At 64.5% G+C, this 56676-nt stretch carries 54 protein-coding genes (2 of these 54 only partly in view); 38 read left to right on the top strand and 16 right to left on the bottom strand.

The genetic code is table 11. The annotated features are described in order from the left end of the window. Positions 1 to 18, bottom strand: partial view of an OmpA family protein gene (locus AC1RR3_RS14900; protein WP_492823783.1) — the 5' end (the start) only. It extends 621 nt beyond the left edge of the window; the window shows 18 of its 639 coding nt (coding positions 1-18); it begins with the start codon at positions 16 to 18; its stop codon lies beyond the left edge, outside the window. 324 nt (positions 19 to 342) lie between these two features. Between AC1RR3_RS14900 and AC1RR3_RS14895 the strand changes: the two genes are divergently transcribed. The 4 genes from AC1RR3_RS14895 (at position 343) to AC1RR3_RS14880 (ending at position 3889) form a co-directional block, all read left to right on the top strand. Beyond that, positions 343 to 1737, top strand: a complete 1395-nt coding sequence (locus AC1RR3_RS14895; RefSeq protein ID WP_492823781.1) for a caspase family protein — start codon at positions 343 to 345, stop codon at positions 1735 to 1737. A 253-nt stretch (positions 1738 to 1990) separates the two neighbouring features. Further along, on the top strand, positions 1991 to 2236 hold the full coding sequence (locus AC1RR3_RS14890) for a hypothetical protein (protein ID WP_492824226.1): 246 nt from the start codon (positions 1991 to 1993) through the stop codon (positions 2234 to 2236). A 116-nt stretch (positions 2237 to 2352) separates the two neighbouring features. Next, entirely contained in the window at positions 2353 to 2607 is a 255-nt protein-coding gene (locus AC1RR3_RS14885) for a hypothetical protein (protein WP_492823779.1), read from the top strand. Positions 2608 to 2722: 115 nt separating this feature from the next. Continuing rightward, positions 2723 to 3889: a winged helix-turn-helix domain-containing protein gene (locus tag AC1RR3_RS14880; protein WP_492823777.1), complete on the top strand. Its 1167-nt coding sequence runs from the start codon at positions 2723 to 2725 to the stop codon at positions 3887 to 3889. Between the two features lie 6 nt (positions 3890 to 3895). Here AC1RR3_RS14880 and AC1RR3_RS14875 read toward each other — a convergent pair whose 3' ends face one another. Then, entirely contained in the window at positions 3896 to 4831 is a 936-nt protein-coding gene (locus tag AC1RR3_RS14875) for an NAD(P)-dependent oxidoreductase (RefSeq protein WP_492823775.1), read from the bottom strand. Between the two features lie 218 nt (positions 4832 to 5049). Between AC1RR3_RS14875 and AC1RR3_RS14870 the strand changes: the two genes are divergently transcribed. Continuing rightward, positions 5050 to 6054 carry a LacI family DNA-binding transcriptional regulator gene (locus AC1RR3_RS14870; protein WP_492823773.1) on the top strand — a complete coding sequence of 335 codons (1005 nt, stop codon included), beginning with the start codon at positions 5050 to 5052 and terminating at the stop codon, positions 6052 to 6054. Here the strand turns inward: AC1RR3_RS14870 and AC1RR3_RS14865 are convergent. Beyond that, entirely contained in the window at positions 6020 to 6496 is a 477-nt protein-coding gene (locus tag AC1RR3_RS14865) for a ribosomal maturation YjgA family protein (RefSeq protein WP_492823771.1), read from the bottom strand. The genes AC1RR3_RS14870 and AC1RR3_RS14865 overlap by 35 nt on opposite strands. 79 nt (positions 6497 to 6575) lie before the next feature. On the opposite strand from AC1RR3_RS14865, the gene AC1RR3_RS14860 reads away from it, so the two are divergent. Continuing rightward, positions 6576 to 7907, top strand: a complete 1332-nt coding sequence (locus AC1RR3_RS14860; RefSeq protein WP_492823769.1) for an MFS transporter — start codon at positions 6576 to 6578, stop codon at positions 7905 to 7907. A 60-nt stretch (positions 7908 to 7967) separates the two neighbouring features. On the opposite strand, the gene AC1RR3_RS14855 is transcribed toward AC1RR3_RS14860, so the two are convergent. Beyond that, positions 7968 to 9452: an outer membrane protein gene (locus AC1RR3_RS14855; RefSeq protein WP_492823767.1), complete on the bottom strand. Its 1485-nt coding sequence runs from the start codon at positions 9450 to 9452 to the stop codon at positions 7968 to 7970. 298 nt (positions 9453 to 9750) lie between these two features. On the opposite strand from AC1RR3_RS14855, the gene AC1RR3_RS14850 reads away from it, so the two are divergent. The 9 genes from AC1RR3_RS14850 to AC1RR3_RS14810 all read left to right on the top strand — a co-directional run bounded on the left by AC1RR3_RS14850 (position 9751) and on the right by AC1RR3_RS14810 (position 22327). Further along, the gene (locus AC1RR3_RS14850; RefSeq protein WP_492823765.1) at positions 9751 to 10857 is read left to right on the top strand and encodes an efflux RND transporter periplasmic adaptor subunit; all 1107 of its coding nucleotides are present in this window, start codon (positions 9751 to 9753) and stop codon (positions 10855 to 10857) included. Positions 10858 to 11037: 180 nt separating this feature from the next. Continuing rightward, positions 11038 to 14175 (top strand): efflux RND transporter permease subunit, encoded by a 3138-nt coding sequence (locus AC1RR3_RS14845; RefSeq protein ID WP_492823763.1) that lies wholly within the window; start codon positions 11038 to 11040, stop codon positions 14173 to 14175. A 33-nt stretch (positions 14176 to 14208) separates the two neighbouring features. Continuing rightward, positions 14209 to 14808 carry a TetR/AcrR family transcriptional regulator gene (locus tag AC1RR3_RS14840; protein ID WP_492823761.1) on the top strand — a complete coding sequence of 200 codons (600 nt, stop codon included), beginning with the start codon at positions 14209 to 14211 and terminating at the stop codon, positions 14806 to 14808. Between the two features lie 136 nt (positions 14809 to 14944). Continuing rightward, on the top strand, positions 14945 to 15568 hold the full coding sequence (locus AC1RR3_RS14835) for a flavin reductase family protein (RefSeq protein ID WP_492823759.1): 624 nt from the start codon (positions 14945 to 14947) through the stop codon (positions 15566 to 15568). A gap of 264 nt (positions 15569 to 15832) precedes the next feature. After that, positions 15833 to 18100, top strand: a complete 2268-nt coding sequence (locus tag AC1RR3_RS14830; RefSeq protein ID WP_492823757.1) for an acyl-CoA dehydrogenase — start codon at positions 15833 to 15835, stop codon at positions 18098 to 18100. Next, positions 18100 to 19383, top strand: coding sequence for an acetyl-CoA C-acetyltransferase (locus AC1RR3_RS14825; RefSeq protein ID WP_492823755.1), 1284 nt, complete (start codon positions 18100 to 18102; stop codon positions 19381 to 19383). Before AC1RR3_RS14830 ends, AC1RR3_RS14825 begins: the two co-directional genes overlap by 1 nt. A 2-nt stretch (positions 19384 to 19385) precedes the next feature. Continuing rightward, positions 19386 to 21482, top strand: coding sequence for a 3-hydroxyacyl-CoA dehydrogenase NAD-binding domain-containing protein (locus tag AC1RR3_RS14820; protein ID WP_492823753.1), 2097 nt, complete (start codon positions 19386 to 19388; stop codon positions 21480 to 21482). A gap of 21 nt (positions 21483 to 21503) precedes the next feature. After that, a complete protein-coding gene (locus tag AC1RR3_RS14815; protein ID WP_492823751.1) occupies positions 21504 to 21914 on the top strand; it encodes an acyl-CoA thioesterase in 411 nt (136 codons plus the stop codon). Positions 21915 to 22135: 221 nt separating this feature from the next. Further along, positions 22136 to 22327, top strand: a complete 192-nt coding sequence (locus tag AC1RR3_RS14810; RefSeq protein ID WP_492823749.1) for a hypothetical protein — start codon at positions 22136 to 22138, stop codon at positions 22325 to 22327. A 219-nt stretch (positions 22328 to 22546) separates the two neighbouring features. On the opposite strand, the gene AC1RR3_RS14805 is transcribed toward AC1RR3_RS14810, so the two are convergent. Next, positions 22547 to 22999: a nuclear transport factor 2 family protein gene (locus tag AC1RR3_RS14805; protein ID WP_492823747.1), complete on the bottom strand. Its 453-nt coding sequence runs from the start codon at positions 22997 to 22999 to the stop codon at positions 22547 to 22549. Between the two features lie 154 nt (positions 23000 to 23153). On the opposite strand from AC1RR3_RS14805, the gene AC1RR3_RS14800 reads away from it, so the two are divergent. Both AC1RR3_RS14800 and AC1RR3_RS14795 read left to right on the top strand, forming a co-directional pair. After that, complete coding sequence (locus tag AC1RR3_RS14800) at positions 23154 to 23840, top strand: HAD family hydrolase (protein ID WP_492823745.1); 687 nt, start codon at positions 23154 to 23156, stop codon at positions 23838 to 23840. Positions 23841 to 23932: 92 nt separating this feature from the next. Then, the gene (locus AC1RR3_RS14795; RefSeq protein ID WP_492823743.1) at positions 23933 to 24778 is read left to right on the top strand and encodes a DeoR/GlpR family DNA-binding transcription regulator; all 846 of its coding nucleotides are present in this window, start codon (positions 23933 to 23935) and stop codon (positions 24776 to 24778) included. Positions 24779 to 24782: 4 nt separating this feature from the next. On the opposite strand, the gene AC1RR3_RS14790 is transcribed toward AC1RR3_RS14795, so the two are convergent. Continuing rightward, a complete protein-coding gene (locus AC1RR3_RS14790; protein ID WP_492823741.1) occupies positions 24783 to 25208 on the bottom strand; it encodes a type II toxin-antitoxin system VapC family toxin in 426 nt (141 codons plus the stop codon). Next, positions 25205 to 25489: a type II toxin-antitoxin system Phd/YefM family antitoxin gene (locus tag AC1RR3_RS14785; protein ID WP_492823739.1), complete on the bottom strand. Its 285-nt coding sequence runs from the start codon at positions 25487 to 25489 to the stop codon at positions 25205 to 25207. Before AC1RR3_RS14785 ends, AC1RR3_RS14790 begins: the two co-directional genes overlap by 4 nt. Before the next feature lie 231 nt (positions 25490 to 25720). Between AC1RR3_RS14785 and glpD the strand changes: the two genes are divergently transcribed. The 14 genes from glpD to AC1RR3_RS14715 all read left to right on the top strand — a co-directional run bounded on the left by glpD (position 25721) and on the right by AC1RR3_RS14715 (position 42226). Continuing rightward, positions 25721 to 27271, top strand: coding sequence for a glycerol-3-phosphate dehydrogenase (gene glpD / locus AC1RR3_RS14780; RefSeq protein ID WP_492823737.1), 1551 nt, complete (start codon positions 25721 to 25723; stop codon positions 27269 to 27271). After that, positions 27268 to 28404: an ABC transporter ATP-binding protein gene (locus AC1RR3_RS14775; RefSeq protein ID WP_492823735.1), complete on the top strand. Its 1137-nt coding sequence runs from the start codon at positions 27268 to 27270 to the stop codon at positions 28402 to 28404. The genes glpD and AC1RR3_RS14775 overlap by 4 nt, the downstream gene beginning before the upstream one ends. 12 nt (positions 28405 to 28416) lie before the next feature. After that, positions 28417 to 29502: an ABC transporter ATP-binding protein gene (locus AC1RR3_RS14770; protein ID WP_492823733.1), complete on the top strand. Its 1086-nt coding sequence runs from the start codon at positions 28417 to 28419 to the stop codon at positions 29500 to 29502. After that, positions 29502 to 30404: a carbohydrate ABC transporter permease gene (locus tag AC1RR3_RS14765; protein ID WP_008137745.1), complete on the top strand. Its 903-nt coding sequence runs from the start codon at positions 29502 to 29504 to the stop codon at positions 30402 to 30404. Before AC1RR3_RS14770 ends, AC1RR3_RS14765 begins: the two co-directional genes overlap by 1 nt. Continuing rightward, positions 30404 to 31210: a carbohydrate ABC transporter permease gene (locus AC1RR3_RS14760; RefSeq protein ID WP_270167620.1), complete on the top strand. Its 807-nt coding sequence runs from the start codon at positions 30404 to 30406 to the stop codon at positions 31208 to 31210. The genes AC1RR3_RS14765 and AC1RR3_RS14760 overlap by 1 nt, the downstream gene beginning before the upstream one ends. 9 nt (positions 31211 to 31219) lie before the next feature. Further along, a complete protein-coding gene (locus AC1RR3_RS14755) occupies positions 31220 to 31549 on the top strand; it encodes a DUF2160 domain-containing protein (RefSeq protein ID WP_492823730.1) in 330 nt (109 codons plus the stop codon). Positions 31550 to 31679: 130 nt separating this feature from the next. After that, positions 31680 to 33422, top strand: a complete 1743-nt coding sequence (locus tag AC1RR3_RS14750) for an ABC transporter substrate-binding protein (protein WP_492824225.1) — start codon at positions 31680 to 31682, stop codon at positions 33420 to 33422. A gap of 323 nt (positions 33423 to 33745) precedes the next feature. Next, positions 33746 to 35224, top strand: coding sequence for an FAD-binding oxidoreductase (locus AC1RR3_RS14745; protein ID WP_492823728.1), 1479 nt, complete (start codon positions 33746 to 33748; stop codon positions 35222 to 35224). 1 nt (position 35225) lies between these two features. Beyond that, on the top strand, positions 35226 to 36305 hold the full coding sequence (locus tag AC1RR3_RS14740) for an ABC transporter substrate-binding protein (protein ID WP_492823726.1): 1080 nt from the start codon (positions 35226 to 35228) through the stop codon (positions 36303 to 36305). A 28-nt stretch (positions 36306 to 36333) separates the two neighbouring features. Then, complete coding sequence (locus tag AC1RR3_RS14735; protein WP_492823724.1) at positions 36334 to 37428, top strand: ABC transporter ATP-binding protein; 1095 nt, start codon at positions 36334 to 36336, stop codon at positions 37426 to 37428. Positions 37429 to 37432: 4 nt separating this feature from the next. Next, positions 37433 to 39241 carry an ABC transporter permease subunit gene (locus tag AC1RR3_RS14730; protein ID WP_492823722.1) on the top strand — a complete coding sequence of 603 codons (1809 nt, stop codon included), beginning with the start codon at positions 37433 to 37435 and terminating at the stop codon, positions 39239 to 39241. A gap of 31 nt (positions 39242 to 39272) precedes the next feature. Continuing rightward, on the top strand, positions 39273 to 40178 hold the full coding sequence (gene dapA / locus AC1RR3_RS14725; protein ID WP_492823720.1) for a 4-hydroxy-tetrahydrodipicolinate synthase: 906 nt from the start codon (positions 39273 to 39275) through the stop codon (positions 40176 to 40178). 15 nt (positions 40179 to 40193) lie between these two features. Next, positions 40194 to 41084, top strand: coding sequence for an IclR family transcriptional regulator (locus tag AC1RR3_RS14720; RefSeq protein ID WP_492823718.1), 891 nt, complete (start codon positions 40194 to 40196; stop codon positions 41082 to 41084). Then, positions 41084 to 42226: an alpha-hydroxy acid oxidase gene (locus AC1RR3_RS14715; protein WP_492823716.1), complete on the top strand. Its 1143-nt coding sequence runs from the start codon at positions 41084 to 41086 to the stop codon at positions 42224 to 42226. The genes AC1RR3_RS14720 and AC1RR3_RS14715 overlap by 1 nt, the downstream gene beginning before the upstream one ends. A 68-nt stretch (positions 42227 to 42294) precedes the next feature. Here the strand turns inward: AC1RR3_RS14715 and AC1RR3_RS14710 are convergent, their stop codons facing one another. The 3 genes from AC1RR3_RS14710 to AC1RR3_RS14700 form a co-directional block, all read right to left on the bottom strand. After that, positions 42295 to 43389 (bottom strand): alkene reductase, encoded by a 1095-nt coding sequence (locus AC1RR3_RS14710; RefSeq protein WP_492823714.1) that lies wholly within the window; start codon positions 43387 to 43389, stop codon positions 42295 to 42297. Between the two features lie 179 nt (positions 43390 to 43568). Beyond that, positions 43569 to 44072: a DUF1993 domain-containing protein gene (locus AC1RR3_RS14705; protein WP_492823712.1), complete on the bottom strand. Its 504-nt coding sequence runs from the start codon at positions 44070 to 44072 to the stop codon at positions 43569 to 43571. A gap of 277 nt (positions 44073 to 44349) precedes the next feature. Beyond that, entirely contained in the window at positions 44350 to 45651 is a 1302-nt protein-coding gene (locus AC1RR3_RS14700; protein ID WP_492823710.1) for a lytic murein transglycosylase, read from the bottom strand. 184 nt (positions 45652 to 45835) lie between these two features. Between AC1RR3_RS14700 and htpX the strand changes: the two genes are divergently transcribed. Both htpX and AC1RR3_RS14690 read left to right on the top strand, forming a co-directional pair. Continuing rightward, a complete protein-coding gene (gene htpX / locus AC1RR3_RS14695) occupies positions 45836 to 46795 on the top strand; it encodes a zinc metalloprotease HtpX (RefSeq protein ID WP_492823708.1) in 960 nt (319 codons plus the stop codon). 133 nt (positions 46796 to 46928) lie between these two features. Further along, complete coding sequence (locus AC1RR3_RS14690) at positions 46929 to 47570, top strand: tetratricopeptide repeat protein (protein ID WP_492823706.1); 642 nt, start codon at positions 46929 to 46931, stop codon at positions 47568 to 47570. Between the two features lie 184 nt (positions 47571 to 47754). Here AC1RR3_RS14690 and AC1RR3_RS14685 read toward each other — a convergent pair whose 3' ends face one another. Next, a complete protein-coding gene (locus tag AC1RR3_RS14685; RefSeq protein ID WP_492823704.1) occupies positions 47755 to 48105 on the bottom strand; it encodes a hypothetical protein in 351 nt (116 codons plus the stop codon). 170 nt (positions 48106 to 48275) lie between these two features. Continuing rightward, entirely contained in the window at positions 48276 to 49082 is an 807-nt protein-coding gene (locus tag AC1RR3_RS14680; protein WP_492823702.1) for a hypothetical protein, read from the bottom strand. Between the two features lie 228 nt (positions 49083 to 49310). Between AC1RR3_RS14680 and AC1RR3_RS14675 the strand changes: the two genes are divergently transcribed. Beyond that, complete coding sequence (locus tag AC1RR3_RS14675; RefSeq protein ID WP_008137780.1) at positions 49311 to 49604, top strand: antibiotic biosynthesis monooxygenase; 294 nt, start codon at positions 49311 to 49313, stop codon at positions 49602 to 49604. 112 nt (positions 49605 to 49716) lie between these two features. Here AC1RR3_RS14675 and AC1RR3_RS14670 read toward each other — a convergent pair whose 3' ends face one another. Then, entirely contained in the window at positions 49717 to 51162 is a 1446-nt protein-coding gene (locus AC1RR3_RS14670; RefSeq protein WP_492823700.1) for a helix-turn-helix domain-containing protein, read from the bottom strand. Between the two features lie 240 nt (positions 51163 to 51402). On the opposite strand from AC1RR3_RS14670, the gene AC1RR3_RS14665 reads away from it, so the two are divergent. From AC1RR3_RS14665 to AC1RR3_RS14655, 3 genes are all read left to right on the top strand, one after another. Further along, complete coding sequence (locus AC1RR3_RS14665) at positions 51403 to 53037, top strand: isocitrate lyase (protein ID WP_492823698.1); 1635 nt, start codon at positions 51403 to 51405, stop codon at positions 53035 to 53037. Between the two features lie 30 nt (positions 53038 to 53067). Next, a complete protein-coding gene (locus tag AC1RR3_RS14660) occupies positions 53068 to 53274 on the top strand; it encodes a DUF4170 domain-containing protein (protein WP_045005285.1) in 207 nt (68 codons plus the stop codon). A 195-nt stretch (positions 53275 to 53469) separates the two neighbouring features. Next, a complete protein-coding gene (locus tag AC1RR3_RS14655; protein WP_492823696.1) occupies positions 53470 to 54024 on the top strand; it encodes a hypothetical protein in 555 nt (184 codons plus the stop codon). A gap of 101 nt (positions 54025 to 54125) precedes the next feature. Here AC1RR3_RS14655 and AC1RR3_RS14650 read toward each other — a convergent pair whose 3' ends face one another. After that, on the bottom strand, positions 54126 to 55007 hold the full coding sequence (locus AC1RR3_RS14650) for a metallophosphoesterase family protein (protein WP_492824224.1): 882 nt from the start codon (positions 55005 to 55007) through the stop codon (positions 54126 to 54128). A 104-nt stretch (positions 55008 to 55111) separates the two neighbouring features. Here AC1RR3_RS14650 and AC1RR3_RS14645 point away from each other — a divergent pair, with 104 nt between their 5' ends. After that, positions 55112 to 55603: an NUDIX domain-containing protein gene (locus tag AC1RR3_RS14645; protein ID WP_492823694.1), complete on the top strand. Its 492-nt coding sequence runs from the start codon at positions 55112 to 55114 to the stop codon at positions 55601 to 55603. Between the two features lie 52 nt (positions 55604 to 55655). On the opposite strand, the gene AC1RR3_RS14640 is transcribed toward AC1RR3_RS14645, so the two are convergent. Together AC1RR3_RS14640 and AC1RR3_RS14635 are read right to left on the bottom strand one after the other, a co-directional pair. Beyond that, complete coding sequence (locus AC1RR3_RS14640; RefSeq protein ID WP_492823692.1) at positions 55656 to 56033, bottom strand: DUF2304 domain-containing protein; 378 nt, start codon at positions 56031 to 56033, stop codon at positions 55656 to 55658. Positions 56034 to 56091: 58 nt separating this feature from the next. Continuing rightward, on the bottom strand, positions 56092 to 56676 hold the 3' portion of the coding sequence (locus tag AC1RR3_RS14635) for a glycosyltransferase family 2 protein (RefSeq protein WP_492824223.1). It continues 162 nt past the right edge of the window; only the last 585 of its 747 coding nucleotides appear in the window; its start codon lies beyond the right edge, outside the window; the stop codon is at positions 56092 to 56094.

The following is a 56676-nucleotide window of genomic DNA, read 5'->3' as shown; positions in this document are numbered from 1 at the left end:
CTTATCAAAACGGGTCATTGTGGTATCCTCGCTGTTACGCCTGATGACGATTTGATGCTGCGAGCCTAGGGCAGGTTCAAAGGCCCCGATGTGATCCTGGTCACGGTGGCGACAGGAGCTTGTGGCCGCATCCTAGCGCATTTGAGGGCGTTTCGGAGTGCACGACCGGGTTGCTTTGCTTCCGCAGGGAAGGCCAGCCTCGGCAGGCGAACAGTTATCGTCGCGTCTTTTTTGAGGCCGGTTCGATCCGTCACGATCTCAATGTGATCTAGATCACATTTCTCTTCCGTGGAAGAGATCACATTGAGCGCATCGGTGGTTCTTGATCTGGGGAGAAAGACCATGCGTTTCCTGCTCGCAGCAATGTCTCTCGCAGCCTTCGTCTTCAGCGGTCACGCGGCGCTCGCCGACAAGCGCGTCGCCTTCGTGGTCGGCAATGCCGCCTACAAGAATGTCCCGCAGCTTCCAAACCCTGCAATCGACGCAAAATCGATGGCCCGGGTGCTGCGCAATGTCGGCTTCGACGTGGTCGAGGGGGCCAATCTTACCCGCGACGCCATGACGGCCAAGCTGCTCGAGTTCGGAAAGAAGAGCGAAGGCGCCGATGTGGCACTGTTCTTTTATGCCGGCCACGGCATTGCGGTGAACGGCACCAACTATCTGCTGCCTGTCGATGCCGATCTCAAATCCGAGATGGACGTCAAGCTCGGCGCTGCGATCAACGTCGATCTGACGCTGGAGCAGACCATGGCGGATGCCAAGGTGAAGCTGGTGTTCCTCGATGCCTGCCGCGACAATCCCTTCGCCGCCAAGATCCGTTCGGCCAAGGCGACGCGGTCCGTCAACGTTGCAAGCGGCCTCGCCGAGATGAAGTCCGGCGAAGGCACGCTGATCGCGTTCGCGACCGGCCCCGGCCAGACCGCGCTCGACGGCGAGGCCGGCACCAACAGCCCGTTCACCCGCGCGCTGCTCGCCAACATCGCGCAGCCTGGTCTGGAGATCCAGCAGGCCATGACCAAGGTCCGCGCCCAGGTCAATGACGAGACCAACAAGGCGCAGCTGCCCTGGGGCCATACCAATCTGACCGGCACCGTCTATCTCAACTCGGCTGCCGCGCCTGCGCAGGATGCCGCGGCACCTGCGACCGTCGCCCAGGCCGGCGAAGTCGAGCTCGAGTTCTGGCGCTCGATCAAGGACAGCAACAAGGTCGAGGAGCTCAACGCCTACCTCACCAACTATCCGAACGGCACCTTCAAGTCGCTGGCGCTCGCCCGCATCGCCGCGATCCAGGACGGTCCGTCGACGACGACGCGCAACCTCACCGCAGGCGTCGATCCCGCCACCTTCACGGATACGGCCGACCAGATCTCCGAAGACCAGATTGGTCTGGACAAGAACCAGCGCCGCGACGTGCAGCGCCGCCTTACCGGCCTCGGCTTCGATATCAAGGTGACCGGCAAGTTCGACGAGGAGACCCGGTCTGTGCTCAAGCGCTGGCAGGCGGCGCGCGGCTATCCCGCGACCGGCTATCTCAACAAGCTCCAGCACAAGGCGATGCAGTCCGAGATCGTCTCCAGCCGCGTCGCCTCCGACGACGCCGAGGACGAGCCCGCGCGTCGCCGCTCCTCCGGCGGCAGCCGACGCGCTCACGGTGGCGGTGGCGGTGGCGGTGGCGGCGGCGCGGGCGGGCCGGGCGGTCTGTTCGGCCACATGATGGGCGGACTGTTCCGGCGGTAATCCGGCGAACGGCAATGCGTGAAGGCGGCCCGATCCGGGCCGCTTTTGCTTTGGAAGCGCCTGTACATCGATCGTCGCAAAGCCGTCGCCGCAGGGCCCGCCCGCGAACAAGCTTTCGGCCAGATGCACGCCTAGCACGACCGTTCGCCGATAGCCGTGATTGAGGGGAGCCGAGTTCCATCCAGTGCCAAGGCCGAGTGACTACCAGTTCTATCGCAATGGCCCGCCGGATCGGACCGTCTCTCTCAACTCCATGCCGATCTATATCGGTGCGGCGATGATCGCAGTCGCGATCCTGCTGTCGACGCTGATCACGGGATTGACCTCCCGCTATGTCGGCCTCGACGGGCCGACCGACGAGAACATGTGGCTGGTCGACCGTCTCACCGGCAGCGTCTATCGCTGCCAGGCGGAGGTGCGCGGCAAGGCCTCGTGCGAGCCGGATATCGCCACCGGCAGCGTTGGCGATCGGTCCAAGGCCCCTAAGGGCGGGCGCTGATCGCCTTCGCACCGCAGCGAGGGAAATTTTATTCTCCACGAAACGTTCTCTCTGGGGAAACGTACTAACGAATACCGGCATGACGCCGGTTTGGTTTTTACGGAGGAGACTTTTCGATGAAGATTGTGCTCACCGCCGCTGCCCTTGGTGCACTCGCTCTTTCCCTGTCGCCCGCATCCGCGGCGATGATGGCGTGCACCGGCGATAACATGATGAAGTCGACGGCCATGATGATGGGCACCGCCGACACCCCGGCCAAGGTGGCGGCCAACAAGGAAATGGCCATGGCCAACACCGACATGAGCAATGGCAAGATGAAGGGCGGCTGCATGCATTACATGAAGGCGCAGAAGGCCATGATGATGAAATAGGCCTCGGCCACGTCGAACGGCCGCGCTGGCAGCAGATGGCAGCGCGGCCTTTTCTTTTGTTGTTTCCGGTCCGCTTCTTTCTCCTGGCGCGAATCCCGTTACATTACGTCCTGCAATGTCACGCGCGCCCAAACCTCTCCCCCTCACCACGACACAGGCCCGGCAGATCTGGCTGCATGCCCAGCGGCTGGACGAACGCACCCCGTTCGGCGAGGGCGCGCAGGCCGTGGCGGATGCAATCGCTCATCTCGGCTATGTGCAGATCGACACCATCAACGTGATCGAGCGCAGCCACCACCACATCCTGTTCAGCCGCATCCCGTCCTACCGCCGCGCCGATCTGCGCCAGGCCCAGAGCGTCGACAGGAGCCTGTTCGAATACTGGACGCATGCGCTGTCCTATGTGCCGTCGAGTGATTTTCGTTTCTTCCTGCCGGCGATGCGCGAGCACCGTCGCGAGGGCCACAGATGGTACGCCTCGGTGAAGCCCGCCGACACGCGCAAGGTGATGCGGCTGCTGCGCGCCGGCCCGCTGACGATCCGCGATATCGAGGACGACGTGCTCACCGAGAAGGAGCATCTTTGGCAGAGCCGAAAACCTTCGAAACGGGCGTTGCAGCTCGCCTTCTACACCGGCGTCGCGACCGTCAGCGAGCGTCAGGGCATGCTCAAGACCTATGAGCTGATGACGCGCCATTTCGGCTGGGACAAGCTGCCGAAACCGGCCTCGACAAAGGACATCACGGCCTATCTGCTCGACCGCGCGCTGCGGTCGCAGGTCGTGGTCAGCCTCGATTCGATCTGCCATCTCGACGCGCCGCGCAAGAAGGCGGTCGCTGGTCTGATCGGCTCACGCGTCCGCCGTGGCGAGCTCGTGCCCGTCGCGATCGAGGGCGCCGGCAAGCAGGAACATTGGGCACAGCCAGCAGTGTTGGAGGCCGGCGGCAAGGGGCCATCGCCCGACCTGGTCCATATTCTCTCGCCGTTCGATCCCCTGATCATCCAGCGCAAGCGCACCAACCTCATCTTCGGCTACAACCATCTGTTCGAGGCCTATGTGCCGAAGGCCAAGCGCAAGCTCGGCTATTTCGCGCTGCCGGTGCTGGTCGGCGACGAGATCGTCGCCGCGCTCGACCTCAAGACCGACCGGCAGGCGAAGAAGCTGCTGATACAGAAATGGAACTGGGTTGGGCAGGGGAAGAAGACCGCGGGGCGCAAGGAGTTGAAGCGGGTGATCGAGGAAGAGCTCGATCGCTTTGAGCGGTTTCAATTGGCGGAGTGAGTGTCGTCATTCCCCTCTGGGTTGGTGCGAGTCTCGTGGCTCGCCGCCAGGACCGGACAGCACGTGTGCATAGCGGTCCAGCACCTCGTCGGCGGAATAGCCCGAACGTCGCGCGAACTCGTCCCGCAGCCCCAGTCGCGCGGAGACTCTCAATCGCTCGGTCGTGGCGCTGGTCATCACGGGGTCGAAGCCCAATTCCCGCAGGCCCGCCGCCACGCCGTCCATCTCCACCGCACGGCGTTCGGCATGGAGCACGTCGGAGCGGACGCACATGTCCAGGAATTTGCTGAAACTGGTGGCATCCATCGACGTGCAGAGCCCGCGCACGGTTTCGTCGCGCACGCCGGCAAGCGTTGCGGCAGTCAGCGCCTCGACCAACAGCGCCTCCATGCCTTTCGTCACCACGCTCCGCAGCATCTTCACGGCCGCGGCCGTTCCGGCTTCGGGGCCCGCCACCTCGATACGGAAGCCGAGTGGCTTGAAGATCTGCGCGAAGCGCTCGGCGCCGCTGCCGGATGTGTAGAGCGTGACCGCGGCGCCATAGAGGTCGACGGAGCCCATCAGGTTCGCATCCGCGAACAGGCCGCCACGCGCCTCGACGGCTGCGGCGACACGCTGTTTCGTTCGCGGGGTGGCAGCATTGATGTCCACCACGAGACAGCCGGGCCGGACGATCCTGGAAATCGCCTCACCCGTCTCGGCCGCGACGGCAACGACCACGGCGGAAAAGATCACATCCGCGTCCGCGAGGTCCTCGAGCCGATCGACGAGCGTGACGCCGCAACTGCCGGCCAGAGCACGGAAGGCCTCGGAGTAGGGCGGTGCGTTGGTCTTGCCCTGACAGAACGCGACGACCTGCGCTCCGGTCTGGGCCACCAGATGCTTGGCGAAGCATTGCGCGGCCTCGCCAAATCCAACGAAGGCGATCTTGGGCTGCGGCATGGCTGAAGTCTCCTCGCGCGGCATTCTCACTGTCGACGGCCATTGTGCCGGGTTCTGTAAGAGAGTCAATGAACCGGTTCATCAATGATTCGATTATCGATCGGATCGCCACGCGGAATGGCTAGTTTTTCGGCATGATATCCCAGCGACGCCTTGCTCTGGGGAGGTGAACCGGTTCATATAGCGGCATGCCAGCATCTGCTCGCCGACCGCAAACCGTGAAGGTCAAGGACGTCGCCCGCGAGGCCGGCGTCGCGGTCGGCACGGTATCCCGCGTGCTCAATGATCATCCCAAGGTGACCCGGGAGCTGCGCGAGCGCGTCGAAAGGGCCATGGCGCAGCTCGGCTATGAGGTCGACGTCACAGCCCAGAGCATGCGTGCGGGACGGTCGCGGCTCGTGGCCTGCGCCATCCGTGATTTCGACATCCCGCGCTTCGCGCTGTTCATCAAGGAGGCGGAGGCGGTGCTGCGCGAGGCCGGATACACCTTGCTGCTGGCGAGCACGACCAACCGCTCCGACGTCGAGATCGCCTTGTTAGGTGCCTTCCGCAGGCGCCGGGTGGATGGCGTGATGATGACGCTGAGCGACGAGCAGCACCAGGACGTGCGCGAGGCGCTGTCGAAGGCGCCGATGCCGGTCCTGCTGATCGACCGCGATCGCATCGAGGCGCTCGATCGCGTCACGGCCGATCATCGCGAGGGCGCGCGCCTTGCGACCAGCCATCTGCTGGGCCTCGGGCACCGGCGGATCGCGATGCTCGTCGGCGATACCAAGGCCTTTCCGTCGCGAAGCCGTCTGGAGGGATTTCGTGCAGCCCATGCAGCGGCTGGGATCGTGCCGGATCCGAGACTGCTACGCGACAATGTGCTCTCGAGCGAAGACACCTATCGAGCGACGGCGTCGCTGATCGGTCTTGCGGAGCCGCCGACGGCGCTCTTCGTCGCGGCGATGGACATGCTCGGCGGCTGCCTGCGCGCGCTGCGGACGATGGGCATCGCGGTCGGGGACGAGATGTCGGTGGTGGCCGGCAGCGACTCCGATCTCGCCGAATTGCACACGCCGCCCATCACGGCGATCGCGTGGGATCTGGCCGCGATGGGCCGCCACGCCGCGACCATGCTGCTGGAGCGGATGCGCGGCGATGAGATCGAGGGCGGCCGCGGTCTCGCCGTGCCGACGGAGCTGATCATTCGCGGCTCGAGCCGGCCTGTCGCGAGTTGAGCTCGATCTCGGAAGGCGAGGTCCGGTTTCTCTCGACGCGACTGTCGAGCCAGATGCCGACTGCGATACCGATGAAATAGGCAACCAGATTCCACAGCGAGAAGATGCGCCCGAGCAGCAGGGCGCCGGCCGTGGTCAGCCGGAACGCATCGAGCCACGGCGTATGGACGAGCCGGGAGAATTCCACGACGAGCACGATCACCACCGCGATGGCCGCGATCTGCTTTCGCGTCTGTCGCGGCAGCAAAACTCCGACCAGCAAAAACACCATCGTTGCCCACAGCAGCGAGCCGCCATACTTCACCACGAAGGCGGGAAGCCCGAGCGGAAAGCCGTACCAGCGCAAGGCGAGACCGCAGGCGATCACGACCACCGCCAGGGCGGCGCGGACCAGCGCTGTCTGAAGCGGCGCAATGGGTCTATCCGGCTGCGTCTCGTGCATTGCTTGCTCCATTGACTCTTTGCCCGCGATGCTGAAAACCCCGGATCAGCTCACAAAAGCAACAACCCGGGGGGAAGCCATGAGCCAGACCACGACCTATGCCGGTTCCGCCGGCGCCGCCAAGAGCGAGATCGAGACATCCACGATCCGCGCCATTTCCTGGCGCCTGATCCCGTTCCTGGTGCTGGCCTACTTCTTCTCCTATCTCGACCGCGTCAATCTCGGCTTCGCCGCGCTGACGATGAATGCGGAGCTGAAATTCACGCCGCTGATCTTCTCCTGGGGCGCCGGTATCTTCTTCATCGGCTACTTCATCTTCGAGGTGCCGAGCAATCTGGCGCTGGAGAAGTTCGGCGCCAGCCGCTGGATCGCCCGCATCATGGTGACCTGGGGCATCATCTCGGCGCTGATGGCGATGGTCAGCGGCGTGACGAGCTTCTACGTCCTGCGCTTCCTGCTCGGCGTCGCCGAGGCCGGCTTCTTCCCCGGCATCATCCTTTATCTCACCTACTGGTATCCGGCCGAATATCGCGCCCGCTTCCTCGCGGCCTTCGCCATCGCCGTGCCGGTCTCGACCGTGATCGGCGCGCCAGTCTCCGGCCTGCTGCTCGGGCTCGACGGCGCGATGGGCCTGAAGGGCTGGCAGTGGCTGTTCATTCTCGAGGGCATCCCTTCGGTGCTGCTCGGCATCGTCACCTGGTTCTATCTCACCGACAGGCCGGAGAAAGCGGACTGGCTCTCGGCCGAGCAGAAAGCCTGGCTCAAGGCGAAGCTCGATGCCGAGATCGCGGCCAAGCAGGCCGTGAAGCACCTTTCGCTCGGCGAGGCGCTGTCGTCGCCGAAAGTGATCATGCTGAGCCTGGTCTATTTCGGCTTCGTCGGCGCGCTCTACGGCATGCAGTTCTGGCTGCCGCAGATCGTCAAGGCGTTCGGCCTCACCAACGCGCAGACCGGCTTCGTGACCGCGATCCCCTATGTATTCGGCACGATCGCGATGATCCTGTGGGCGCGGCACTCCGACGCCACGCGCGAGCGCGTGATGCATGTCGGTGCGCCCATGATCCTGATCGCCATCGCGCTCGCCATTTCCAGCTATATCACCGACCCCACCATGACGATGGTGGCGCTGACCTTCGCCGCCATCGGCGTGTTCTGCGTCTTCGGCGTGTTCTGGACCCTGCCGACCTCCTGGCTGTCGGGCACTGCGGCTGCCGGCGCGATTGCGCTGATCAACTCGATCGGCAATCTCGCCGGCTTCGGTGGCCCCTATCTGATCGGCTGGGTCAAGGAAGCCACCGGCCAGACCTCAACCGGCTTGCTTGTGCTCGCCGTGCTGCCCCTGATCGCCGGCATTCTGGTCTTCATCGGTGGCCACGAGACCAAGCACGAGTTCGCCGGACAGGGACGGTGAAGTCCCGTCAATTGCGCCGCTCCCGTCTGGAGCGGCGCGCGGCGGTTGCCAAAACCGGTCTCAGTTCAAATGATAGTTGAGACCGAACCGGGCGATGTTGCCGTTGAAGCGCACGCGGGTGGATGCTGCGATACCGGCCACGCCAAATCCGGGAAGGGAGGTCGGGCCTTCGTCGATGCCGTAGCCGCCAATGCCGTAATTGGCCGACCCCAGATCGTAATAGAGATACTCGCCCTTCAGGCTCCACTTGCCGAGGAGCATCCATTCGCCGCCGGCGCCAACGGCGTAGCCGGCCCGGTTGTCGGAAAATGAGCCGGCGGTCGACACTGTCGGTACGCTGCCGACGGCCGTCGTCTGGATCAGCGACGCGCTCGATCGCACGCGGCCATAGGCAAGACCGCCGGTCGCATAGACCAGCAGGTTCGGCGTCACCGCCGCGCCAAGGCGGGCGCGAACGGTGCCGAGATAGTCGAGCGCGCGCGATGTCGCGATGCTGGTCACGAACGTGCCGGTGCCGGGTCCGGCAAGCGTATCGACCGCCACCGCGTTTGTGCTGACGGCCGATCCGCGCAGCGTCGAACCCTGAAAATCGACTTCGAAGCCGGCAAGCCACGTCGGCGACAGCGTGAAGTTGTGGCCCGCCTGCAAGCCGCCGATAAACCCGCCGTTTCCGGTCGAAAGCACGCCCGTGGCTGCGGCCGCCATTGCCGGCGCGGTTACCAGCGTGGTGCTGGTCGAGATGACCGTCGCGTCCGTGTTGATGCGGTTGGCACCATCGAGATAACCGGCATTCGCGCCGACGTACCAGCCGCTCCAGTTGCTGGCGGCGGTCGACGTCTGCGCGGCGCCGTACGGTCGCGGCGCTGGACCGAAGCGGTAATTGACACCGGCGCGGATGATGTCGGCCTTGAAGCTGACGCTTTCGGGCACGCCCGGTGTGTAATTGAAGACTTGCGCGTTGCCGAGATCGGCATGGAGGTATTCGAGCTTGGCGGTCCAATGCGGGCCGAAAGCCTTTTCGACGCCTAAGCCTGCCGTCCATCCGGCGCGCCAGTCATTGCCGCTGGCGGGGGTCAGCGCATCCCAGCCCCTGACGTCGCCGATGGCTACGCCGCCAGTGACGTACAACAGCCAGTCGCGTTGATCTCCCGCCGCGTATCCCAGGCGACCCCGAAAAGTGCCGAACGCGTTCAGGTTCGTTCCGCAGGGGTGGGGTGTCGCAGTGGTGGCGCCGCAGGTGTCCGATCGGCCACTCAGATTGGCCCAGGCCAGATCACCCTCGATTCCGTAGACCCAGCTCCCGCGCTGCCAGTTGTAGCCGAGGGTGCCGCCGGCCAGGCCGCCGCTGAGCGTGTAATGCCCGTCTCCAGCTCCACCACCCCCTCCACCGACAGGAAGCGGGATCGGGCCAGGATCGGTTTGATCGGAAGAACCGGTGCCATAGCCACCGACGATGCCACCGTACGGACCGGTCCAACCCGGCGGAGGTGGCGGAAGGGCCTTGACCGGCAAATCTGCCGCCGCAACGGAGGAAATCGTCGCCACGAAGACAGCTGCGGCAGCAAACGTTGTCTTGGCTGAGATTCCCATTTCCAACTTTAAATTTCGCAGGCGCAATACACGCTAGTGAACATAGCAAAGGACTGAGGGATTCACTGTGTCGGAGCCGCCACACTCGGACCCTTGTTTCGCGGTGCACGTGTTTCCAAACATGTCCGAAGAAGCGACCGTCCTGATTCTTACCACCCGTTAACGATCACAGATTTCTGATGACTGACGATTATTGACTTTCATCAGTGATTAGTCGACATTCCTCTCATTGCAGCGGCAGGAGTGTCCTTCGATGTTCGTCCGGTCAGTTTTAGCGAGCTATTCCAAGCTCTTGGCGGGTGTGTCGCTGGCCCTGATGGCCGCCGCCCTAGCTGGGTGCAATGATACCGTTGCTGAAAAAGCTGAACCGCCGCGACCGGTTCTGGTCGCGACCGCGCATTATGATGCCGAGACCCCCGAGCGCAGCTTCGTCGGCACCATCAGGCCGCGGATCGAGAGCGATCTCGGTTTTCGTGTCGCCGGCAAGGTTGCGAAACGTCTTGTGGAGGTCGGTCAGACCGTCGAGATCGGCCAGCCGCTCGCAACCCTCGATGAGATCGACCTGAAGCTCCAGGCCGAGCAGGCCCTTGCCGAACAGACCGCCGCCACCGGCGTGCTGGCGCAGGCCGCCGCCGCCGAGCAGCGCGCCAAGGATCTGAAGGCCAAGGGCTGGACGACCGACGCGCAGATGGATTCGAGCCGTGCAAGCGCCGACGAGGCCCGTGCACGCCTGAACCGCGCCGAGCGCGCGCTCGAACTGAGCAAGAATTCCCTTTCCTACGCGACGCTGAACGCCGACGCCCGTGGCGTCGTCACCGCAACGCTGATCGAGCCCGGCCAGGTGGTTGCCGCAGGCCAGACCTCGATCCGTGTCGCCCGCTTTGCCGAGAAGGAAGCGGTCGTCGCGATCCCTGAGACGCTGGTCGGACGTGCCAAGTCGGGCGCCGCCAGCGTCACTCTTTGGTCGGAGCCGGGCAAGAAATATACGGCCAAGCTGCGCGAGATCGCGCCCACGGCGGATTCTGCCACGCGGACCTATCTTGCAAAATTCTCGCTGCCCGAAGCCGACGACAAGGTTTCGCTCGGTATGACCGCGACGCTGACGCTGTCGGATGCCGCCACCGAGCGCGTCGCGCGGCTGCCGCTGTCGGCGCTGTTCAACGAAGGCGGCAAGCCGTCCTTCTACGTCGTTGACGACAATGGCGGCGTTACGCTGAAGCCGGTCGTGGTGAAGTCTTACGAGAGCAACGACGTCATCATCACCAGCGGTGTCGAAGAGGGCGCCAAGATCGTCGCCCTCGGCGTGCAGAAGCTCGATCCCGGCCAGCGGGTGCGGGTCGTCTCGTCACTGTCGTTCTAACAAGTTCCTACGAGTTACGTCGTGTGAGGTGAGTTTCGGCCCGAGCGCAAATGCCTGGGCTGAAGCGGCGAAGCGATCCAGAACCTGCCCAGCCCCCTGGATTGCTTCGCTGCCTCGCGACGACGGATTGAACAGAGCGGCTGTCTTTTTTTGCAACTGGATCGTCTTCCGGAGAGAGCGATGAAGCGCTTCAACCTTTCGGCCTGGGCCGTCAGCCATCCGACGCTGGTCCTGTTCCTGATGCTCATACTCGGCGTCGCCGGCTTCTTCTCCTATCAGAAGCTCGGCCGTGCCGAAGATCCGTTCTTCACCGTGAAGGTGGTCAACGTCTCGGTGCTCTGGCCCGGCGCGACCGCCCAGGAGATGCAGGCGCAGGTCGCCGATCCCATCGAGAAGAAGATCCAGGAGCTGCCCTATTTCGAGAAGGTGCAGACCTATTCCAAGCCCGGCTTCACCGCGCTCCAGGTCACCTTCCGCGACTCCACGCCGCCGAAGGACGTGCCGTATCTCTTCTACCTGCTGCGCAAGAAGCTCGCCGACGTGCAGGGCCAGTTGCCTTCGGGGATCCTCGGACCCGTCGTCAACGACGAGTTCTCCGACGTCGATTCCATCCTCTACATGATGACCGGCGACGGCGCCGATTACGCCCAGCTCAAGAAGGTGTCTGAAGGATTCCGGCAGCGCCTGCTGAAGGTGCCCGGCGTGACCAAGGTCGACGTCTACGGCAATCAGGACGAGCGCATCTTCGTCGAGTTCAGCCACGCCAAGCTCGCCACGCTCGGCATCACGCCGCAGGCGCTGTTCGATTCGCTTGCCAAGCAGAACAACGTGACGCCGGCCGGCACGGTCGAGACTTCGTCGCAGCGTGTGCCGCTGCGCGTCACCGGCGCGCTTGACGGCGCCAAGGCCGTTGCCGAAACGCCGGTCGAGAGCAATGGGCGCGTGTTCCGCCTCGGCGATATCGCCACCGTCACCCACGGCTATGTCGACCCGCCGAGCTTCATCGTGCGCCAGGAAGGCAAGGCTGCGATCGGCATCGGCGTCGTCACCGCCAAGGGCGCCAACATCCTCGATCTCGGCAAGGAGGTCGAGAAGGCGACGGCCGAGTTCATGAAGGCCGTGCCGCAGGGCATCGACGTCAAGCTGATCGCTGACCAACCGAAGGTCGTCGAGCATGCCGTCGGCGAGTTCGTGCACTCCTTCATGGAAGCGCTCGTCATCGTGCTGTTCGTGTCGTTCCTCGCGCTCGGCTGGCGCACCGGCATCGTGGTCGCGCTGTCGGTGCCGCTGGTGCTCGGCATCGTCTTCGTCGTCATGAACACGATGTCGCTTGACCTGCACCGCATCACGCTCGGTGCGCTGATCATCGCGCTCGGCCTGCTCGTCGACGACGCCATCATCGCGGTCGAGATGATGGTGGTGAAGATGGAGCAGGGCTGGGACCGCATGCGTGCGGCGTCCTTTGCCTGGGAATCAACTGCGTTTCCGATGCTCACGGGAACGCTGGTCACGGCCGCTGGCTTCCTCCCCATCGGCTTTGCCAATTCCGCGGTCGGCGAATATGCCGGCAGCATCTTCTGGATCGTGGCGATCGCGCTGGTCGCCTCCTGGTTCGTGGCGGTGATATTCACGCCCTATATCGGCGTCATGCTGCTGCCCAACATCAAGGTGCACCACAACCACGATCCGCACGCGGTCTACGAGACCCGCATGTACCGCGGCCTGCGCGCCATCGTGCAATGGTGCGTCAATCACCGCATCACAGTGGTGGTCGCGACCGTCGGAATCTTCGCCGCCTCGATCGTCGGCTTTGGCCATGTTCAGCAGCAATTCTTCCCGCTGTCGGAGCGGCCCGAGCTGTTCCTCCAGCTGCGTCTGCCTGAAGGCACCGCCTTCAACGTGACCGAGAAGGCCGTGAAGACGGCCGAGACACTGCTGAAGGACGACAAGGACATCGAGACCTATACGTCCTATGTCGGCCAGGGCTCGCCGCGCTTCTGGCTCGGCCTCAATCCGCAGCTTCCGAACGAGGCCTTTGCCGAGATCGTCATCGTCGCCAAGGGCGTCGAGGCGCGCGAGCGCGTCAAGGCCAAGATCGAGGGCGCGGTCGCCGACGGCATGCTGACGGAGGCGCGCGTGCGCGTCGATCGCTTCAACTTCGGTCCGCCGGTCGGCTTTCCGGTCCAGTTCCGCGTGATCGGTCCCGACGCCAACAAGGTGCGCGAGATCGCCTACCAGGTCCGCGACGTCATGCGGGAGAACAAGAACGTCAAGGACGTCCAGCTCGACTGGAACGAGCAGTCGCCTTACCTCAAGCTCGTCGTCGACCAGGACCGCGCCCGCGCCATGGGCCTGACCCCGCAGGACGTCTCGCAGGCACTCGCGCTGCTGATCTCTGGCTCGCAGGTCACGACCGTGCGCGACGGCATCGAGAAGGTCGGCGTGGTCGCTCGTGCGGTCGGCTCCGAACGCCTCGACCTCGGCGGCGTCGGCGATCTCACCATCACCTCGCGTAACGGCGTCGCCGTGCCGCTCCAGCAGATCGCCAAGATCGAATATGCTCACGAGGAGCCGATCATGTGGCGGCGAAACCGCGACATGGCCATCACCGTGCGCTCCGACGTCGTCGATGGCGTGCAGGCGCCCGACGTCACCGGCCAGATCACGCCGAAGCTGAAGGCGATCAAGGACAACCTCGAGCCGGCCTACCGCATCGAGCCGGGCGGCGCGTTCGAGGAATCCGCCAAGGGCAATGCCTCGATCTTCATCCTCTTCCCGCTGATGGTCATGGTGATGCTGACGCTGCTGATGTTCCAGCTGCAGAGCTTCTCGCGCCTGATTCTGGTGTTCCTGACCGCGCCGCTCGGCATCGTCGGTGCCTCGTTCGGGCTCAACGTCGCCAACGCCCCGTTCGGCTTCGTGGCGCTGCTCGGCCTGATCGCGCTCGCCGGCATGATCATGCGCAACACGGTCATCCTGGTCGACCAGATCGAGACCGACGTTTCTCATGGCTTGACGCGCCGGGAGGCGATCGTGGAGGCAACCGTCCGCCGCGCCCGCCCGGTGGTGCTGACGGCGCTTGCCGCCATCCTGGCCATGATCCCGCTGTCGCGCTCGGCCTTCTGGGGACCGATGGCGATCACCATCATGGGCGGTTTGTTCGTCGCGACCTTCCTGACCCTCCTGTACCTGCCGGGCCTCTATGCCCTCTGGTTCAGGAAGAGCCTGGATGAGGCGGGGACTCCCGATCAGTCCGCTGCGTCGCAGCATGGCAGCGATGAGCATCCCGCAATTCCGCTTGCTGAAGCGGCTGAATAAATGAGAAGACTGCTGACCAGCGAGTCCTGACTGATGGCCCTTATTTCGGAACATATCGAAGGCGACACCCGGGACCGTATTCTCGAGGTGGCCGAGCGGCTGTTCCGCCAGATCGGCTACCAGAAGACCACGGTCGGGGACATCGCCAAGGAGCTCAGGATGAGCCCCGCCAACGTCTATCGCTTCTTCGAATCGAAGAAGGCGATTCACCAGGCGGTGGCCCGTTCGCTGATGGGCGAGGTCGAGCTCGAGGCGCAGCGGATCGTGGCGAGGCCCGGTCCGGTGCTCCCGCGCTTCCGCGAACTGCTCACCACCGTTCATCGCATGAACACCGAGCGTTATGTCGGCGACAACAAGTTGCACGAGATGGTCGAGATCGCGATGCAGGAAGACTGGGACGTCTGCATCGCCCATATGGAGCTGATCACCACGACGATCGGCCAGATGATCGCGCAAGGCGCCGCCTCCGGCGAGTTCGAGGCGCCGGATCTGCAACTGGCCTCCATGTGCGCCTGCACCGCGATGATGCGCTTCTTCCACCCCCAGATGATCGCCCAGTGCGCAACCAAGCCGGGCCCGACCATCGACCAGATGATCGATTTCGTCATCGCGGGTCTGTCGCCGCGCCACTGACGGGACCGCGGGTTTCCCCCTATAAGCTGCATGGCCTGTCATTCCGGGGCGCGCGAAGCGCGAACCCGGAATCTCGAGATTCCGGGTTCGGTCCTGCGGACCGCCCCGGAATGACGGAAAGCGGAGAAGCAAGCGCGTGACCGACAAAGACCTTTACTTCTACGAGCCCTCCAAGGGCCACGGCCTCAAGCACGATCCCTTCAATGCCATCATCGCGCCGCGGCCGATCGGCTGGATCTCCTCGCGCGACACCAAGGGCCACGTCAACCTCGCGCCCTACAGCTTCTTCAACGCGTTCGCTTACGTGCCGCCGATCATCGGCTTCTCCTCCACCAACTGGAAGGACACGGTCGAGAACATCCAGCAGACCGGCGAGTTCGTCTGGAATCTCGCCACCATGGATCTGGCCAGGCACATGAACGCGACAGCCGCGCATGTCGCCCCTGAAGTCGACGAATTCGAGATCGCGGGCCTCACCGCCGTACCCGGCAAGCTCGTCAACGTGCCGCGCGTGGCCGAGAGCCCCGTCGCGTTCGAGTGCAAGGTCTCCGACATCGTCCGCCTCAAGGGCGCCAACGGCAAGGAGACCGACGCCTGGCTGACGCTGGGCGAGGTCGTCGCCGTGCATATCGACAAGGCCATGATCAAGGACGGCGTCTACCAGACTGCCGCCGCCCGCCCGATCGTGCGCGCCGGCCGCCAGGGCGACTATTTCGAGATCAAGCCGGAAAACATGTTCGAGATGAAGCGGCCGGATTGATCCGGTCGCTCCTGTAGCCCGGATGGAGCGCAGCGAAATCCGGGATTCTCATCTCGCTGATAGATTTCCCCGGATTGCGCTCTGCTCCATCCGGGCTACCGCTCCTTATTCCTCCCGGAACTGCCCCCGCGCCCCGACCGTTATGGTCCCCGGGGCGGCCGCCCGGCCGCGTCAATTCGCTTCTTTTTGCGCGCGAAGTGTTCCCTTCCGCCCGCCACTTTCCGCTAAAATACCCTGTCTCCGCGCCGTTGCATGAGGTCCGCCATGAGCTTCCGCCGCGACAAAATCACCAAGCCGATCTTCTCCTGGGCGCGCGGCGTGCTGCCGGCGATGTCCGACACCGAGCGCGAGGCGCTGGAGGCCGGCGACGTCTGGTGGGACGCCGATCTCTTCACCGGCAACCCTGATTGGACGAAGCTGCTCAAGGTGCCGCAGGCGACGCTGACCGGCGAGGAGCAGGCTTTCCTCAACGGTCCCGTCGACGCGCTCTGCGCCATGCTCGACGAGTGGAAGATCTTTTGGGAATGGCGCGACCTGCCGCAGGACGTCTGGTCCTTCGTCAAGCGCGAAAAATTCTTCGGCATGATCATCCCGAAGGAGTTTGGCGGCCTCGGCTTCTCGCCCTACGCACATTCGGAAGTGGTTCGAAAAATCTCGACCCGCTCGATCGCAGCCGCCGTCACGGTGATGGTGCCGAACTCGCTCGGCCCCGGCGAGCTTCTGATGCGCTTCGGCACCAAGGAGCAGCAGGAGCGCTGGCTGCCGCGCCTCGCCGATGGCCGCGACATTCCCTGCTTCGGCCTCACCAGCCCGGAAGCCGGCTCCGACGCCGCCTCGATGGTCGACACCGGCATCATCTGCAAGGGCGTCTTCGAGGGCCGTGAGGTCGTCGGCCTCCGCCTCAACTGGCACAAGCGCTACATCACGCTCGGCCCCGTCGCGACGCTGCTTGGCCTTGCCTTCAAGGCCTATGATCCCGATCATCTGGTCGGCGATCAGGACGAGCTCGGTATCACCGTCGCGCTGATCCCGACCAATCTGCCCGGCGTCAAGATCGGCCATCGTCATCTGCCCTCGATGCAGGTGTTCCAGAATGGTCCGAACTGGGGCCACGACGTCTTCATTCCGCTCGACTACGTCATCGGCGGCCAGGAGCGGCTCGGGCAAGGCTGGAAGATGCTGATGACGGCGCTCGCGGCTGGCCGCGGCATCTCGCTGCCTTCACTCTCGGCCGCGGGCGCTGCCTATGCCGCGCGCACCACCGGCGCCTATGCCCGCATCCGCGAGCAGTTCGGCATCTCCATCTCGAAATTCGAGGGCGTCGAGGAGCCGCTCGCGCGCATCGTTGCGACCGCCTATCAGCTCGACGCGGCGCGGCGGCTGACCTGCGCAGCGCTCAATGCCGGCGTCCATCCCGCCGTCATCTCCGGCATCATGAAGCTGCACGCGACCGAGCGGATGCGAACCGCGGTCGACGACGCCATGGACATCCACGGCGGCAAGGCCGTGATCGACGGTCCGCAAAACTATCTCGGCAATCTGCACCGTGCTGTGCCGGTCGGCGTCACGGTCGAGGGCGCCAACATCCTGACCCGCAATCTCATCGTGTTCGGGCAGGGCGCGATCCGCGCGCATCCCTATCTGCTCGACGAGATGAACGCGCTTGCCGATACCGATCGCGAGCGCGGCTTGACTACCTTCGACAAGACGTTCTGGAAGCACGTCAGCCACAGCTTCAATACGTTGCTCCGCGCCTTCGGCCGGAGCTGGACCTTTGGCTTCTTCGCGCTTGCGCCCGACGCGGGCGATGCGACGCCGTTCTATCGCCAGCTCTCGCGCTACTCCGCGGCGTTTGCGCTCTGCGCCGACATGGCCCTGCTCACGCTCGGCGGCGCGCTCAAGCGCAAGGAGATGCTGTCGGCACGCTTCGGCGACATTCTCTCCGAGCTCTATCTGCTGTCGGCCGCGCTAAAGCGATGGCAGGACGAGGGCCGGCAGAAGGAGGATTTTGCCGCGCTGGAATGGTGCATGGCGACCGGCTTCAAAACCATCGAGGTCAGGCTTGCCGAAATTCTCGCCAATCTGCCGAACCGTTTCGTCGCTGTCATCCTCAAGCTCGTGGTGCAGCCCTTCGGCGCCCGCGTGCTCGGCCCGTCCGACCGCGTCGTGCATCAATGCGCCAGTCTCGTGCTGGAGCCGTCCGCCGCGCGCGACCGCCTGACGCCCGACCTTGCGCATGTCGAGGATGACGGCGGCTTTGCCCGGCTGGAGCGCGCGTTCAAGCTGGTCACCAGCGTTGATGCGATCGCCAAGCGCATGCGCGCGGCGCACATCCGCGACTGGAAGGACGCCGTCACCAAGGGCGTGATCACGCAGGCCGAGGGCGAGCAGCTCGCCGCCGCTCACGACGCCGTCACAAAAGTGATCGAGGTCGACGATTTTGCGCCGGAGGCGCTGTCGCCGATTTACAAGAAAACCGGAGATGTGCATCAGTTCTTCCAGGAACTCGGTGAACAGAGGGCGGCGAGCTGATGGCACGACCGGTTTTCATCGTCGACGGCAGCCGGACGCCGTTTTTGAAGGCGCGTTCGGGGCCTGGCCCGTTCACGCCGGTCGATCTCGCCGTGCAATGCGGCCGGCCGCTGCTGGCGCGCCAGCCGTTTGCGCCTGATGATTTCGACCAGGTCATCCTGGGCTGCGTCAACGTCATCGCCGACGAGATGAACCCGGCGCGCGTCGCGGCGCTCCGGCTCGGCATGGTCGAGGACATGGTCGCCTTCACCGTGCAGATCAATTGCGGCTCGGGGATGCAGTCGATCGACACCGCCTACCGCTACATCCGCGAAGGCCATGCCGACATGATCCTCGCCGGCGGCACCGAGGCACTGAGCCACGCGCCGCTGGTCTGGCCGAATTCCGGGGTGCGCTGGTTCGCCGGCCTTGCCACCGCCAAGGGGATTGCCGCGAAGCTGGGCGCGGCCTTCAAATTGCGGCCGCGTTATCTCAAGCCGATCATTGGCCTCGAGCGCGGGCTGACCGACCCCATCACCGACTTGAACATGGGCCAGACCGCCGAAGTCGTCGGCCATCTCTTCGGGATCACCCGCGCGCAGTCCGACGCCTATGCCGCCGAGAGCCACCGCCGCCTGGCGCACGCGCAGGCCGAAGGTTTCCTCAAGGGTGAGGTCGAGACCGCCTTCTCCCGCGACGGCAAATTCTTCGATCACGACGATGGCGTGCGGCCAGACTCGACAGCCGAGACGCTCGCAAAGCTTCGGCCGGTGTTCGAGCGCCCGTGGGGCCAGGTCACCGCCGGAAATTCCTCGCAGATCACCGACGGCGCCTCCTGGGTGATCCTCGCTTCCGACGCGGCGGTCGCCAAGCACAAGCTGACACCGAAGGCCGCCATCGTCGACAGCAATTGGGCTGCGCTCGATCCCAGTATCATGGGGCTCGGCCCGGTGATGTCGGCGACGCCGCTGCTTCAGCGCAACGGCCTCACGGTTCAGGACGTCGAGACCTGGGAGCTGAACGAGGCCTTTGCGACGCAGGTGCTCGGCTGTCTCGCCGCCTGGAACGACGACAAATTCTGCCGCGAGATTCTTGGCCTCGACGGCGCAGCCGGCGAGATCGATCGCGACAAGCTCAATGTCGATGGCGGCGCGATCTCGCTCGGCCATCCCGTCGGCACCTCCGGCAACCGCATCGTGCTGCATCTCGTCAATGCGATGAAGCGGCTCGGCACGCGGCGCGGCGTCGCGACCGAATGCATCGGCGGTGGGCTCGGCGGCGCCATGCTGATCGAGGCGGTGTGATCATGGAGTCGAAGATCATGACCGCGCTCGGCGACCGCGTGCTGACGCTCGGGCCCAAGCCTGCGGCCGACAGCCCGTACAAACACTTCAAGCTGACGCGCGATGCCGACGGCGTCGCCTGGCTGCTGTTCGACCGCGCCGCTTCCAGTGCCAACACGCTCTCGTCGGACGTGATGGAGGAGTTCGACGCCACGCTCGCGGCGATCGAGACCGAGCGTCCCGCCGGCCTCGTCATCCGCTCGGCAAAGCCGTCCGGCTTCATCGCCGGCGCCGACGTCAACGAATTTCGCGGCGCGTCCGATCCCGAAATGGTCGAGACGCGCATCCGCGCCGCGCACGCGGTGGTGGATCATCTGGAGGCGCTGAAGCTGCCGACAGTCGCCGTCATCCATGGCTTCTGTCTCGGCGGCGGACTCGAGGTCGCACTCGCCTGCCAGTCGCGCATCGCCATCGATGGTGCGCGCTTCGGCTTCCCGGAGGTGATGCTGGGTCTCCATCCCGGCCTCGGCGGCACTGCGCGTTTCACCGCGCTGGTCAATCCCACGCAGTCGATGGCGCTGATGCTGACGGGGCGGACCATCGACGCGCGCCGTGCCAGATCGCTCGGCCTCGTCGATACCGTGACGCAGGAGCGTCACGTCCGCAATGCCGTGAAGGACGTGCTGTTCGGTCGGTTGAAGCGGGCCAAGCCTGGCCTGCTCACGCGCGCCGCCAATCTCGGACCGGTGCGTGGACTGCTGGCCAAGCGGATGCGGGCGGAGGCAGCGAAGGCCGCATCCCGCGAGCACTATCCTGCGCCCTACGCGCTGATCGATCTCTGGGAGACCCATGGCGGCAGCAAGGCCGCCATGCTGAGAGCCGAGCAGACCTCGTTCGCCAAGCTGATGGTAACGCCGACCGCGCAGAATCTGATCCGCGTGTTCTTCCTGCGCGAGCAGATGAAGAAGACGGCAGGCTCCGGCAACACCATCAAGCACGTCCACGTCATCGGCGCCGGCGCCATGGGCGGCGACATCGCAGCCTGGTGTGCGGGGCAGGGGCTGCGGGTCTCGCTCGCGGACATGAAGGCCGAGCCGATCGCGGGCGCGGTGAAGCGCGCGGCCGAGCTTTACGGCAAGATCATCCGCAAGCCCACCGAGGTGCGTGACGCGCTTGATCACCTCATGCCTGACATGGATGGCGAGGGCGTCCGCAATGCCGACCTCATCATCGAGGCGGTCCCGGAAAAGCTGGAGCTGAAGCAGAAGGTCTATGCCGGCCTCGAGCCGAAGATGAAGCCGGGTGCTATCCTTGCGACCAACACGTCGAGCATTCCGCTTCAGGACCTGCGCACCACGCTGGCGCGGCCGGAGCGGCTGGTCGGCCTGCATTTCTTCAATCCGGTGTCGCGGCTGCAACTGGTCGAGGTCGTCAGCCATGACGGCAACGATCCGCAAGTGTTGAAGGAAGCGCTCGCCTTCGTCGGCGCGATCGACCGCCTGCCGCTCGCCGTGAAGAGTTCGCCCGGCTTCCTCGTCAACCGCGCGCTGACGCCCTACATGCTGGAAGCCATGGTGATGCTGGACGAGAAAACGGACCAGCGCCTGATCGACGCCGCGGCCGAGCAGTTCGGCATGCCGATGGGGCCGATCGAGCTCGCCGATCAGGTCGGCCTCGATATTTGCCTGGACGTCGGCGACATGCTGCGCACCAAGTTCGGCGATCTCTTGCCGCCGACGCCGGCCTGGCTGCGCGAGAAGGTCGCCAGGGGCGAACTCGGCCGCAAGACCGGCAAGGGCTTTTACACCTGGAAGGATGGCAAGGCCGAAAAGGCGCCGCTGCCCGACACCGGCCCGCGCGTCAACGACCAGATGATCGACCGCCTGGTGCTGCCGATGTCCAATGTCTGCGTCGCGGCGCTTCGGGAGGGCATCGTCGACGATCCCGATGCGGTCGACGGCGCCATGATCTTCGGCACGGGTTATGCCCCGTTCCGCGGCGGCCCGTTGAACTATGCGCGCACGCGCGGGGTGGATAATGTCGTGTCCACCTTGCGTGAACTCGCCGATCGATTCGGCGGACGGTTTGCGCCGGACGCGGGCTGGAACAATTTCAAGTGAGCAATCTCAAGTGAGAGAGGCATGAACGAACAGGTCAATACCGGGCCGAGCGGGGATCTCTGCATCCGCACGCTGGCGATGCCCGCCGACACCAACGCCAACGGCGACATCTTCGGCGGCTGGCTGCTCAGCCAGATGGACGTCGGCGGCGGTGTCTTTGCATCGAAAGTGGCGAAGTCGCGCACCGTGACCGTCGCGATCGAAGCGATGAACTTTCGCAAGGCCGTCTATGTCGGCGATCTCGTTTCCGTCTATGCCAATCTCGTGCGTGTCGGGCGTACGTCCATGACCGTGCATCTCGAAGCGTGGGCGTTGCGCCGCAGGGAGGAACATCCGTTTCTGGTGACCGACGGCAATTTCACCTACGTCTCGATCGACGACCACGGCCGGCCGCAAGAAGTGCGTTCCACCGACACAACGGTCGCGACGTAACCGCGCGGGGCTTTGCGTCCCATCTCACGAAGATATGCGGCCCTACCAATCGCGGCGCACGTGAGTCATCGCGTCGCGTCTTCGCCAAGAACAAGTCATAAAACGGATGAGGTCCCGGCGTACTCAATTGCGTGTCGATTCGGGGTGGAAACGGCCGATTTGCCTGAGGAACCTTTGGGCAGAGTTGTCGTTATTTGCCCGCATTGAGGAATCCACGGGCCATGCCGGACAGCTACATCATCGAAGTCAATTCACAGACCGCGGGTATCGTCGTTCGCGGCCAGGAAGGCTACTGCTTCTTCGCTTCGTCCCACCAATTCAACCGTCTCGAAGGCCAGGTCTTCCGCAACGCCCGCGAAGCCGAGCGCGCCGCGCGCAAGCTGGTTAACGGCGATGTGAGGGAAGCGGCGTAGTTTCCTTCCTTCTCCCCTTGTGGGAGAAGGTGGCATAGGCGGCCTTTGACCGCCGTTCTTAAGAACGCCGAAGCGGAGCTTCGGCTATGGCGCCGGATGAGGGGTTGTTTCAGCGAATTCAACTGTGAGAGATCCACTCGCGGATAGAACCCCTCACCCGTCTCGCCGCTACGCGGCGAGCCACCCTCTCCCACAAGGGGAGAGGGGACACACTCTCAATCACAACTTCGTTGCGGCCCGCGACAACAGCTTCCAGTCGTCGCCCTGCTTCTGCCAGTTCATCAGGATGTGAAGGTTGGTCGGCACTTTTTTCCCATCGGCCACCATTTCCTGTTCCGCGACCCAGTGGAAGCGCACGATCGCGGCGGGGCCGACGACCTTGATGGTCGGGTCCTGGTATTCGATCGACAGGAATTTTGATTTGCCGTCGGTGGCATTGGTGACGAAGGTCGCCTTGTCCTCGACCCGGCCGTTGGAATGGCTGTAGCTCACCTCGTCCGCGCACAGTGCGCCGAGCGCCTTCGGGTCGGCCGCGATCTGGGCGAGGCGGAAGGCCTCGACCTTCTTCGCCACGGCTTCTTCGTCTGCCGAGGCCGCGAGCACGGGTGATGTGAGGGCGAGCGCGGAGACAGCCAAAGTCGAGAGAGCCAGATCGCGTCGGTTGATCGTCATCGTTTCCTCCTTTTTGATCTTGGAGCGAGTGTTGCAGCCGCGCGCGACTTTGTCGAGTGTCGCGTGATGGTCATGCACCTGCGTCATTGCGCGATGGAGGCTGTATTGATACGTCTTTCGCATTGATGCGCCGCACATTCTGGAAAGTACGGAAATGATCGAAGCTCTCGGCAAGGAGACGAGCAGGGCATTGCTGTTTGACATCGACGGCACGCTCGCCAACACCGATCCGCTGCACTTGAAGGCCTTCAACCAGGTGCTCGGTCCTCGCGGCCATGTCTTCGATCACGCGCGCTTCTCCAGGGAGCTGCAAGGTTTTGCCAATGTATCGATCGGCGAACGCTTTCTGCCCGATGAGACGCCAGAACAGCGTGCCTTGATTCTGGATGAGAAGGAGGAAGTCTTCCGCGCGCTGGTGGCCGGGCAGATCGAGCCGTTGCCGGGCCTGATGGCACTGCTCGACCGGGCGGACGCGGCCGGCATTCCCATGGTCGCCGTGACCAACGCACCGCGTCTCAACGCCGAGCTGCTGCTCTCCGGCCTCGGCATCGGGCACCGTTTCAAGGCGCTCGTGATCGGTGCAGAGCTGGCGCATGGCAAGCCGCACCCGCTGCCTTATCAGGAAGGGCTGCGCTTTGCCGGCGCCAGCGCAATAGCCTCGATCGCGTTCGAGGACTCCCGCACCGGCGTGCAGTCGGCGACCGCCGCCGGCATTCCGACCATCGGCATCCGGACCAGCCTCAGCCATGCTGACCTTGTTGCATCAGGCGCTATCGCCTCCGCCAGCGCCTTCGACGATCCGGACCTGCTTGCGCGCCTCGCTGCTGCGATGGCTTGGTGAGGAGGCCTCGTCCGTTAACCGTGATCGGCGCGCGCATTGACCGATCGCGCGAACCGCCGCACCATGCGCCTTCCTGATTTGAGGCCATTGCCGTGACTGGACTAACCCATCGCCAAGCTGAAATCCTCAACATCGCGCGCGCTTCCGGCCGCGTCATGGTCGAAGAGCTCGCGCGCAAATTCGAGGTCTCGGCGCAGACCATCCGCAAGGACCTCAACGATCTCTGCGAGCGCCGCTCGCTGACCCGCATCCATGGCGGCGCCATCATCGCCTCCGGCGTCGAGAACCTCGCTTACGAGGCGCGCCGTTTCGTCGCCGCCGACGAGAAGAAGGCCATTGGTGCTGCCGCCGCATCGCTGATCCCGAACGGCTGCTCGCTCTTCATCAACATCGGCACCACGACCGAGGAGGTGGCGAGCGCTTTGACCTCGCACGAGGACCTCCTCGTCATCACCAACAATCTCAACGTCGCGATGCTGCTCTACCGCCATCCCCGCATCGAGGTGGTGGTTGCCGGCGGCACGGTGCGGCGCGCGGACGGCGCCGTGGTCGGCTCCACCGCGACGCAGCTGATCGGCCAGTTCAAGGTCGACTACGCCATCATCGGCGCATCCGCGATCGACGAGGAGGGCGCGCTGCTCGACTTCGACTATCGCGAGGTGCAGGTGGCCCAGGCCATCATCGCCAACGCCCGCAGCGTCATGTTGGTTGCCGATTCCACAAAACTCCGCCGCAGCGCGCCGGTGCGCATCGCGCACATGACCCAGATCCAGACCTTCGTGACCGACCAGGAACTGCCCGAGCGCCTCGCCACCATCTGCCACAGCAAGGGCATCGAGGTGATGGCGGCGATGCCGAAGGGGGCGGATATCGATGATGCGCAGGCCGAGGTACAGGATGCGGTCCCGGAAGTCGCCCCGGTGGTAAGGCTGAGATAGGGTTTTACACGTCGTCCCATGGATTGAGCAACGCGACGCCGAACGCGGCAAATTCCTTCATGTTGCGTGTGACGAGGGTGAGGCTGTACGCAAGGGCAGTCGCCGCAAAGAAGCCGTCCATGACAGACAATGCGACGCCGCTTCTGCGGCTCTGAGCCATCAAGTCGCCCCAGCGCTCCGCCACGGCGTGGTCGATCGGTAGCACACGTTCGGCAAACCGCGTCGGTAGATCGTGGGCAAGCCACGCCGCCAGTGCTGTGCGCCGGCGGCCATCTTCCAGCAATGCGATGCCGCGCCGAAGCTCGGCGATCGAGGCAACGCTGATGAACGCGCGATCCTCATCGATTGTATCAAGCCACGCCAGAACTTTTGGCGAAGGCGAGGGCCGCTGAACCTCCGACAGCACGTTGGTATCGAGCAGGAGGTTCACGGCGTTTCGTCGCGTGGCGCGTCGTGCACGCGCTCAAGTGCGAGATCGGCGCCACGCAGCGGCGATGCCAGCAGGAATTCGGCGAGCGTGCCTTTGCGTGTGACTTTGCGCGCCCATTCCTCGGCGGAAACGACTACCGCATTTGGCTTGCCGTGGCGGGTGATGACCTGCGGGCCGGTTTGGGCGCGGTCGATCACCTCGGACAGCCGCGCCTTGGCGTTGGCGAGCGTCCAGATGTCATCAGTCGGAAGCGAGTCGGGCGCGGTGTTGCTGTCGGCCATGTGAGCAAGAACCAATATGACTACTTTGACTATAATTCTGCGAAGCGGACGATTCAAGTGCGCTGCGGCTCCTCGAATTGCTGTCCAAATTGCTTATTTCCGCGGCCGTTGCCTACTTAAAAAGTTCCTCTTTCACTTCTCGTCGCCTCTCTTTCATCTTGCTTTCGCTTTTTGGTATGATCTAATCAAAAGTGAAAGTAGCCGCGCGAAGGAACGAGCGGTCGTCGGGGGATGCGTCTGTTGGAGCGTATTTTCGATCTCGCCATCATTGGAGGCGGTGTTAACGGCTGCGGCATCGCGCGCGACGCGGTGGGCCGCGGCAACACGGTTTTCCTGTGCGAAATGAACGATCTGGCGAGCGGGACGTCGTCCTGGTCGACCAAGCTGGTGCATGGCGGCCTGCGCTATCTCGAATATTACGAGTTTCGGCTGGTCCGCGAGGCGCTGATCGAGCGCGAGATCCTCTGGGGCATCGCGCCCCACATCATTCGCCCCCTGCGTTTCGTTTTGCCGCATCACGCCGGCCTTCGCCCCGCCTGGCTGCTGCGCCTCGGCCTCTTCCTCTATGACCACATCGGCGGCCGCCATCTCTTGCCGGCGACGCGCTCGGTCGACCTTGGGCGCGACGAGGTTGGCAAGCCGCTGATCCCGAATCGCTACAGCCGCGCCTTCGAATATTCCGACTGCTTCGTCGATGACGCCCGCCTCGTCGTGCTCAACGCGCGCGATGCCGCCGACAAGGGCGCCGAGATCCGGACCCGCACCCGTGCGACTGACATCAAGCAGTCCGATGGCGTCTGGACCGTCAGCACGGTCAACACGCTGACCGGTGCGCGCTCGCAGGTCCGGGCGAAGGCGCTGGTCAACGCCGGCGGCCCCTGGGTCGAAGACGTGCTCGGCCGCGGCGCCGGCGTCAACGCGAAAGCAAAAGTGCGCCTGGTGCAGGGCTCGCACATCGTGGTCAAAAAGCTTTACGACCACGATCGCGCCTACATGTTCCAGAACGCCGACGGTCGCATCATTTTCGTGATCCCGTACCAGGATGATTTCACGCTGATCGGTACCACCGACCGCGACTATGAAGGCGACCCCGCCAAGGTGAAGGCGACGCCGGAGGAGATCGAGTATCTCTGCAAGGCCGCGAGCGAATATCTGGCGAAGCCAGTCACGTCAGACGACGTGGTCTGGACCTATTCCGGCGTGCGTCCGCTCTATGACGACGGTGCCAGCGAAGCCAAGGCCGCGACCCGTGACTATGTGTTCGAGCTCGACACGCCCGGCGGCTCGCCGCTGCTGTCGATCTATGGCGGCAAGATCACGACCTATCGCCGCCTTGCCGAAGAGGCGCTGGAGCGGCTTTCGCCCTATCTGCGCAGTGCGAAAGCGCGCGAGGGCTGGACCGGAAAATGGCCGCTGCCCGGCGGCGACATGGGTGTGTCCGATGTCGATGGCCTGATTGCCGAGCTTCAGCGCGGCTATCCCTTCCTCAGTCACGGGCATGCAAGGCGGCTTGCACGCGCCTATGGCACCCGCGCCTCAAAACTGCTCGGCGATGCGAAATCAGCAACTGATATGGGCCAGGCCTTCGGCGCGACGCTCACCGAGCGCGAGGTCCGCTACCTCATGGCCCATGAATGGGCCGTCACCGCCGAGGACATCGTCTGGCGCCGCTCCAAGCTCGGCCTGCGACTATCCGCCGACGAGATCGCGGCGCTTGACGACTGGATCAGGACCCACGCCGTGCCGCAAAGTCCCCTGCTGGAAGCGGGAGGACGCTCATGACCGTGACACTCGATCACGTGACCCGGACTGTCGACGGTATCGAGCACATCCGCGATGTCTCGCTGACGCTCGAGAGCGGCACGCTCAACGTGCTGCTCGGGCCGACGCTGTCGGGCAAGACCTCGATCATGCGGCTGCTCGCCGGCCTCGACAAGCCGACATCGGGCAAGGTGCTGGTCAATGGCAAGGACGTCACCGGTGTCGACGTGCGCCAGCGTTCGGTCGCGATGGTCTATCAGCAATTCATCAATTACCCCTCGTTCACGGTCTATGAGAACATCGCTTCGCCGCTCCGCGTGCAGGGCAAGCCGCGCGACGAGATCGAGAAGCGTGTCGCGGAAGCAGCCAGGCTGCTCCGGCTCGAGCCGTTCCTGAAGCGCACGCCGCTGCAGCTCTCCGGCGGCCAGCAGCAGCGCACCGCGATGGCGCGCGCGCTGGTGAAGGGCGCCGATCTCGTGCTGCTCGACGAACCGCTTGCCAATCTCGACTACAAGCTCCGCGAAGAGCTGCGCACCGAGTTGCCGCGCATCTTCGAGGCCTCAGGCGCGATCTTCGTCTATGCCACCACCGAGCCGACTGAGGCGCTGCTGCTCGGCGGCAACACGGTCTGCATGTGGGAGGGCCGGGCGCTTCAGATCGGCGAGACGCCGAGCGTCTACCGCCGGCCGCAGACGCTGCGGGTCGCCCAGGTGTTCTCCGATCCGCCGCTCAACCTCGTCGGCATCGAGAAGAAGAACGGCTCCGTGCAATATGCGGGCGGCATCGCTGCGCCGGCGTCCGGTCTCTATTCCACTCTCGCCGACGGCGCCTATCGTGTCGGCTTTCGCGCCCATCAGCTCGCGCTCGCCAATGGCGAGACTGACCGCCATGCCTTCCATGCCACTGTCACGGTGACCGAGATCACCGGTTCGGAGAGTTTTGTGCACCTGACTCGCGACGGATCGAACTGGGTGGCGGTGCTGCACGGTGTGCACGAGTTCGAGCCTGGCCAGACGCTCGATGCCGTGCTCGATCCCAACGACGTTTTTGTGTTCGACGCGGCCGATCGCCTCGTCGCGGCGCCCGTAGCGTTTTCAAGCGAAGTGCGTAGCGGTTCGCGTGAAGAAAACGCGTCAACAAGTCAAAGCTCGTGAGGGAGATGCGCCATGGCCCGCATTGACCTCGTCGATCTCGCCCACTCCTACGGCGGCAACAATGCGCCGCAGGACAGCTTTGCGCTGAAGCCGGTCACGATGACCTGGCGACAGGGCGGCGCCTATGCGCTGCTCGGACCGTCCGGCTGCGGCAAGACCACGCTGCTCAACGTCATCTCCGGCATCATCACGCCGTCGCGGGGGAAAATCCTGTTCGACGGCCAGGACATCACACCGCTGTCAACCCAGAAGCGCAACATTGCCCAGGTGTTCCAGTTTCCGGTGATCTACGACACCATGACGGTGGGGCAGAATTTTGCGTTTCCGCTGAAGAACCGCGGCGTGCCGAAGGCCGAGATCGACAAGCGCGTCGCCGAGATCGGCCGGCTGCTCGACCTCGAACCCTATCTGAATCGCAAGGCGACGCGCCTCACGGCCGACGCCAAGCAAAAAATCTCGCTCGGCCGCGGCCTGGTCCGCTCCGACGTTGCCGCCGTGCTGTTCGACGAGCCGCTGACGGTGATCGATCCCGAGCTGAAATGGCAGCTGCGTTCGAAATTGAAGGCGCTGCATCGCGAGCTCGACCTCACGATGATCTACGTCACCCACGACCAGACCGAGGCGCTGACCTTCGCCGACACCGTCGTCGTCATGCATGATGGCCGCGTGGTGCAGAGCGGCACGCCGGCTGAGCTGTTCGACAAGCCGGCCCACACCTTCGTCGGCTATTTCATCGGTTCGCCCGGCATGAACATCATTCCGGCCGAGGTGAGGGGACGCGAGGCCCGCATCGACGGCCACGTCATCGCGCTCAACCGCGCTTACGACAATCTGCCCGCGGGCGCCAAGATCGAGATCGGCGTGCGTCCGGAGTTCGTCGACGCCGTCGCGCCCGCACCGGGCCTGCTCGCGTCAAAGATCGAGCGTATCGACGATCTCGGCCGTATCCGCTTCGCGCGCGTCCGCGTCGGCGACGCCAAGCTCGCGGCACGCGCGCCCAACGGCTTCACCAGCTCCGACGGCAGCGCCGGCCTGAAATTCGATCCGTCGCACGTCCACGTCTATGCCGACAGCCTTCTGGTGGAGGGAGCCGCCTGATGGACAAGACCGTCAACCAAAAAGCCTGGTTCCTGGTGCTGCCGGTGTTCCTGGTCGTCGCCTTCTCGGCGGTGCTGCCGCTGATGACGGTGGTGAATTATTCGATGCAGGATACCTTCGGCAACAACCAGTTCTTCTGGAACGGTGTCGGCTGGTTCAAGGAGCTGCTCGATCCCTCGACCGATCTCGGCGGCCGCTTCCTCGCCTCGCTCGGACGTAATCTGTTTTTCTCGCTGGTGATCCTTGCCATCGAGGTGCCGCTCGGCATCGTCATCGCTTTGTCGATGCCGCGCCAGGGCTGGACGGTCGCGGCCTGCCTCGTCATCCTCGCGTTGCCGCTGTTGATTCCGTGGAACGTGGTCGGCACGATCTGGCAGATTTTTGGCCGGCCCGACATCGGTCTGATGGGCTATGTCCTCAACCACATCGGCCTCGACTACAATTACGTCTCCAACGACATCGATGCCTGGGTCACGGTCATCGTGATGGACGTTTGGCACTGGACCAGCCTCGTTGCGTTGCTCTGCTATGCCGGCCTGAAGTCGATCCCGGAGGCATATTATCAGGCTGCCCAGATCGACGGCGCCTCGCGCTGGGCCGTGTTCAAGGCGATTCAGCTGCCGAAGATGAACCGCGTGCTGCTGATCGCGGTGCTGCTGCGCTTCATGGACAGTTTCATGATCTACACGGAGCCGTTCGTCGTCACCGGCGGCGGGCCCGGCAACTCCACCACCTTCGTGTCGATCGAGCTGGTCAAGATCGCGCTCGGCCAGTTCGACCTCGGCAAGGCCGCCGCGCTGTCGCTGGTCTATAACCTCATTATCCTGATCGTCTGCTGGATCTTCTACACCGTCATGACCAATGCCGGCGCTGAGCGGAAGCCGCAGGAAGGAGCCGCGTGATGCACTCGATCCCCGGCCGTCGCGTCATCATGGCGCTGTTTTTGATCTTCCTGTTGCTGCCGATCTACTGGCTCGTCAACATGAGCTTCAAGACCAACGCCGAGATCGTCTCGACGATGACGCTGTGGCCGCACGCTCCGACGCTGCAGCACTACAAGCGCATCTTCACCGATGAAAGCTGGTATTCCGGCTACATCAACTCGCTGGAATACGTCGTCCTCAACACCATCATCTCGATCTCGGTGGCGCTGCCGGCGGCCTATGCGTTCTCGCGCTACCGCTTCCTCGGCGACAAGCATCTGTTCTTCTGGCTGCTGTCGAACCGCATGGCGCCGGCCGCAGTCTATGCGCTGCCGTTCTTCAACCTCTATTCGGCGATCGGGCTCTTTGACACGCCCTGGGCCGTTGCACTCGCGCACTGCATCTTCAATGTTCCGCTGGCGGTCTGGATTCTCGAAGGCTTCGTCTCCGGTGTGCCGCGCGAGATCGACGAAACCGCCTTCCTCGACGGCTATTCGTTCCCGCGCTTCTTCATCAAGATCCTGGTGCCGCTGATCGCGAGCGGCATCGGCGTCGCCGCCTTCTTCTGCTTCATGTTCTCCTGGGTCGAGCTGCTGCTTGCGCGCACGCTGACCTCGGTCTCGGCCAAGCCCATCGCCGCGATCATGACGCGCACGGTGTCGGCGGCCGGCATGGACTGGGGACTGCTGGCGGCCGCCGGCGTCCTCACCATCATTCCGGGCGCGCTCGTGATCTGGTTCGTCCGCAATTACATCGCGAGCGGTTTCGCGCTCGGTCGCGTCTAGGAGGCATTTATGGAATCCATCGCATGGATGGCCTGGACACTGCCGACGGCGATCTTCTTCGCCGCGCTCGCCTGCACGCTCGCGGTCATGACGTACCTCGCCGCGGTCTATCCCGAGGCCGAGCGCGTCGGGGGGCTACGTATTCCGACCACGCGCGGCGACCGCCTGTTCGTCTCGCTGATCACGGCGGCGGTTATTCACCTCTTGTGGATCGCCTTCATCGGCACCGACGCGCTCGCTACGCTGCCGATCGGCGAGGAGGGTTTTGAAATCTCGAGCCTGTGGCTCGCATCAGGAATTTCGCTGGTCACGGCCGCGCTTATTTTCCGCACGGTCTGAAGCTCGCGAAGGAACGGCCAGATCCGGAGGCAATCCGGGTCTGTATAAAAGTTTGTCGCTGCAACGGAGGAACAACATGCGACAGTTTAGGAGAAGGGAACGTCCATTGACCAAGAATAGCTTTCTGACCATGTCCAGCGTCGCCGCGCTTGTTGCGGTGTCGTTCGCCGTCTCGGCGCCGGTCCGCGCCGCCGACGACGCCACGATCCAGAAGTGGATTGCGGAATTCCAGCCCTCGACGCTGTCGAAGGAAGACCAGAAGAAGGAGCTTGAGTGGTTCGCCAAGGCTGCCGAGCCCTTCAAGGGTATGGAGATCAACGTCGTCTCCGAAACCATCACGACCCACGAATACGAATCGCAGACGCTGGCCAAGGCGTTCTCCGAGCTCACCGGCATCAAGCTCAAGCACGACATCATCCAGGAAGGTGACGTCGTCGAGAAGCTGCAGACCCAGATGCAGTCCGGCAAGAACGTCTATGACGGCTGGATCAACGATTCCGACCTCATCGGCACGCACTTCCGCTACGGCCAGACCATCGCGCTGTCGGACTACATGACAGGCGAGGGCAAGGACGTCACCGATCCCCAGCTCGACGTCAACGACTTCATCGGCAAGTCGTTCGGCACCGCGCCGGACGGCAAGCTCTATCAGCTGCCCGACCAGCAGTTCGCCAACCTCTACTGGTTCCGCTACGACTGGTTCACCAACCCCGACTACAAGGCCAAGTTCAAGGCCAAGTATGGCTACGAGCTCGGCGTGCCCGTGAACTGGTCGGCCTATGAGGACATCGCTGAGTTCTTCACGAACGACATCAAGGAGATCAACGGCGTCAAGGTCTACGGCCATATGGACTATGGCAAGAAAGACCCCTCGCTCGGCTGGCGTTTCACCGACGCCTGGCTGTCGATGGCCGGTAACGGCGACAAGGGCATTCCGAACGGTCTGCCGGTCGACGAATGGGGCATCCGCATGGAAGGCTGCCGTCCGGTCGGCTCGAGCGTGGAGCGTGGTGGCGACACCAACGGTCCCGCCGCGGTCTACTCGATCACCAAGTATCTGGAGTGGATGAAGAAGTATGCCCCGCCGCAGGCTCAGGGCATGACCTTCTCCGAGTCGGGTCCGGTGCCGGCACAGGGCAACATCGCCCAGCAGATGTTCTGGTACACCGCCTTCACCGCCGACATGGTGAAGCCGGGCATCGCCGTGATGAACGCGGACGGTACGCCGAAATGGCGTATGGCTCCGTCGCCGCACGGTTCGTACTGGAAGGAAGGCATGAAGCTCGGCTACCAGGACGCGGGCTCGCTCACGCTTCTGAAGTCGACTCCGGCGGATCGCCGCAAGGCAGCCTGGCTGTATCTCCAGTTCATCGTCTCCAAGACGGTCAGCTTGAAGAAGAGCCATGTCGGTCTCACGTTCATTCGTGAATCCGACATCTGGGACAAGTCGTTCACCGAGCGTGCGCCGAAGCTCGGCGGTCTGGTCGAGTTCTACCGTTCGCCCGCGCGCGTGCAGTGGACCCCGACCGGCAACAACGTGCCCGACTATCCGAAGCTGGCGCAGCTGTGGTGGCAGAACATCGGCGATGCGTCGTCCGGTGCGAAGACGCCGCAAGCCGCGATGGACTCGCTTGCCGCCGCCCAGGACTCCGTCATGGAGCGTCTGGAGAAGTCCGGCGTGCAGGGCGCCTGCGGTCCGAAGCTGCACAAGAAGGAGTCGGCCGAGTTCTGGTTCGCCAAGGCCCAGAAGGACGGCACGATTGCTCCGCAGCGCAAGCTCGCCAACGAGAAGCCGAAGGGCGAGACGGTTGACTACGACACGCTGATCAAGTCGTGGCCGGCCACCCCGCCCAAGCGCGCCTCGTTGCAGTAAGCAACGTCTCATAACGACGAAAGGCCGGGAGCAATCCCGGCCTTTTTCTTTTGTGTTGTGTCGCCCCGCTGTCTCCCCCGTCATTGCGAGCGCAGCGAAGCAATCCAGACTGTTCCCGCGGAGGGACTCTGGATTGCTTCGCTGCGCTCGCAATGACGAAACCGCGAAACCTTCCGCGCTCTCTCTCGATATCGAGCGAACGCCCCCGCTTGACTCACTGTCACACCGAATTCATAGTTAGCATAATGCGATTGAAATAATCGCATTCCGATTACTAATGCGGAAGCCGTTGGGCCAGCGTCGGCCCGTCCCGGAGGCTGGTGATGGCATTGATCGAGGCGTTCAGGCAGTTGCTGGGCGACACGGCCGTGCTGACTCGCGAGGAGGATCTCGCGGGCCTCACCGAGGATTGGCGCGGACGTTTTCGCGCGCCCGCGCTCTGCGCGGTGCTGCCTTCCAGCACAGAGCAGGTCGCGGCCATCGTCCGTCTTTGCGTCGCGCACCAGACGCCGATCTTGCCGCAGGGCGGTAACACCAGCCTGTGCGGCGGTGCGACGCCGTCGGAGCAGGGCAAGCCGCCCGTCATCGTCGCCCTGACGCGCATGCGCAAGGTCCGCTCGCTCGATCCCGTCAACAACACCATGGTGGTCGATGCCGGCTGCGTGCTGGCGACCATTCAGGAGACCGCCGCGGCCGCCGGGCGGCTCTATCCGGTCAGCCTCGGCGCCGAAGGCTCGTGCCAGATCGGCGGCAATATCGGCACCAATGCTGGCGGCACCGGCGTGCTGCGCTACGGCAACACGCGCGACAATGTGCTGGGGCTCGAAGTGGTGCTGCCGGACGGCTCGGTCTGGGACGGCCTCTACGCGCTGCGCAAGAACAACACCGGCTACGACCTCAAGCATCTCTTCATTGGCTCCGAGGGCACGCTCGGCATCATCACCGGCGCGGTGCTGAAGCTGCATCCGCTGCCGACGGCGGAAGCCGTCGCCTGGCTTGCGGTCGACAGCCCGCATGAGGCGCTCAAGGTGCTCGGCCTGTTCCAGGCCGCCTGCAGCTCACGGCTCTCCGCCTTCGAGCTGATGAATGCGAAGCAGATCGAGCTCGTGCTCGAGCAGGTGCCGGGCCGGCGCTGTCCGGTCGCGCAGATCAACACCTGGCACGTCCTCGTCGAATTGTCCGACACCGGCGATGCCACGGCGCTCGCGGCGACGATGCAGACGGTGCTCGAACAGGCGCTCGAAGCCGGGCTCGTCAGCGACGGCGTGGTCGCCTCGAGCGAGGCGCAGCGCAAGGCGATGTGGCTGGTGCGTCACAGCGTCTCGGAAGCGAACAAGAAGGCAGGCGTCGGCCTGACCTCGGACACCGCGGTCCCGGTATCGACCGTGCCTGATTTCATCGACCAGGCGATGGCGGCGGTGCGCGCGATCGTGCCGGATCTGTCGTTCATCATCGTCGGCCACATGGGCGACGGCAACATCCATCTCATCCCCTTCTTCAGCTTTGCCGAGTGGGACGCCCTGCCGGAGCGCGACGCCATTGCGCCGCGAATCCGTCGCGCCATGAACGATGTCGCCAGCTCCCTGCGCGGCACCTTCAGCGCCGAGCACGGCGTCGGACGCACGCTGACCAGCGAGATGACCCGCTACAAGCCGCCGGTCGAGCTCGCCTTGATGCAGGCTGTGAAACAGGCATTCGACCCGTCGGGTCTGTTCAATCCCGGCCGCGTTCTGCCGCCGTCATCCGCGGCCGATGCCGCCGCCGCTTCGCCGACCACCGCAACATCGCAAAGAGGGGCCTGACATGACCAACGCACCGAAGATCATCACCTCCCGCCGCCGCCTGCTGCTTGGCGCCGGCGCCGTCGCACTCGCCGCTCCCGCCGTCTGGTCGCCGTCCCGCGCCGCCGGAAAACGCATCGTGGTGCGCGACGACGGCGGCATCTACACCAAGGCCTATGGGGCTGTGTTCTACCGTCCGTTCACCGAGGCGACCGGCATCGAGGTGGTCGGGGTGCAGGCCAATGCCGAACCGGTCGCGCAGATCAAGACCATGGTCGATACCAAGAACTATACTTGGGACATGGCCAAGATCAGCTGGCCGGCGATCCTGCTGTTGACCACCGGCAGCAAGCAATATCTCGAAAAACACGGCCTCGAATCCGAGCCCGTGATCAAGTCGATCCCCGCTGAATTCATGTCGCCCTACGGCGTCGGCACCAACGTCTATACCACCGTGCTGGCCTACCGCACCGACGCCTTCAAGGGCCGCAAGGCGCCGCAGTCCTGGGCCGATTTCTGGAACGTGGCGGATTTTCCCGGACGCCGGGCCGTGCGCAAGCATCCGTTCGACACGATCGAGGAGGCCCTGATGGGCGCGGGCGTTGCGACCGGGCAGGTCTATCCTTGCAACCTCGACAAGGCCTTTGCCTCGCTCGACAAGATCAAGCCTTCCGTCGCGGTGTGGTGGACCAGCGGCGCGCAGGTCGAGCAGATGCTGACCTCGGGCGAGATCGACCTGCTGCCGACCTGGGTGTCGCGTCCGCAGTCCGCGCAGGCGGCCGGCGCGCCGGTCGAGATCGTCTGGAATCAGGGCATCTGGGGCGGCGACAACTGGTCGATCCTATCAGGCACGCCGAATGCGGATGCCTGCCGTGAGTTCATCAAGTTCGCCTCCGATCCGAAGCGCCAGGCGGCGCTGATGGAGTATTTCCCCGCCGGCCTCACACAGCCGGAGGCCTTCAATTACGTCAAGCCCGAGCTTGCCAAGAACTGTCCGAGCTATCCCGACAACATCAAGGCCGGCCTGAAGATCGATGCGAAGTTCTGGTACGACAACCAGGCCGCCGTCATCGAGCGCTTCAACAGCTGGATCCTGGCTTGAGCCTGCATCGTCGCGATTGGAGCAGGGCATGACATCGTCGAGCTTGCGCGTCAAAGGACTTACCAAGCGTTACAGCGACTTCGTCGCGCTGGCGCCGACCAGTCTCGATGTCGCGAAGGGGGAGTTCCTCACGCTGCTCGGCCCGTCGGGATCGGGCAAGACGACGCTGCTCAGCCTGATCGCGGGGCTCGCGCATCCGGACGAAGGTCAGATCCTGATCGACGATGCCGACGTCACGCACAGCCCGGCCTATGACCGGGACATCGGCGTGGTGTTCCAGAACTACGCGCTGTTTCCTCACATGACGGTGGAGGACAACATCGCGTTTCCGCTGAAGATGCGGAAGGTTACCGATGCCGACGCGCGCCGGCGCACCGCCGAGGCGCTGGAGACGGTTCACCTTCCGCATGTCGCAAAACGCTATCCGCGCGAGCTCTCGGGCGGCCAGCAGCAGCGCATCGCGCTCGCGCGCTGCATCGTCTATCGTCCCGCGATCATCCTGATGGACGAGCCGCTCGGCGCGCTCGACAAGAAGCTGCGCGACCAGATGCAGCTCGAGATCAAGCGCATCCATCGTGAGCTCCGCACCACGATCATCTACGTCACCCACGACCAGGAGGAGGCGATGACCATGTCCGATCGCATCTGCCTGATGAACGCAGGCGCGATCGAGCAGCTGGGCACGCCGGAGGATCTCTATTTCCGCCCGCAATCGGTCTTCGTCGCGGACTTTCTCGGGGAGTCCAACCTGCTCAGCGCGACGGTGCGGCAGGTCGATGGACAGGGGCTCGACATCGTGCTGGCCGACCAGACGGCGCCGTCGCGCGCCGTCGGCAACGGCGCGAGCTTCACGGCCGGCGAGCCGATCAAACTCATGGTCCGCCCCCAGAACCTCCATGTCGCGGACGCGGCGAACGGCAAGCTCACCGGCAGACTGGTCGACGTGATGATCAGCGGCAGCATGACGCGGCTCTACATCGCGCCCGAAAAGGCCGACATGCCGCAGCTCGTCGCGGCCTATCCTACGCGATCGAGCGCGGCGCCTTACGAGATCGGCCAGCTCGTCTCGCTCGGCTGGAATTCCGCGGATGCCGTGGCGATCCGCGACGGCAGGGGACACTGACGCCATGGCATTGGCCAAAGCGCCTGCGATCGAGCCGGGACGGCTCGCAACCACGACGCGTTCCCGCGCCCGATCGCAGGCCTGGACCTGGGTCGCGATGGGTGGCCCGCTCGTCCTGCTGCTCGTCTTCTTCCTGGTCTACCCCGTCGGCCAGTTGCTGCTGCTCAGCGTCTACAACGACAGCGGGTTCACGCTTGCGCCGTACCGCCAGCTCTTCGCCTCATCCGTCTATATCGATGTCCTCCTCATCACGCTGAAGATCTCGCTGGTGACGACGCTGGTCTGTGTCGTCACCGGCTACCCGATCGCCTATCTGATTTCCGTGGTCGGCAAGGAACGGAAGGCGACGCTGCTGTTCTGGGTGCTGCTGTCGTTCTGGACCAGCTTCCTGGTCCGCGCCTTCGCCTGGATCGTGCTGCTCGGGCGCAACGGTGTCATCAACAAGCTGCTGATCTCGCTCGGCATCATCTCGAGCCCCGCGAGCCTGCTCTACAATTTCGGCAGCGTGCTCGTCGGCATGGTCAATGCGCTGCTGCCGCTTGCCGTGCTGACGATGCTCTCGGTGATGGAGAACATCGATCGGACGCTGCCGCGCGCCGCCGCCACGCTCGGGGCGCGTCCGGGCATGGCGTTCTGGAAGATCTACTTTCCGCTGTCGCTGCCCGGCGTCGCTGCGGCGGGGATCATGGTGTTCGTCACGGCGATCGGTTTCTTCATCGTGCCGGCGCTGCTCGGCGGACGCCGCGAGACCATGATCACGCAATTGATCATCGACCAGGTCCAGCAGACGCTGAACTGGGGATTTGCCGGCGCAATCTCCGTGCTTCTCCTGGTCGTCGTGCTCATCGTCTTTGCGGCCTACGACCGGCTGCTCGGCCTGTCGACCATGACGGGGGCGGCAGCGCCGCGCAGCGCGACGCCCTCGCGCCTCGCCGGGCCTGTCCAGAAGATCGGCGACGCCGTGCTGACGCTGCTCGGCGTGATCTCCGATCGCATTATTCTCGCGCTGCCGTCGCGCCGTCGCGACCGCAATCCGGACCAGGCGGGCCTCGGCCTGCAGGCCTTCGTCTGGACCATGCTCATCGTCATCAGTGCGCCGACCATTTTGATGATTCCGCTGTCGTTCGGCACCGGCGGCCTCAACTGGCCGCCGCAGGGATTTACGCTGCATTGGTATGAGACCGTGCTGCATTCGCCGGTATGGACCCAGGCGTTTCTGCGCTCGCTGCTGGTCGGCCTGGGGACGGGGGGCCTCGCCATGCTGATCGGAACGCCGGCGGCGTTCCTGCTGGTGAGGAGCGACATCCCCGGCAAGGCCGCCTGGCTTGCCTTCATCCTGTCGCCGATCGTCGTGCCGCGCATGATCATCGCGGTCGGCATGTTCTACGTGTTCGCGAGCATGGGCCTCGTCGGCAGCGCCTTTGGCCTCATTCTCGGACATACCGTCGTCGCGGTGCCCTACGTCGTCATGACCATGATGGCCGTGCTGCGCAACTACGACACGCGGCTCGATCATGCCGCGCAAAGCCTAGGCGCACGCCCCTTTGCGACGCTGCGCCACATCACCTTTCCGATTCTCGGCGCCGGCATGTTCTCCTCGTTCCTGTTCGCCTTCGCGACCTCGTTCGACGAGCTCACCATCGCGCTGTTCGCGACCGGCGGCCTCAACGCCACGCTGCCAAAGCAGTTCTGGGACGAGGTGACGCTTCAGGTCTCGCCCGTGATCGCCGCCGTCTCAACGTGCCTGTTCATCTTCATGGGGCTCTTGATCTTCGTCGCCGAACGCCTGCGTCGGCGCGCTGCCGCAAGGTAGTCATCCCGCGTTCTAACCAGAGGTTCTCGTCATGCTGACTGCCAATCGCCTCCGCGGCCTGTTTCCGGCCATTCCAACCCCGGTCCAGGCCGACGACACCATCGATGCCGGCGCGGTCTCGGCGTTGTTTGCCTGGCTGCTCAAGCAGGGCATCGACGGCGTGGTGCCGCTCGGCGGCACCGGCGAATACGGCGCGCTGGCGCGGTCCGAGCGCATCAAGATGGCGGGCCTGTCGGTGAAGGCGATGGCGGGCAAGGGTCCGGTCATCGCCGGTGTGTTGGACACCGGTTTCCATGATGCCTTGCAGGCGGGCAAGGAATTCGCAGCGGAGGGCGTGGACGGTCTGCTGGTTCTTACGCCATATTATACCAACCCGACTCAGGCCGGCATCCGCGACTATTTCCTGCGCTATGCCGACGCCTCGCCCGTGCCCGTCCTGATCTACGAGATTCCCTATCGCACCCGGATCGCGATCGAGCCCAGGATCCTGCATGAGCTCTCCAGGCATCCCAACATCATCGGCATGAAGGCCTGCAATCTCGACATGTATCATTTCCTCCAGGTCGTGGCCGGAATCGACGAGAGCTTTGCGGTGCTGAGCGGCGAGGACAGCCTGTTTCCGCTGCATCTGGCGGCCGGCGCGACGGGCGGCATCGTCGTCACCGCCTGCCTGCTGCCGCGCGCCTGGCGGAATATCTACGAGACGGCGATTGCTGGTCGGACGGCGGAGGCACTGAGCCTGCACCGCCGCCTGATCCCGTTCATGAACATGGCGTTTGCCGAGACCAATCCGGGGCCGATGAAGGCGGTGATGGACATGGTCGGCGTCGACGCGCCGCGGATGCTGGCACCGCTGGTGCAGCCGGCGCCGGCGCTGGTCTCGGCGTTCCGGGCCGAGCTCAAGAAGCAGTTGGCGCTTACTGAAAACGTCGGGTGACGAAAGGACGGCGACATGGCGCGTAGCGGCCAGGGCGGATCAAGAAAGGCTGTCAAGGCCAAAAGCCTGGACAAAGCGAGCCCGGATAAAGCGCGTGCGGGAAAGCACGTCGAGAAAAGCGCCGAGCCCGCGCGCTCGTCGCTGTTCGTCGGCTCGACCGAGAAGGCGTTTCAGGTCCTTCATGCCTTCGACGGGCCGCGACGCTACATGACGCTGGCCGATATCGCGCGCGCGGCCAATCTCGACCGCAGCGCCACCCAGCGCCTGGTCTATACGCTGGAGACGCTCGGCTATCTCAGGCGGATCGAGGGCACGCGCAACTATGGCCTCACTTCGAAAGTGCTCCAGTTCTCGCACAGCTATCTCAAGGCCAACGAACTGATCGACAAGGCCTCGCCCTATCTGCTCGACATGAGCCGTAACCTCGGCGAGACCTGCAATTTGCACGAGCTCGACGGCCACGAGGTCGTGTTCGTGGCACGCTTTCCCGGCCGGCATCTCATCCATATCGATTTCGTGATCGGAAGCCGGCTGCCGGCCTACTTCACGGCTTCCGGCATCGCCATCCTGTCGGCTCTTCCTGAGGAGATGCGGCACGATCTGTTGAAGCGTACGCAACTCGAGCCCCTTACGCCGTATACGATTACGGATCCGGACCAGCTTCTGGAGCAGGTGCGCCTCGCCGCCGCGCGCGGCTATTCGATCCAGGTCAACCAAAGCGTCATGGGCGACATTTCGGTCGCGGCGCCGATCATCGACGAGCACGGCCGCGCGGTTGCCGCGGTCAACATCTCCGTGCCGACCACGCGCTGGACCAAGGAGCGCGCCGAGGCCGAGCTCGTGCAGCATGTCCATGTCGCCGCGACCTCGATCTCGAAGTCGAAATTCAATCGCTACGCCGCCTGATGCGGATGCTGCTGAATGCCGACGACTACCGCAGCCGTGCGCAAAAATTTCTGCCGCGCGGCCTGTTCGACTATATCGATCGCGGCACCGAGGACGAGGTCGCGCTGAGACGCCTGCGCGCCTCGCTCGATCAGATCACGCTGACGCCGTCGGTGCTGACCGGGCACGACAGGCGATCGCTCGACACGACGCTGCTGGGACAGCGCCTCGCGGTACCCCTCGTCGTCGCGCCGACGGCGCTTGCCGGCCTCGTCGCGCATGACGGCGAGACCAAACTGGCGCGCGCGGCCTCGCGCGTCGGCATTCCCGTCTGCATCTCGACGCAATCGGTGACGACGGTCGAAACCATCCGGCGCGGCGCGCCCGATGCGACGCTGTGGTTTCAGCTCTATGTCTGGCGCGATCGGGCGCTGACGGCAGGACTTCTGGAGCGCGCCCGCGCCTGCGGCTGCGAGACCCTGGTCGTCACGGCGGATACACCGGTCTCGCCCAACCGCGAGTACAACAAGCGCAACGGCTTCGGCATCCCATTCGTACCCAGCCTGCGCAGCACGATCGACGTCGCGCGGCATCCGCGCTGGCTCGTCGGTGTTCTCGCGCGCTATCTCCTGAGCGAAGGCATGCCGACCTACGGGCACTATCCGGACGAGTTCCGCACGGCGATCACCCGGCCGAACATCGCCGAGGCCGTGCGGCTCGACCATCGCCTCGACTGGGACGATTTGCGCTGGCTGCGCCAGCTCTGGCCGGGCAAGCTGATCATCAAGGGCGTCCTGGCCGTCAAGGACGCGGAGACCGCGGCCGAGCTCGGCTGCGACGCCATCGTGGTTTCCGCCCATGGCGGCCGCAATCTCGATTGCCTTCCGGCGCCGGCGGAGTGCCTTCCGGCGATCACCGAAGCGGTCAGGGGACGATTGACGGTGCTTGCCGACAGTGGGGTCCGGCGTGGCACGGATGCGCTGAAATATCTCGCGCTCGGCGCCGAAGCCGTCCTGCTCGGCCGCCTGCCGCTCTGGGGCCTTGCCGCGGGCGGCGAAGCCGGTGCAGAGGCGGTCCTGCGCATGATCGTCGGCGAGATGGATACCGCGATGGCGTTTCTCGGCGCGGTCAACGTCACAGCCGTTCGGGCTCAGCTTCAGTAGAAGGGATCCCGGCCTTTCGTTTCTTCGCCTCTCCCCGCAAGCGGGGAGAGGGAAAAGAAACGGCTACTTTACTTCGCCGCCGCCAGCGCCGGGTAATCCGTGTAGCCCTTCGCGCCGCCGCCGTAGAACGTGTTCTTGTCCCAGTCGTTCAGCGCCGCGCCCTGCTTCAGCCGCTCGACCAGATCGGGGTTGGAGATGAACGGCTTGCCGAAGGCGATGAGATCGGCCGCGTTCGCGTCCAGCACCTTGGACGCGAGATCGAAGTCGTAGCCGTTGTTGGCGATATAGGCGCCGGCAAAGCGCTTGCGCAAGGACGCATAATCGAACGGTGCGAAGTCGCGCGCACCGCCGGTGGCGCCCTCGACGACGTGGAGATAGACCAGCTTGAGCGCGCTGAGGCCGTCGACGATGTGATCGAACAGGGCTTGCGGATTCGAATCCGCGATATCGTTGGCGGGCGTCACCGGCGAGATGCGAATGCCGGTGCGGTCGGCGCCGGCCTCTGCCACGACGGCTTTGGAGACCTCCAGCATCAGCCGGGCGCGGTTCTCGATCGAACCGCCATAGGCGTCGGTACGCTTGTTGGCGCCGTCCTTGGCGAACTGGTCGAGCAGATAGCCGTTGGCGCCGTGGATCTCGACGCCGTCGAAGCCGGCTTCGAGCGCATTCTTGGTGGCGCGCTTGAAGTCGTCGATAATGCCTGGGATTTCGGAGAGCTCGAGCGCACGCGGCTCGGAGACGTCGGCGAAGGTGCCGTTCACAAAAGTCTTGCCCTTGGCGCGGATTGCGCTCGGCGCCACCGGGGCTGCGCCGTTGGCCTGGAGATCGACATGCGAGATGCGGCCGACGTGCCAGAGCTGGATGAAGATCTTGCCGCCGCGCTCATGCACCTGATCGGTGACCTTGCGCCAGCCGGCGACCTGGTCCTTGCTGTAGATGCCGGGCGTGTCCTGGTAGCCCTGGCCCTGCTGCGAGACCTGGCTCGCTTCGGTGATCAGAAGCCCTGCGGAGGCGCGCTGGGCGTAATAATCGGCGGCGAGTGCACCCGGTACGAACGTGCCGGGAATGGCCCGGTTGCGCGTCAGCGGCGCCATCACCAGGCGGTTCGCCAGCGTGATCGGGCCGAGCTTGTAGGTCTCAAACAATTTGGTCGAACGGCTCATGGGAATGCTTCCAGGCGGTGAGAGGTCCGGAACACTTGTGCATCGCGGCATCCGGCGCAAGGGAGGAGCCATACGGAAAGTGCAGGCGAGCTACGCGGCGGCAACCGCGTAGCATAATTCATGTGCAATTCCGGCTGCGACAGCGGCTTTCCACTATTGCAGCCGTGCGATTGCGCAAATCAGTTCAAACCCATGAAATCGCGCTTGCCGACCTCGACGCCGTTGTGGCGCAGGATGCCGTGAGCGGTCGCGCAGTGGAAATAGAAGTTCGGCAGCGAGAACGCGCTGAAGAATTGCTGGCCCTTCAGGGTGGTGGTTTTGTCCGGCCCGGTCGGGAAGGTAACGTCCTTGGTATCGGCACCCTCGAACTGCGCGGGCTTGAACGACTTCACATAGTCGATGGTCTTGGCCAGCCGCTGCTTCAATTCCTCGAAGGTCTTTTCGGTGTCCGGGTTCGACGGCACTTCGCTGTGGGTCAGCCGCGCGCAGCCCTTGGCGGCGAAATCGCTGACCAGCTGGATCTGCTTCGACAGCGGCAGCATGTCCGGGAAAAGGCGGGAGCCGAGCAGGACGGCGGGATCGACCTTCTTGGCCGCGCAATGCGCCTCGGCCTTGGTGAGCAGGCCGGTCAGGCTGTTCAGCATCTGCAAATAGGCGGGAACGACGGCGTCGTGGAAGGACATGTGATGCTCGCTTCAATGGTGGGAAATCTCAGGAGAAAACCTGAGCCACTCACATGGGAGCCTCATGGAAAAATACAATCGTGGAAGCGGCTTGTGCGGTGCGAAAATTCTACGGCGCCTGGATGCGGTACTATCACGCCACCCTCTCTGTCATCGCCCGCCTAGTGCGCAATTGCGCACAGGGGCGGGCGATCCAGTACTCCGAGACGGTTGTGATAGGGCCGAGGCGCCGCGGCGTACCGGATGCCCCGCCTTCGCGGGGCATGACAGAGGGGGCTTAGCGGACCGCGTTCGCCGGCTGCGCCTGCGCCGTGCCGCCGCGCATGCGCGCCAGCAGCTCGGCGGTCGGCCAGGAATCCGCGGGCAAGCCGAACTTGATCTGCATCGCCTTCACGGCCGCGCGGCTCTGCTGGCCCAGCACGCCGTCGACCTTGCCGACATTGAAGCCGGCCTGGACCAGAAGCTGCTGCAATTGCTTGAGCTCGTTGAACGGCAGTTGCGCGACCGGCGTTGCCGGCTTGCGCATCGGAGCCGCGCCCGCGATGCGGGTTGCAAGATAGCCCGCGGTGGTCGAATAGATCAGCGAGTTATTCCACTCGGTATAGGCCGCGAAATTCGCATAGGCCATGAAGGCCGGACCAAAGCGTCCCATCGGCAGCAGCACGGAGGCGGCGAGATTGTCGTTCGGCAGTGGCCTTCCGTCGGGATAGGTGACGCCCAGCTGGCCCCATTTCGAGCGCGGCAGCTGCACGGTGAGATCGGTCTGATCCCACGGCAGGTTCTGCGGCACCTTGATCTCCTCCAGCCACGGCTCGCCGCGCCGCCACTTCAATCCGTTGGCAATGTAGTTCGCGGTCGAGCCGATCACGTCGTCCTCGCTGCGCAAGAGATCGCGCCGTCCGTCGCCGTCATAGTCGACGGCGTAGTTGACGTAGTGCACGGGCAAGAACTGTGTCTGCCCGAGCTCGCCGGCCCAGGAGCCGATCATCTCGTCGGGTGTGAGGTCGCCGCGGTCGATGATCTTCAGCGCGGCGATCGTCTCGTTCACGAACATCTCCGAGCGCCGGCAGTCATAGGCCAGCGACACCAGCGATTTCAGCGTCGGCAGATTGCCCATGTTGACGCCGAAATCGCTCTCGAGGCCCCAGAACGCGGCGATCACCGCCGGCGGCACGCCATATTCCTTTTCGGCGCGCGCAAAGGCAGCGGCATGTTGCTTGATGTGCTGCTGGCCGTTCTGCATGCGATAGGGCGCGGCCATGCGTCCGGCGAACTCGGTGAAGAGCTGCCCGAACACGCGCTGGCCGCGGTCGCGGTTGACGATGCCCTGGTCGTAGACGAGGTAGGGCGAGGCCTCCGCGATCGTCCGCTGCGACACGCCGGCGGCCACCGCTTGACTCTTCACGTCGGCCAGAAAGCGATCGAAGCTCGCGCCGTTGTGGCACGACGCCGCGCGCGGCGAGGGGGCTGTGGCCTTGGGCGCGGCAGGCCTCGCCGGCGGTGGTGCGAATTGGGCTGAGGCGGGAAGGGCGAACGAGAGCAGGGCGGCGGCCGCGATCGCAAATCGGGTCTGGAACATGAGGTTTCCGGAGGGGAGGAGACGCTTGGATTCTTGACGAAGTTTAATGGAATGATCGCGCGCAAACCAGTGCCGCGGCTCCGCGACGCACCTTGAAACCTTGCATCCGGGCCGGGGTCATCCCTACCTCATGTTCGCCGGCCTGCGACGCCTTCAGCGGCCGCGACCGGCCCGGGAGAGGGCCATGAACTATCTTCGTACCGCAATGCTGCTTGCAGGCCTCACCGCCCTGTTCATGGGCGTGGGCTATCTGATCGGCGGCGCCTCGGGCGCCATGATCGCGCTCGTCATTGCCGCGGCGACCAATCTCTTCACCTACTGGAACTCCGACCGCGCGGTGCTCTCGATGTACGGCGCCCATCAGGTCGACCGTTCGACCGCGCCGGAACTGGTCGGGCTCGTCGCCGAGCTTGCGGGCCGCGCGGGCCTGCCGATGCCGCGCGTGTTCCTGATGGACGAGGCGCAGCCCAACGCGTTCGCCACCGGCCGCAATCCCGAGAATGCCGCCGTTGCCGTCACCACCGGCCTGATGAACCAGCTCAGCCGCGAGGAGCTTGCCGGCGTGATCGCGCACGAGCTTGCGCATATCAAGCATCACGACACGCTGCTGATGACTGTGACCGCGACCATCGCGGGCGCGATCTCCATGCTGGCGCAGTTCGGCATGTTCTTCGGCGGCCATCGCGACAACAACAACGGCCCGGGCATCGTCAGCTCGATCCTGATGATGATCCTCGCCCCGCTCGGCGCCATGCTGGTGCAGATGGCGATCAGCCGCACCCGCGAATACGCCGCAGACAATCTCGGCGCACGCATCGCCGGCCAGCCGATGTGGCTGGCGTCGGCGCTGGTGAAGATCGAGGGCGCCGCGCATCAGGTGCCGAACTATGATGCCGAGCGCAATCCTGCGACCGCGCACATGTTCATCATCAATCCGCTGTCGGGCCACGGCGTGGACAATCTGTTCGCCACCCATCCGTCGACGCTAAACCGCGTCGCGGCGCTCCAGCAGCTTGCGGCCCAGCTTGGCGCGCAGGCGGCGCCGTCGGTCGGCGCCAACGAGAACTATCCGCCGCAGGGGCCGTGGGGTCGCTCGTCGTCGCGCGGTCCTTCTCGTGGTCCTTCTCGTGGTCCTTGGGGCTGACGGAACCTGCAGGGTTTTGGTGCGGGTTGTGACCTGGCGCACACAGGATCGTCCCGGCCGGTGTTAACACCTGACCGAGAGTGTTCCTTCGAAAGGGGATGCGTGGCCGGCCTGCTGCCGGTCGCCGTCGAAGATGACCAGAGCTGCCGTACCATTGCTGATCGTCCTGGGCGTGCTCATTGGGCTGTCCACGCACACGGTCGTCAATTGCGGGGACGAGGACGAGCCCGACATCTGCTCGGCCGTGATCGGCTTCTCGCCGCTCCGCGGCTCGCTGATCGCCTTTGCCTATGAAGGGCGCGGGCGGATCGCGATGCGCCATGGCGACTGGGCCCGGGCGATTGCCGATTTCGACGAGGCCATCCACCTCAATCCCAACCGCGCCTCGCTCTACCGCGACCGCGCGCTGGCACGCCGGCAGAACGGCGATCTCGCGCTCGCCATCGAGGACTATGACGAGGCGATCGCGCATGATCCCAGGCTTGCCGCGCCCTATCATCAGCGCGGCCTCGCGCTCGCCGCCACCGGCGATCTCGACCGCGCCATCCTGAGCTACAACACGGCTGTCCGCCTCGACCCCACCGATGCGCAGGCCCGCCTCGACCGAGGCCTGGCCTTCCTCGCTCGCGGCCAGGCCGACGACGCGCGCGCCGATTTCGAGGCAGCCCTTGCACTGCCGGCCGGCAAGGATGCCCGCACCCGCGATGCGGCGCGCGCCAAACTCGCCGAACTCGCCAGCGCCGAGCCGACCCGGGTCGCCGCGCCAAGGCGGTAGAGCTGCATTCGCTGCTGCAACCCTCTCCCCTTGCGGGAGAGGGTGGCTCGCCGCGATAGCGGCGAGACGGGTGAGGGGTATCTCTCCGCGCGTAGAAATCTTGCAGGCGAGTTCGCTGAAGCAACCCCTCATCCGGCGCTTCGCGCCACCTTCTCCCGCAAGGGGAGAAGGAAAAAGGCCGCGCCTACTTCGCTTTCTTGGCTTTGGCCTTCTTCGCCTTGGCCTTCTTCACCGGCTTCTGCTTCGCCGGTTTCTCCACCTTCACCGCAATCGGCGTGCTGGCCGCGATTCGCATGGCGCGGGCGTAGCTGTCGGCGACGTTGTCGGCGGACATCTGCAGGCGCCTGGCGGCGGCGGTGGCCTGCTCCATGGTGGCCTTGGCCATCATCTTGAAACGGTCGCTGGTCTCCTTGCCCTTGGCCTTGGCCGCAAGGCCGCTGAAGCGATCCCGCCGCTCCTTGGCGCGGGTCATCAGGCCCGTATGCAGCTGTCTGGCCAGTTGCCGGATCACGACATCCAGGTCGGCGTCCGCCATGTTGTTCTATCCTCTTGAAAACAGTATCGATGCGGGCGGGACTATGCAGATCGGGCCCTGCCTTGGCAATTCCCGGCCGGCCGTCATCCGCAGCTTCCGGTCCCCAAAACAAAAAAGCCGCGCTCATCACGCGGCTTTTGCCTGATTGGCGCAGGAGCGCTAGCTCTGCCTCACTTCAGCGAGGCCACCGGGCCGCTCGACGCGGCCGGGTCGGGGTCGAAGCCGAACACGCCGACCAGGTATTTGTAATAGTCCGGCATCTTCTCCTTGAGCACTTCGCGCGACTTGGGGTCGTGGAATTCGCTCTTTCCGGCGAGGAAGATGCTGGCGGTCACGGCGAAGAATTCCATGGGATTCTTCATCGCATAGGATTCCCGGGGCAGGAGATCCTTGGACTTGGCCATGGCGAAATAGCCGATCACGCCCTTGTTGGCGTAGCCGTCCGGCAGCAGCCGCGCGTGATAGGCGTGCAGCAGCTCGTGCAGCAGCACCGCCTCCTTTTCGTAGCGCATCATGTCCGGGCGCAGCATGATCACGCCGAGCCCCGAATCGACCGCGAGGTCGATGGCGTTCGGGTTGCTCCAGCGCTGCTTGCCGGGGTCCCAGACCGTCAGCGTGCGGGGCGCGCTGCGCTGGATGTCCGGCGCGACCCGGCCGTAGCATGCGGTCGCAGCACCTTCGTCGAGGCAGGCCAGCTCGCTCGCGACGATCGGAACGGTGTGGAAGAAGCGCAGCACGCGCGGGGAGAGGCCGGACGCTTCGACGACGTCGATCTGGCTCTTCAGATTGTCGGTGAGCTTGTCGATATCCTTGCGGTCGCGGGCCTCGGAGATGTCGAACATGTAGCCGCGATAGCTCTGGAAGCCCGGCGGCAGCGCCTGCGCGGCCTCGCCGGACGCATCGAGCGAGCCGGCATTGGATGGATTGGCAAAGAGCGCGCCGACGATGGTCGCGGTCAGCAGCAACGCAATGCGCATGGTGAACCCCCTGATGTCACTTCACGCGGCAGGATAGGCCGCCGTCGTTTGCGAAAAGTGAGTGGGGCGAGACTAAGGCACCGATGTTGAGGCGTGCTTAACCGTTGGTTGCAGATCGCGCAGACGAATTAGTGCCGGGTTAACCACGCAGGGTATCCCGGATCCGCGCTTCGGCGTAGGATCGAAGCCGGGCACCATGCCCCACAGCAATAGCCGGAGGAGGATGCCATGTATGCCGCCATCCGTCAGGCCAAGGCGAAGAGCGGGAGCGCCGAGGAACTGGCGCGCCGCATCAAGGACGGCGCCGTTCCGATCATCAGCGACGTCGATGGCTTCAGGGCCTATTACGTCGTCTATGCCGGCGACGACACGGTCACCGCGATCTCGATCTTCGACAAGTTCGAGCAGGCCGAGGAGGCGAACCGGCGCGCGATCGCATGGATCGAGAAGGAAATCGGCCCGCTGCTCGCCGGCGACGCGCACGCAGCGGCAGGGCCGGTGATCGTGCATACGCTGGCGTGAGCCCTTCGTCATTGCGAGGAGCGAAGCGACGAAGCAATCCAGGCTGTCACTGCGGAAACAGTCTCGATTGCTTCGCTTCGCTCGCAATGACGAGGAGGCAGATGCGCCGCCCTCACAACTCCCGCGCGTTCGAGAACGCGAAGCTCGACACCCGCCGCGTCGTCTCGTCCAGGATCAGCGTGCGCGTGATCGGCGGCTCGGCGCGCTGGGCGCAGTTTTCGCGCTCGCAGAGACGACAGTTGACGCCGATCGGCGTGCCCTCGGTTTTCTCCAGATCCATGCCCGCGGCATAGACCAGGCGCGCGGCGTGGCGGATCTCGCAACCGAGGCCGATGGCGAAGCGCGGTTGCGGCAGCGGGTGCGGCGCGACGGGGCGGCGCACCATCTGCGCGATCGAGAAATAGCGCGTGCCGTCGGACAGCTCGATCACCTGCTTGAGCAGGCGATCCGGCGTGTCGAAGGTCGAGTGCACGTTCCAGAGCGGACAGGTGCCGCCGAACTTCGAGAACGGGAACGTGCCGGACGAAAAGCGCTTCGAGACGTTGCCGGCATTGTCGACGCGGAGCAGGAAGAACGGAATGCCGCGCGCGTTCGGCCGCTGCAAGGTGGTGAGGCGGTGGCAGACCTGCTCGAAGCCGGAGTTGAAGCGCTGCGCCAGCAAATGGATGTCGTAATTGAGCGCCTCGGCGGCAGCCAGGAACGCCGGATAGGGCATCATCACGGCGGCCGCGAAATAATTGGCGAGCGTGATCCGGAACAGGCGCCGCGGCGTGTCGTCGAGCGGGCCGGCGCGGCCGATGATGGTCTCCAGCGCTTGCGCGCATTCACCCAGGCCAAGCTGGAAGGCGAGCTGGAACGCGCGGCCGGGCGGATCGACCAGCTCGGAGATCAGCAGCTGGCGGCGGTGGCGGTCGAAGCGCCGGAGCGTCTCGCGCATCACGTCCACGGGCATGATGCGGGTCTGGATCGAATGCTTTTCGCGCAGGCGCTCGGCGAGCGCCGCGTAAAGCCCTTCAGCCGGGACGTTCAGTTCGTCGCGAAGGGTTTCCGCGGCCTGCTCGAGCTCCGGGAAATAGTTGCGGTTGGCCTCGATCAGCTCGCGCACGCGCTCGACCGGATTGGCCTCATAGCGCGTGCCGACGTCACGGTCGGCCATCTGTGCCGCCGCCAGCGTCTCGCCCTGGCGGGCCTCGGTATAGGCCGCGTAGAGCCGTTGCAGCGCGTGGGTGACGCCGGGGCAGAGCTCGGCGAGGTCGCGCAGCTCCTGCTTGGGCACGTCGATCTGGCGGAACAGCGGATCGGAGAAGATCTCGTTGAGCTCGGCAAAGAATCGGTCCTCGTCGGCGGTGGCGAGGTCGCGCAGATCGAGGTCATAGGTCTCGGCCAGCCGCAGCAGGATCTGGGCGGTCACCGGGCGCTGGTTGCGCTCGATCAGATTGACGTAGCTCGGCGAGATCCCCAGCCCCTCGGCGATCTGGGTCTGTGACAGCCCCAATTGCTGCCGGATCCTCCGGAAGCGCGGGCCGACGAACAGCTTCTTCCCTGATACGGCGGGCATTTGTCAGATCTCCAAGGGAACTAAGAGCGCATCAAGGACAGTCTTGCTGACCTATTTGTTACAAGATTTACAATATAACATCTATTACATGTTCTGATGTTACATGACATCACCAATAAAAAACAAGCCATCTATCCGAAGTTTCCATTTTCGCGTTTAGCTCCTGACACGCATCTCGCAATGCATTGTCAAGAATGTCGATGGCAAGCCATCGCCATCGTCAGCGAAAGGATTACGCAGATGAACTACCAGCCCCGCGGCATCAACGCCCTCCAGCGCCCGGCCTCGTATCAGAGCGAGATCGAGGCGGCCCAGGCGCTCCTCGAGACCAAGCCGACCTGGAACGGGGTGAGCGCCGAAGCCGTCGCGCGCATGCGCCTGCAGAACCGCTTCAAGACGGGTCTCGACATCGCCCGCTACACCGCGGCGCTGATGCGGTCCGACATGGCGGCCTATGACGCCGATCCCACCAAGTACACGCAGTCGCTGGGCTGCTGGCACGGCTTCATCGCCCAGCAGAAGCTGATCTCGATCAAGAAGCATTTCGGCGGCAAGACCGATCGCCGCTATCTCTATCTCTCCGGCTGGATGATCGCGGCGCTGCGCTCCGAGTTCGGACCGCTGCCCGACCAGTCGATGCACGAGAAGACCTCGGTGCCGGCGCTGATCGAGGAGCTCTACACCTTCCTGCGTCAGGCGGACTCGCGCGAGCTGAACGACATCTTCCGCAACCTCGACAAGGCGCGCAAGGAAGGCGACAAGACCCGGGAGAAGGAGCTGATCGAGAAGATCGACAACTTCCAGACCCACGTTGTCCCCGTCATCGCCGACATCGACGCCGGCTTCGGCAATGCGGAAGCGACCTATCTGCTCGCCAAGAAGATGATCGAGGCGGGCGCCTGCGCGCTCCAGATCGAGAACCAGGTCTCGGACGAGAAGCAGTGCGGCCACCAGGACGGCAAGGTCACCGTGCCGCATGAGGTGTTCCTGGCGAAGATCCGGGCCTGCCGCCACGCGTTCCTCGAGCTCGGTATCGAAGACGGCGTCGTCGTGACCCGTACCGACTCGCTCGGCGCTGGCCTGACCCAGCAGATCGCCGTCAGCCACAAGCCGGGTGATATCGGCGATCAGTACAACAGCTTCCTCGATTGCGAGGAAGTGACGGCGGACAACGCCCGCAACGGCGACGTCATCATCAACCGCAACGGCAAGATGATGCGTCCGAAGCGGCTGCCATCGAACCTCTACCAGTTCCGCGCTGGTACGGGCGAAGACCGCTGCGTGCTCGACAGCATCACCTCGCTCCAGAACGGCGCCGACCTGCTCTGGATCGAGACCGAGAAGCCGCATATCGAGCAGATCGCGAAGATGGTCGACCGCATCCGCAAGGTCGTCCCGAACGCCAAGCTCGCCTACAACAACTCGCCGTCGTTCAACTGGACCCTCAACTTCCGTTGGCAGGTCTACGACGCAATGAAGGAAGCCGGCAAGGATGTCAGCAAGTACAACCGCGCCGAGCTGATGAAGGTGGAATATGACGAGACGCCGCTGGCGATCGAAGCCGACGAGCGCATCCGTACCTTCCAGGCGGATTCGGCCAAGCGTGCCGGCATCTTCCACCACCTGATCACGTTGCCGACCTATCACACGGCGGCGCTCTCGACCGACAATCTCGCACGCGAGTATTTCGGCGAGCAGGGCATGCTGGGCTACGTCAAGAACGTCCAGCGCGCGGAGATCCGTCAGGGTATCGCCTGCGCCAAACATCAGAACATGGCCGGCTCCGACATCGGCGACGACCACAAGGAATACTTCGCCGGCGAGGCTGCCCTGAAGGCGGGCGGCGCCCACAACACCATGAACCAGTTCGGCTAACGCATCACGCGCTTCGACAGGAGACTGACAATGACCAGCAGCAATTTCTGGGTGATCGGCGGCGAGTTCGGCTCGATGAACTTCCACAAGCTCGTGGAAGGCTCGGCCCAGGTGCAGGGTCCGTTCAAGACCCGCAAGGAAGCCGAGGATGCCTGGCGCTCGGTTTCGGAGGAGAACCGCCACAAGGCCGGCGTCCGCTTCTCGATCGTGGAAGAGCCGTCGCGGGTCTCGGCCTGAGGGTCTTACCTGCCGGCCTGAACTAAGAAGACGTCCAAGGACGGAGGGTCCCATCCGGCGCAAGCCGGGTGGGATCGTCTGTTTTTGGCACAGGCGAGCCGGCTGTGGGCTGGTTAAGTCTCTGGAATTGTGGACCCTTTGCGGACCGTTTGGTTGCTGATAGGTTAACTTCAGCAAGTGAGGACGAGGCCGACAATGTCAGAGCCCGAGACCAGCGGTATCAATCCCAGCCAGCCGCGCACGGTGCGGCTGCGCGACGCGCTGCTGCGCGCGCGGATCGAGGCCGCCGACCGGACCGGCGTGGTCGTCGACCTCAGGGACGCCGAGGTGGCGCGGCTCGAGATCCTCAACGACGCGCTCGATCCGCTGTTCGCTCAGGTGCCCGACCAGATCGACCTGTTCGACCGCGGCATCAGCCAGGGCGATACGCCCAGGCTCTGGATCGACGTGGTCGCGCACATCATCATGGGGCGCGACAAGCGGCTGTATCGCTTCGTCCAGGACACCCGCTTCGGCCGCATCGTGCTCGCCGAATCGCACGACATTCCGGTGATCGTCGAGGCCGTCACCAACTACGTCGCCCGCCGCATGATCGAGCGCGAGCATGCGATGGTCGTCCTGCCGGAGCCGCAAGCCCCGGCCGCCGCGCCGCCGCGCCGCTCGCGGTTCTGGCCGTTCGTGTTCGGCTTTGTGCTCGGCGCCGCCGCCTTGTTCGGTCTGGCCGTGCTGGCGGCCCTGCGGAGCTGGTGAATTTCTCTCCGTCGTCATTGCGAGCGCAGCGAAGCAATCCAGGAATCTTTCCGCGCAGGCAGTCTGGATTGGTTCGCTGCGCTCGCAATGACGGCGTGCGACTAAATCAACCTCGCATGCTTGATCTGCCGGATCTGAAATCCGGACCCCAGTCCCCGCACCGTCTGCTCGCAGCGCCAGCCGGCATTGTCCTTCTCGATCGTGAACAGATTATACGCCGCTGCCGGATAGCGCCCGTGCGCGAGCGCGGAGGCCGACGGCACGCCGATCGCGGGGATATTGCCATTGGGGCCCTCGAACCACATCGTCGAATGAATGTGGTCGTGTCCATGCAGGATCAGCTCCACGCCGTGGCGTTTGAGCAGCGCCAACAAATCCGCGGCGTCGGTCATCCGCTTCTGGCGCGCGTCAGACTTCAGCGGATGATGCACCAGCAGCACGCGGAAGACGTCTTCGGCGGCGAGCTGGTCGAGCACCTGTTCGAGGGAGGCGAGCTGATCGTGCCCCAGCGTGCCCGTTGCCATCAGCGGCAAGGTCGGCAGCGCCGTCGACAGGCTGATCAGCGCGAGCGGTCCGCGCCGGCGCACGCCGGGAAAGCCGATGCTGCCGTCATCGCTCGCAAGATAGGGCGCAAAGGTCTCGCCGAAGCGATGAAAGGTGGCGCGGACATAAGCGTCGTGATTGCCGGGAATCGCGGTGACGCGGTCGGGCGGGCCGACGCCGTCGAGCCAGGCGCGGGCCGGGGCGAACTCCGCCTCCAGCGCCAGATTGACGAGATCGCCCGTCACTGCGATGTGGTCGGGCGCCTGCGCCTTGACGTCGGCGACGAGTGCATCGAGCACCTCGCGGCGCTGGTATTTGTGGCGGTTGCGCGTCCAGTTGACATAGCCGAGCGCGCGCTTGCCCGCGAGCTCGATCAGCCGCGGCTTCGGCAGCGGCGGCAGATGCGGGTCGGACAGATGGGCGAGCGTGAAGGGAGCCAAGGAAGATGTCATCGCGCGCGATTGCCTCGCTATTGCTCCGCTGTAATGGCAAGGTCGCAGGCAAGGCGCAAGCGCAGCCTCGCGAGGAGTGTCAAGGAAGCCTGATGGGAGATCGTCTGAACCGCGTCCGACGGAAATTCGAGCCGCTGCTGCGGCGGATCTTCCACGCCTATTTCCTGCTGGTGCGCGGCATGACCCTCGGTGTCCGCGCCGTGGTGCTGGATGCCGACAACAGGGTGTTCCTGGTCCGGCACAGCTACGTCACCGGCTGGTACCTGCCCGGCGGCGGCGTCGATCTCGGCGAGACCATGGAGCAGGCGATGCGGCGCGAGCTCAAGGAGGAGGGCGATATCGACCTCACCGGCGAGGCCGTGCTGCACGGCATCTTCCTCAACAGCCACGTCTCCCGCCGCGACCATGTCGCGGTCTACGTCGTCAGGCAGTTCAGGCAGGATCGCGTCCCTGAGCCCAACCACGAGATCGCCGAATGCGGGTTCTTCGCGATCACCGCATTGCCCGAGGGCACCACACACGGCACGCGGCAAAGAATAGCCGAAGTGCTGGACGGCAAGCCACCGATCGCGACGTGGCGTTGAAGTGACTTGGCGTTAAAGTGACCTGGCGTTGAAGTGATCTGGCGTTGAGCGCTCAGCCGCCCGACGGGCTGCCTTCTTTCGCCTTCAGCTCCAGCGCCAGCAGGCTCTGCTCCTGGATCAACGCGCAGTTCTGCCGTTCCAGCCGGTGCAGCCGCGCCGTCATGTTATGCATGAAGGCGAACACCACCAGGAACAGCGCGCCGAACATCACGACGAACGGAAACACGACGCCGGTCAAATGGCTGACGAGATAGGCCAGCTTCGGAAACAGCGTGAATCCCGCGGGTATGATCGCCACCATGGACAGCATCAGGAAATCATAGAGATCGAACTTGCCCTGCAACGTCTTCTTCAGCAGCACGAGCATGTAGATCAACGCGAAGGCGGAGATGACGATAATCGTCTCTGCGCTTGGATTGACGTTTCTCACAGGCGCCTCCTCAAAATGGTCGACGAGATGATGAAGCCGCAGATCGGGGCGGTGGGCGTCATGGCGATCTCACCAGACGTGCGAGCAGGATGTAGCCGAGCACGCGGACCATGTAGCTCGCCGACTTCAGCCCGTCGATCGAGCTCACGCCGGTCTCGCGTGCCCGCATCTCGACCGGGACCTCGCTCACCGTGAGGCCTGCGCGCATCGCCCAGGCCAGCGAGATCGGCTCCGGAAAATCCGTCGGGTACGCTTTGGCGAAGAAGGCGATGGCGGAGCGGTCGAGCAGTCGCATGCCGCTGGTCGGATCGGTGATGCGACCGCCTGAGAACAGGCTGTTGAGCGCGAGCACGATCAGCCTGATGCCGGCGCGCCGCATCCGCGTCGAGCAGAAGCCGGCATAGTCGATGAAGCGGCTGCCGATGGTGATGTTGGCAGGGTGCTTGCGATAGGCGTTCAGGAGCGTCTCGATCGCGCGCGGATCGTGCTGCCCGTCGCCGTCGATCTGGATGCAGAAGTCGAAGTCGTGACGCGCCGCGTATTTGATGCCGGTCTGCACGGCGCCGCCGATGCCGATATTCTGCGCGAGGCGGGCGACGGGCGAGTGGCAGCTTGCAATCGCGGACGTCGCGTCCGACGAGCC

Source organism: Bradyrhizobium sp. GW821-FHT13H05, from assembly GCF_058804065.1.
Note: the sequence above shows the minus strand (reverse complement) of the source record. Positions and strands in the feature narration are given on the sequence as shown.

Bases quoted from the DNA above. Each gene is read 5' to 3' on its own strand.
- AC1RR3_RS14895 (WP_492823781.1), top strand. From the start codon at position 343: ATGCGTTTCCTGCTCGCAGCAATGTCTCTCGCAGCCTTCGTCTTCAGC.
- AC1RR3_RS14890 (WP_492824226.1), top strand. From the start codon at position 1,991: ATGCCGATCTATATCGGTGCGGCGATGATCGCAGTCGCGATCCTGCTG.
- AC1RR3_RS14885 (WP_492823779.1), top strand. From the start codon at position 2,353: ATGAAGATTGTGCTCACCGCCGCTGCCCTTGGTGCACTCGCTCTTTCC.
- AC1RR3_RS14880 (WP_492823777.1), top strand. From the start codon at position 2,723: ATGTCACGCGCGCCCAAACCTCTCCCCCTCACCACGACACAGGCCCGG.
- AC1RR3_RS14875 (WP_492823775.1), bottom strand. From the start codon at position 4,831: ATGCCGCAGCCCAAGATCGCCTTCGTTGGATTTGGCGAGGCCGCGCAA.
- AC1RR3_RS14865 (WP_492823771.1), bottom strand. From the start codon at position 6,496: ATGCACGAGACGCAGCCGGATAGACCCATTGCGCCGCTTCAGACAGCG.
- AC1RR3_RS14860 (WP_492823769.1), top strand. From the start codon at position 6,576: ATGAGCCAGACCACGACCTATGCCGGTTCCGCCGGCGCCGCCAAGAGC.
- AC1RR3_RS14850 (WP_492823765.1), top strand. From the start codon at position 9,751: ATGTTCGTCCGGTCAGTTTTAGCGAGCTATTCCAAGCTCTTGGCGGGT.
- AC1RR3_RS14845 (WP_492823763.1), top strand. From the start codon at position 11,038: ATGAAGCGCTTCAACCTTTCGGCCTGGGCCGTCAGCCATCCGACGCTG.
- AC1RR3_RS14840 (WP_492823761.1), top strand. From the start codon at position 14,209: ATGGCCCTTATTTCGGAACATATCGAAGGCGACACCCGGGACCGTATT.
- AC1RR3_RS14830 (WP_492823757.1), top strand. From the start codon at position 15,833: ATGAGCTTCCGCCGCGACAAAATCACCAAGCCGATCTTCTCCTGGGCG.
- AC1RR3_RS14825 (WP_492823755.1), top strand. From the start codon at position 18,100: ATGGCACGACCGGTTTTCATCGTCGACGGCAGCCGGACGCCGTTTTTG.
- AC1RR3_RS14820 (WP_492823753.1), top strand. From the start codon at position 19,386: ATGGAGTCGAAGATCATGACCGCGCTCGGCGACCGCGTGCTGACGCTC.
- AC1RR3_RS14815 (WP_492823751.1), top strand. From the start codon at position 21,504: ATGAACGAACAGGTCAATACCGGGCCGAGCGGGGATCTCTGCATCCGC.
- AC1RR3_RS14810 (WP_492823749.1), top strand. From the start codon at position 22,136: ATGCCGGACAGCTACATCATCGAAGTCAATTCACAGACCGCGGGTATC.
- AC1RR3_RS14805 (WP_492823747.1), bottom strand. From the start codon at position 22,999: ATGACGATCAACCGACGCGATCTGGCTCTCTCGACTTTGGCTGTCTCC.
- AC1RR3_RS14800 (WP_492823745.1), top strand. From the start codon at position 23,154: ATGATCGAAGCTCTCGGCAAGGAGACGAGCAGGGCATTGCTGTTTGAC.
- AC1RR3_RS14785 (WP_492823739.1), bottom strand. From the start codon at position 25,489: ATGGCCGACAGCAACACCGCGCCCGACTCGCTTCCGACTGATGACATC.
- glpD (WP_492823737.1), top strand. From the start codon at position 25,721: ATGCGTCTGTTGGAGCGTATTTTCGATCTCGCCATCATTGGAGGCGGT.
- AC1RR3_RS14775 (WP_492823735.1), top strand. From the start codon at position 27,268: ATGACCGTGACACTCGATCACGTGACCCGGACTGTCGACGGTATCGAG.
- AC1RR3_RS14770 (WP_492823733.1), top strand. From the start codon at position 28,417: ATGGCCCGCATTGACCTCGTCGATCTCGCCCACTCCTACGGCGGCAAC.
- AC1RR3_RS14765 (WP_008137745.1), top strand. From the start codon at position 29,502: ATGGACAAGACCGTCAACCAAAAAGCCTGGTTCCTGGTGCTGCCGGTG.
- AC1RR3_RS14760 (WP_270167620.1), top strand. From the start codon at position 30,404: ATGCACTCGATCCCCGGCCGTCGCGTCATCATGGCGCTGTTTTTGATC.
- AC1RR3_RS14755 (WP_492823730.1), top strand. From the start codon at position 31,220: ATGGAATCCATCGCATGGATGGCCTGGACACTGCCGACGGCGATCTTC.
- AC1RR3_RS14750 (WP_492824225.1), top strand. From the start codon at position 31,680: ATGTCCAGCGTCGCCGCGCTTGTTGCGGTGTCGTTCGCCGTCTCGGCG.
- AC1RR3_RS14745 (WP_492823728.1), top strand. From the start codon at position 33,746: ATGGCATTGATCGAGGCGTTCAGGCAGTTGCTGGGCGACACGGCCGTG.
- AC1RR3_RS14740 (WP_492823726.1), top strand. From the start codon at position 35,226: ATGACCAACGCACCGAAGATCATCACCTCCCGCCGCCGCCTGCTGCTT.
- AC1RR3_RS14735 (WP_492823724.1), top strand. From the start codon at position 36,334: ATGACATCGTCGAGCTTGCGCGTCAAAGGACTTACCAAGCGTTACAGC.
- AC1RR3_RS14730 (WP_492823722.1), top strand. From the start codon at position 37,433: ATGGCATTGGCCAAAGCGCCTGCGATCGAGCCGGGACGGCTCGCAACC.
- dapA (WP_492823720.1), top strand. From the start codon at position 39,273: ATGCTGACTGCCAATCGCCTCCGCGGCCTGTTTCCGGCCATTCCAACC.
- AC1RR3_RS14720 (WP_492823718.1), top strand. From the start codon at position 40,194: ATGGCGCGTAGCGGCCAGGGCGGATCAAGAAAGGCTGTCAAGGCCAAA.
- AC1RR3_RS14715 (WP_492823716.1), top strand. From the start codon at position 41,084: ATGCGGATGCTGCTGAATGCCGACGACTACCGCAGCCGTGCGCAAAAA.
- AC1RR3_RS14710 (WP_492823714.1), bottom strand. From the start codon at position 43,389: ATGAGCCGTTCGACCAAATTGTTTGAGACCTACAAGCTCGGCCCGATC.
- AC1RR3_RS14705 (WP_492823712.1), bottom strand. From the start codon at position 44,072: ATGTCCTTCCACGACGCCGTCGTTCCCGCCTATTTGCAGATGCTGAAC.
- AC1RR3_RS14700 (WP_492823710.1), bottom strand. From the start codon at position 45,651: ATGTTCCAGACCCGATTTGCGATCGCGGCCGCCGCCCTGCTCTCGTTC.
- htpX (WP_492823708.1), top strand. From the start codon at position 45,836: ATGAACTATCTTCGTACCGCAATGCTGCTTGCAGGCCTCACCGCCCTG.
- AC1RR3_RS14690 (WP_492823706.1), top strand. From the start codon at position 46,929: ATGACCAGAGCTGCCGTACCATTGCTGATCGTCCTGGGCGTGCTCATT.
- AC1RR3_RS14685 (WP_492823704.1), bottom strand. From the start codon at position 48,105: ATGGCGGACGCCGACCTGGATGTCGTGATCCGGCAACTGGCCAGACAG.
- AC1RR3_RS14680 (WP_492823702.1), bottom strand. From the start codon at position 49,082: ATGCGCATTGCGTTGCTGCTGACCGCGACCATCGTCGGCGCGCTCTTT.
- AC1RR3_RS14675 (WP_008137780.1), top strand. From the start codon at position 49,311: ATGTATGCCGCCATCCGTCAGGCCAAGGCGAAGAGCGGGAGCGCCGAG.
- AC1RR3_RS14670 (WP_492823700.1), bottom strand. From the start codon at position 51,162: ATGCCCGCCGTATCAGGGAAGAAGCTGTTCGTCGGCCCGCGCTTCCGG.
- AC1RR3_RS14665 (WP_492823698.1), top strand. From the start codon at position 51,403: ATGAACTACCAGCCCCGCGGCATCAACGCCCTCCAGCGCCCGGCCTCG.
- AC1RR3_RS14660 (WP_045005285.1), top strand. From the start codon at position 53,068: ATGACCAGCAGCAATTTCTGGGTGATCGGCGGCGAGTTCGGCTCGATG.
- AC1RR3_RS14655 (WP_492823696.1), top strand. From the start codon at position 53,470: ATGTCAGAGCCCGAGACCAGCGGTATCAATCCCAGCCAGCCGCGCACG.
- AC1RR3_RS14645 (WP_492823694.1), top strand. From the start codon at position 55,112: ATGGGAGATCGTCTGAACCGCGTCCGACGGAAATTCGAGCCGCTGCTG.